A 54,358-nucleotide genomic window follows, 5' to 3' on the forward strand; every position below is an offset into this window, starting at 1 on the left:
AGGCGCTGCGGTCGTTGACCATGGCGGCGAAGAATTCCGGCTCGACGCGCGCGCGGCCGCCCGGGCTCATCCGGCTTTCGGCGAACTCGGCTGATTCGACCCGCTCGGCGGCGCGCCTCCAGGCGCTCGCCTTGGGCTCCATCGGCGGCTCGAACTCATCGCGCTCCTGCCTGCGCCGCGCGGCGCGGCGGTGCAGGAAGGCGCGGAACGACAGCCACCAATGGGTGACGGCGCCGAGCGCAAGTATCCCTTCGTCGCCTTCGTCCTCATCCTCCTCGAACAGCATGTCGTCCTGCTCGCGCGGATCGGGCCGGGCGACGCTTTCCATTACGGCAAAGCCGTTCTTGCGCGCGATCAGCGCCGAGCCATAGGCGAACAGCCAAAGGGCGGGGGCGGCGAGGATGACCGCGATGATGCTGGCGAAAAGGCCCTTCGGGTAGCCGCCGACGGCAATGCCGGGGATCTTCAGCACCATGTCGCCAAAGACCCCGCCGAGGCCGGTCGGCAGCGGCCATGTGTTGGGCGGCGTCACGCAGCCGGCGATGGCGGCGGCGGTGATCGCGAAACCGAACCAGGCGAAGCCGCGCTTCGGCATCTTGTCGACGCCGCGCGCGGAAAACAGAAGGAAACCCCAGATCACCGCCGGCACCAGGCCAGCGACGGCGGCAAGGCCGAAGAACTGCATGGCAAGGTCGGAGAACACCGCGCCGGCATAGCCCATGGCGTTGGTGACGACGTTGCTGGTGGCATGCGAGAAGCTCGGGTCGGCGACGTTCCAGGTGGCCAAGGCGGCCACCCCGAAGGCGGTCAACAGAAACAGCCCGGCGCCGACCAGCCGCCCGACCTGGCGCCGCGCGAATGCCTGGATGCCGTGCCCCGTATCGGACAGCGCGAGCGGTGCTGAAGCGCCTGAACGCATGCCTCTTCCCCGTGATCGTTGCCTGGCCGGGCGCATGGCGTACCCCCGGCAAATTCGAACGCCAGACTATCGGGGGGAAGGTTAAGGCCGCATTAACCATGGACCTTTACCTGGCCCGGGCGCGAACGAAGATGGCAGGCCTTGCGGCCCGCCATCCTTTGCCCGAAACGGCGAACGATCGGACCGTTCCGGGCCCGACCCAAGCCGTCACTTGTGACCGGCATACATCATCAGGTTGGCGCAGAATTCGGCGTGAGGCTTGCTCATCGCCGCGTCCTGGCATTCCTTCATCATCGAATCCTGCTTGTCCTTCGGCATCGAGGCCCAGGCCGCTTTGAAATCGGCCTCCGGCTTCATGGTCTTCATGCCGGCATCGGTGAAGAACGGGGCCATGTTGTCCGGCTCATCGAGAGCACCGGCAAGTGCAACGCCGCTGATCATCGAAAGAGCCATTGCTCCCAGCAAGATATTCTTGATGTTCATCAGGTGGTTCCTTCCCTCTTGTTTGGCGGGCGCCTTGATGACGCTCGCTATCCCAGTACGGAATCTGAGGGGCTGATGTTTCAAGCTGCCGCGATCAAGTGAATGTGATCGGAAAGCCACGTGCCGTGGTCAGGCGAAAAAAAGAGGCCCGGAATGGCTTCCGGGCCTCAAGGCGTGAGCCCCTTTCGGGAGCATCACGACGGGATCTTGGGAGGTGAAGTCCGGGCCGGCGGGAGGAGGATCCGCCGGCCCTTGGGCAATTCCGAACGGCTTCCCATCCGCAATTGCTCCGAGGCAGAGAACTGGCCCGGCCTTACGGCACCACTTCGCCGTGCTGGGTGACGTCGAGACCCTCGACCTCTTCCTGGGTGGACGGACGCAGGCCGACCAGAGCCTTGACGATGTAGAGGATCACGAAGGTGGCGATCGCCGTCCACAGGATGGTGAAGGCGATGCCGTAGACCTGCTTGCCGACCGAAGCGTCCTTGCCGAGCGCATTGATGGCCGGATCGGCGAGCGCGCCGGTGAGGAGCGCGCCGACGATACCGCCAACGCCGTGCACGCCGAAGGCATCGAGCGAGTCGTCATAGCCGAGCGCATGCTTGAGCTTGACCGCCGACAGGTAGCAGACCACGCCGGCGATGATGCCGACGATGAAGGCGCCGGTCGGGTTGACGAAGCCGGAAGCAGGCGTCACCGCGACGAGGCCGGCGACGGCGCCCGAGATGATGCCGAGCACGGACGGCTTCTTGGCGACGATCCATTCGGCGAACATCCAGGCCAGCGCCGCCGCGGCGGTGGCGACCTGCGTGTTCATCATCGCCGCGCCTGCCAGGCCGTCGGCCGCCAGTTCCGAACCGGCGTTGAAGCCGAACCAGCCGACCCACAGCAGCGAGGCGCCGATCACCGAATAGACGAGGTTGTGCGGCGCCATGTTGGTGGTGCCGTAACCCTCGCGCTTGCCGAGCACCAGCGCGCAGACCAGGCCCGCGACACCGGCATTGATGTGGACGACCGTGCCGCCGGCGAAGTCGAGGACGCCGGCCGAACCGAGGAAGCCGCCACCCCACACCCAATGCGCGATCGGCGCATAGACGCAGATCAGCCACAAGGCCATGAAGAGCAGCAGCGCCGAGAACTTCATGCGTTCTGCGAAGGCGCCGGCGATCAGCGCCGGCGTGATGATTGCGAAGGTCATCTGGAACATCGAGAAGACGAATTCAGGAATGTTCGAGACGCCAGGCAGCCACAGGGTCGAGACCGTGACGCCGTGGTGGAAGAATTTCGAGAAGCCGCCGAGATAGGCGTTCATGGCGCCGCCGTCGGAGAAGGCGAGCGAATAGCCGAACATGAACCACAGCACCGTCACCAGGCAGGTGATCGCGAAGCTCTGCATGATGGTTGCGAGCACGTTCTTCTTGCGCACCATGCCGCCGTAGAACAGCGCCAGGCCCGGAATGGTCATCATCAGCACCAGCGCCGTCGAGGTCAGCATCCAGGCGGTGTTGCCCGTGTCGAGGACCGGGGTCGGCGCGGCGGCCGCCGCCGGCGCCGCCGCCGGAGCGGCCTGCTGCGCGATGGCGGCGACGGTGCTCATGGCCACGAGCGCGAGCGAAGCGGCCGCGCGGCCCGTCGTCTTTAAAGTGGAAGGAATATTCATTGAACTCTCCGTTGGAATGGATGGTCGCCGCCCTAGAGCGCGTCGGTGTCTGTTTCGCCTGTGCGGATGCGCACCGCCTGGTCGATGCCGAAGACGAAGATCTTGCCGTCGCCGATCTGCCCGGTCTTGGCGGCCGAGGTGATGGCTTCGACGGCCTTGTCGACCATGTCGGCGCCGACCGCGACCTCGATCTTGATCTTGGGGAGGAAGCTGACCGCGTATTCCGCGCCGCGATAGATTTCCGTGTGTCCCTTCTGACGTCCGTAGCCTTTGACCTCGGTGACGGTCAGGCCCTGGATGCCGACGGCGGTCAGCGCTTCGCGCACCTCGTCGAGCTTGAACGGCTTGATGATTGCCATCACGATTTTCATAAGGTTTCACCCTTTGCTGTTGCGGTCCCCCGCGTTTGCACACCTACACCGATCCCGAGGAGAGCCGGAGAGTGCCCGACAGGATTCAAGCTCCGTGCCAATTGCCGAAGCAGGGGGTTAACCTATTGTAAACAAAGGGGCCGAGCGCCTTGCGCATATCTTTTGTGCGTGAGCGTTCCGAGCTGGCTGATCAAAAAATAGGCAAAATGTCGAAAATGCCCATTTTGCAGGCTTTAACCGGAAGCCGGCTCAGCGCTTGAGTCGGATCAGGCCTTCCTGGGCGACCGAGGCGATGAGCGTTCCGTCCCGCGCGAACAGCGAGCCGCGCGTGAAGCCGCGCGAGCCCTGCGTGGATGGGCTGTCCTGGTTGTAAAGGATCCAGTCGTCCAGCGAGTGGCTGCGGTGGAACCACATCGCATGGTCGAGGCTGGCCGCCTGGATGTCGCGGTCGAAGATGGCGCGGCCATGCGCAAAGGTCGAGGTGTCGAGCAGCGTCATATCGGAAAGATAGGCGAGCACGGCCGCCTGTATCGCGCGGTTCTCGGGCACCGGGCCGGTGGTGCGGATCCAGATGTTCTGCTGCGGCTCCAGCTTCTCGCGGCTCGTATAATGCTTCAGCATCACCGGCTTCATCTCGATCGGCCGGTCGCGCTCCCAGTAGCGCCTGATGCCCTCCGGCACCGCCTCGCCGAACTTGCCGAGCAGCTCGCGCTGGGTGAGCAGCGTGTCGGGCGCCGGCACGTCGCGCGGCATCGGCATCTGGTGCTCGAGGCCGACCTCGTCCTGCTGGAACGAAGCCTCCAGCGAAAAGATCGCCTGGCCATGCTGGATCGCCACGACCCGGCGCGTGGTGAAGGAGCCGCCGTCGCGGATGCGGTCGACCTCGTAGACGATCGGCAGCTTGGTGTCGCCCGGCCGCATGAAATAGCCGTGCAGCGAATGCACATGGCGCTCCGGCTCCACGGTGCGCTGCGCGGCGACCAGCGCCTGGGCGATGGTCTGGCCGCCGAAGACGCGCTGCCAGTCGACCTTGGGGCTGCGACCACGATACAGGTTGTGTTCGAGCTGCTCGAGGTCGAGAATGTCGAGAAGCTCGTCCATGGCCGCCGTCATGTTTGAAATCCTTCAAGGATGCGCCATGGCCGGTTTCGGACAGGACGTGCAGCCAGTCAAGGCCGCAAACGGCGGCCGGTCGAAGCCGCGAAAGGATGATGCCATGGTCGACCGCAAGCCGGATGGAGCAAGGGCCGATGGAAACCGCGAGGCTCCGCTCGACGTGCTTGTTGCCGGCGCGGGCTATGTCGGCCTGGCCAGCGCCGTATCGCTCAAGCAGGCGCGCCCCAGCCTCGCCGTCGCCGTCGTCGACGCGGCGCCCGCCGGCGTCTGGCGAAAGGACGTCCGCGCCTCGGCGATCGCGGCCGCCGCCTGCCGTATGCTGGAGCAGCTCGGCGTCTGGGACGAGATCGCGCCGGAGGCTCAGGCGATCACCGAGATGATCATCACCGATTCGCGCGCCGCCGATCCCGCGCGCCCGGTGTTCCTCACTTTCGACGGCGAGGTCGCCCCCGGCGAGCCCTTCGCGCATATGGTCGCCAACACCGATCTGAACGGCGCGCTCCGCCGGCGAGCCGGAGAACTCGGCATCGACATCATCGAGGGCGTTGCCGTCGCCGCCTTTGATACCGGCGGCGCCGGCATCACCGTGCATCTTGCCGACGGCGCGGCGCTGACGGCGCGGCTGCTGATTGCCGCCGACGGCGTCAACTCGCGGCTGCGCGACATGGCCGGCATCAAGACGGTGAGGTGGGAATACGGTCAGTCCGGCATCGTCTGCACAGTGGCGCACGAGCGCCCGCACAACGGCCGCGCCGAAGAGCATTTCCTCCCCGCCGGCCCGTTCGCGATATTGCCGCTGAAGCCGGACAAGGATGGAACCAACCGCTCCTCGATCGTGTGGGTGGAGCGCGCGCAGGACGCGAAAGCGCTGGTCGAGGGCGACGAGTTTGTTTTCGAGCACGATCTGGAACAGCGCTTCGGCCTGAAGCTCGGCGAGATCCGCGTCGTCGACAAGCCGCGCGCCTGGCCGCTTGGTCTGACGCTCGCCCGCGCCTTCATCGCGCCGCGCATCGCGCTCGCGGGCGATGCCGCCCACGGCATCCACCCGATCGCCGGCCAGGGGCTCAATCTCGGCTTCCGGGACGTGGCCGCGCTCGCCGAGGTGCTGGTCGAGGCCGACCGGCTCGGCCAGGACATCGGCGCGCTCGACGTGCTGGAACGCTACCAGCAATGGCGGCGGTTCGACACTTTCCAGATGGGCGTCACCACCGACGTGTTGAACCGGATGTTTTCCAACGACATCGGCCCGCTGCGCGCCGTGCGCGACATCGGCTTGGGCCTCGTCGAGCGCATGCCGCGGCTGAAGGACTTCTTTATCCGCCAGGCCTCGGGCCTCTCCGGCGACACACCAAGGCTATTGAAAGGGGAAGCAATCTAGCAGCCAAAGGAGATGATAGAGGACCAGGACTGCGGCTAGCATGCCGATCACCAATCTGCCGGCCCTGGATTTGCCCAACCTGTATCCAAACAGCGTATCAACCAGATCGGCCAATTCAGCAGCCACGCAGGCAATCGCTTCCATCTGAGCCTTGGCGGTTCGGTGTACCCGCCATTGATGTAGGCACAACTGCCTCGCGTTCAAAGATCGATGGTCGCCTGGATCAATTGACTTCGAAACCCAGCTTCTGCCGCAGCCTCAGCATCCGCTGATCGGCGACCTTCAAGCTCTGCTCGCCGCCTTGAGCGACCCGATTCAGCATCCTGAGCAGGTCGTCCCGCTCGTGCGGATCGAGGCGCTCGCGCAGGAACGGCGCCAGCTTGTCGATGACGATCGTCGTGTCGTCGACCTGCGGGGCCGCCCATTTGGCGTATACGACCGCCTCGTCGGTCTTCTTCTGGCTTTCGGCGATCTGCGCGATCACCTCGCGGATGACGGCCTCGCGCTGGGGCAGGATAGGGCCGTGCTCCGCGACAATCGCGGTGATCAGCGTCGCCGCCGCCACCACCGGATCGTCGATCGCGGTCAGCGGCGAGAGCGCGGCCTGGTTGCGCAATTTCTTGCGGCGGATGTTGCCCTGGACGCGTCCCACGACATCGGCGACCTCGCGCGCGGCGTCGCTCATATATTTCAGCCGATACCACCAGATGGCGGCCGCTCCGAGCATACCAAGGATGGCGATCAGGAAAGGCATGCCGAATTCCCCCGAAATCGCGGCGACGATAAGAGAAGCGCGGCCCTCGTTCAACACGCAACGGTTGCGACAGGTGAAGAAACGCTGAAGGTGTTTCCCGGGAAAGACAGCTTCAGCGACCCATCCGGCTATGAGCCCGGTATGTCGTAGATCGCCCGGACCTCGATGGTGCCGAGTTCGGCCAGCGGAATGCCGTCGGCGATCTCCAGCGCCTCGGCAAGGTCCGCCGCCTCGACCATGACGAAGCCGAGCAACTGCTCCTTGGTCTCGGCGAACGGCCCGTCGGTCACCACCGCCTTTCCCTTGCGCCGCCTGAGCGACTTCGAGGTCTTCACCGATTGCAGCGCCTGCGCGACGACCAGCTTGCCTTCACGGTCGAGCGCCCTGTCATAGGCAAGCGAGTCGGCATCGAGCTTTGCCGCGCGCTCTGGCGCCAGGGCGAAGAGGTCCTTTTCCTCGCCATAGACCAGCAGGACATATTTCATTTGGAGCTTCCTTTCGCTGACGCATCATGGAAGGCGGCGGTGTCGGTTTTGCCTGCTGTCGCTACGTGGTCGAGCAGGCATGCCGCGACGCCGATGATGGCGATGGCCGCCGCCAGCCGGCCGAAGCCGGGCGCCGGCGAATCCAGCCAGAATTCTTCAAGTCGCATGCCTCTTCGTCCCGGCCTTCCCCAGATCGCAAGATACAGATTGTCCATCCTTGATCTCCATCGGCCGTGAATGGCCGCCCACAGGACGGTCGGACCGATGGGAAGTCGACATTCTTGCACGCAGTTTTTCGATAAGTTTCGACGCGCCTTGCGCGAAGATAATCATGTCAGGCCATGGATGGTCTTCCGGCCCGCCCGCGCTATAGTTCAGGAGAACGCCGGCGCCCGCCGGCGCAACCCCAACAGACCAGGAGGACTCCATGGACCGCACCGCTAACGCCGTCTGGAAAGGTAATCTGACGGAAGGCAAGGGCACGCTCGACACGCAGAGCGGCACCTTGAAGGGCACGCCCTATTCGTTCAAGGCGCGCTTCCAGGACGAGAGCGGCAAGTCCGGCACAAATCCGGAAGAGCTGATCGCCGCCGCGCATGCGGGCTGCTACGCCATGCAGCTGTCGCATTTTCTGGCGGAGAACGGCACCCCCGCCGCCGAGCTCGACGCCAAGGCCGTGGTGACGCTGGTTCCCGGCACCGGCATCACCGGCAGCGCCATCACCCTGGTCGGCAAGGTGCCGGGCATCGACGCCGCGAAGTTCAAGGAGCTGGCCGAGAAGGCCAAGGCCGAATGCCCGGTCTCAAAGGCCCTCGGCGCCATCAAGGTGTCGCTGGACGCGAAATTGGGGTGATGCAGATTGCGCGGGGCAGCGATCCTTCGCTGTCCCGCCGACATTTCCGCTAATGGGCCTACAGGCCGAGCGCCTCGATCTTCGCCCGCAACGCCGCGACCTCCTCCTCCAGCGCCCTGACCCGCGCTTCGAGATCGGGATCCGATGACGACGCCGGCGGCTGCCACGGCGCGGCCACCGCCGCCTCCACCGGCCCGCTCAGGAGATGCACATAGCGCTCCTCGCGCTGGCCGGGCGCGCGTTCGAGCAGTTGGATCAGCGGCGGCCGGCGGCCGATCATAAGGTCCAGATTGTCGCGCAGCTCCTCGATCGAGGCAAAGCGCGCCATGCGTTCCGAGCGGGCAAGCAATTCGTGCGCGGTCTGCGCGCCGCGCAGGAGCAACAGACCGATCACGGCGATCTGCGGCGTGGTGAGCGAAAAACGCTGCGCCATCTGATGCTCGTAGCGCTCGACCCGCGAGGCGAAGGCCTGGCGCACCAGCCCCTTCTGCTCCAGCGTGCTCAGCGCCCGCCTGACCTCGGTCAATTCCAGCGCCATGACAGGCTCGCGCGCCGTCTTCTGGTTGGCGGCCTGATGCGCGCCGTTCAGCGTCAGCGGATAGACATCCGGCGTCAGCTCCTTCTTCTCGATCAGCGAGCCGAGTACGCGCGCTTCGACGGCGGAGAGAACGGGGAGATCGGTCATTGGTTGTCTATCCTTTGATAGCTGGAGGGACAGCACCTCCTTCTGGCCTGCCGGCCATCTCCCTCGCAAGGGGGGAGATCAGCAGCTTCTACGCCGCTTGCCTATTCTTGCAACGCTGGAGATTGGCGAAAGCCAAAATGACAGCCGATCTCCTCCGTTGTGGCGGAGAATGTCCGGCGGGACAGAAGGGGAGCGAAGGCTCGCTACCTGCGAGTAAGGCCCGCGAGAACTAAACCCTTCTCTCCACCATCATCTTCTTGATCTCGGCGATCGCCTTCGCCGGATTGAGCCCCTTCGGGCAGGTCTGGGCGCAGTTCATGATGGTGTGGCAGCGATAGAGCCGGAACGGGTCTTCGAGGTTGTCGAGCCGCTCGCCCGTCGCCTCGTCGCGGGAATCGATCAGCCAGCGATAGGCCTGCAGCAGCACCGCCGGGCCGAGATAGCGGTCGCCGTTCCACCAGTAGCTCGGGCAGGAAGTCGAGCAGCAGGCGCACAGGATGCATTCGTAAAGCCCGTCGAGCTTCGCGCGATCCTCGTGGCTCTGCAGCCATTCCTTGGCGGGCTCCGGCGACACCGTCTTCAGCCAAGGCTCGATCGAAGCATGCTGGGCGTAGAAATTGGTGAGATCCGGCACCAGGTCCTTGATCACCGGCATATGCGGCAGCGGATAGATCTTCACGGCGCCCGAAATGTCTTCGGCGCCCTTGGTGCAGGCGAGCGTGTTCGAACCGTCGATGTTCATGGCGCAGGAGCCGCAAATGCCCTCGCGGCAGGAGCGGCGCAGCGTCAGCGTCGGATCGATCTTGTTCTTGATCCACAACAGCGCGTCGAGCACCATCGGGCCGCAATCGTCCATATCGACGAAATAGGTGTCCATGCGCGGGTTTCCGCCGTCATCCGGCGACCAGCGGTAGATGCGGTATTCGCGCAGATTGGTGGCGCCTTCCGGTTTCGGCCAGGTCTTGCCCTGCTGAACCTTGGAATTCTTGGGTAGCGTGAGTTCGACCATTACCTGCGGTCCTTTCGGATGACGAGCTTCAGCCCGGACCAGATTTCGTTGATGGCGGCGACCTTGACGTCGACCAGGTCGCGCTTCAGCGCCTCCGACCGGATCACGTCCTCGGTGACGTCTGTCGCCACTTTCGAGGCCTTCTTCGGCCAGGAGACCCACACCGTGCCATCGCGCTTGATCGCCATCTCGATGCCGGCCAGGCCGTCCTCGATCTCGGCGCGCTGCCGGGTGAAGGCGTGCACGGCATCGTATTTCTGGCGGCCCGAGATCGCCGCCCAAGCGGGGGGCCGGTCGACCTTGGCGAAGGACACCGCGTCAGCCAGATCATCGAGCTCCGGCGGCAGCGCGATGAAGGCGGCAACCATGCCGTCCCTCAGGCCGAGCTTGGCCGGAAGGGGCGTGCCGGAATATCCCGCGGCCGCCGATGCCACGATCAATACACCCTGGCCTTCGGCGCGATCTTGGCCGGGTTGATGCCGCCGTCCTTTTCCGCCAGCAGCGTCTCGGTATGCACCGGCCGGTAGGTGAGCGTCACCTTGCCGTCTTCGCTGACACGGGCCAGCGTATGCTTGCGCCAGTTGGCATCGTCGCGCGCCGAGAAATCTTCCCGCGCATGCGCGCCGCGGCTCTCCTTGCGCGCCTCGGCGCCGTGGACCGTGGTGATGGCGTTGACCATCAGGTTTTCCAGCTCCAGCGTCTCGACGAGGTCGGAATTCCAGATCATCGAGCGGTCGGTGACCTTGATGTCCTTGAGCTCGCCCCAGATCTCGGAAACGCGCTTGCAGCCTTTTTCCAGCGAATCCTGCGTGCGGAAAACCGCCGCGTCTTCCTGCATCGCCCGCTGCATCTTCTCGCGCAGCACCGCCGTCGGCGTCGAGCCATTGGCGTGGCGCAGCCTGTCGAAGCGGTCCATGATCTTCTCGACCGAGGCCGCGTTGGGCGAGGGGATAGCGGACTTGCGGTCGATCACCTGGCCGGCGCGCAGCGCCGCGGCGCGGCCGAACACGACGAGGTCGATCAGCGAGTTCGAGCCCAGCCGGTTGGCGCCGTGCACCGACGCGCAGCCGGCTTCGCCCACCGCCATCAGGCCGGGCAAAACGCGATCCGGGCTCTCGGCCGTCGGGTCGAGCACTTCGCCCCAATAATTGGTCGGCACGCCGCCCATGTTGTAGTGCACCGTCGGCAGCACGGGGATCGGCTCTTTGGTGAGGTCGACGCCGGCGAAGATCTTCGCCGATTCCGAGATGCCTGGCAGCCGCTCATGCAGCACCGCCGGGTCGAGATGGTCGAGATGCAGGAAGATGTGATCCTTCTTCGGCCCGACGCCGCGGCCTTCGCGGATCTCCATCGTCATGCAGCGTGAGACCACGTCGCGCGAGGCGAGGTCCTTGGCCGACGGCGCGTAGCGCTCCATGAAGCGCTCGCCCTCGGAATTGACCAGATAGCCACCCTCGCCGCGCGCGCCTTCGGTGATCAGGCAGCCGGCGCCATAGATGCCGGTCGGGTGGAACTGCACGAACTCCATGTCCTGCAACGCGAGCCCGGCCCTGGCTGCCATGCCGCCGCCATCGCCGGTGCAGGTATGCGCCGAAGTGGCGGAGAAATAGGCGCGGCCATAGCCGCCGGTCGCCAGCACCACCATCTTGGCCGAGAAACGGTGGATGGTGCCGTCATCGAGGTTCCAGGCCACCACGCCGGTGCAGGTGCCGTCCGGCTCCATGATCAGGTCGAGCGCGAAATACTCGATGAAGAACTGCGCGTTGTTCCTCAGCGACTGGCCATAAAGCGTGTGCAGCATGGCATGGCCGGTGCGGTCGGCGGCCGCACAGGTGCGCTGCACCGGCGGGCCCTCGCCGAAATTCATCATCATGCCGCCGAAGGGCCGCTGGTAGATCTTGCCTTCTTCCGTGCGCGAGAAGGGCACGCCGTAGTGCTCGAGCTCGTAGACCGCCGCGGGCGCCTCGCGCACCATGTATTCCTGCGCGTCGATATCGCCCAGCCAGTCCGATCCCTTGACGGTGTCGAAGAGGTGCCACTGCCAATTGTCGGGGCCCATATTGGCGAGCGAGGCGGCGATGCCGCCTTGCGCGGCAACGGTGTGCGAGCGCGTCGGGAACACCTTGGTGATGCAGGCGGTGCGCAATCCCTGCTCGGCCATGCCGAGCGTGGCGCGCAGGCCGGCGCCGCCGGCGCCTACGATCACGACGTCGAATTTGTGGTCGACAAAGCTATAGGCGGAAGCCGTGTTGCTTGTATCCTTGGCCAAGGCCTCAGCCTCCGAATGCGAGTTTGAGCAGGGCAAACAGCGAAGCGACGCCGACTGCCACGCAGAAGAATGTGTTGAGCGCGATCAGCGCCAGTTTCATGCCTTCGCCATGCACATAGTCCTCGATGATGACCTGCATGCCGAGCCGCATGTGGTAGAGGCCGGAGATCAGCACCAGCGCCAGCACAAGCGCCACGAACGGATTGGCGAGTGCTGCCCGCACTTCCGTGTAGCCGTGGCCGTTGACCGCGATCAGGAAGCCGACGAAGAACAGGAGCAGCGGGATGTTGGCGATCGCCGTCAGCCGCTGGCGCCAGAAATGCTGCGTGCCTTCGCGGGCCGATCCCAGGCCGCGCACCTTGCCGAGCGGCGTGCGCATATCGGTGGTGTTGCCACTCATGCCAGGCCTCCGCGAGCAATGTAACCTGCGATCCAGACCAGGAGCGTAAGCACGACCGAGCCGGCGAGCGTTGCCCAGGCGATCCTAGACGCGGTGTGTTTTTCCAGCCCCGCCCCGGTGTCCCAGACGAGGTGGCGCAATCCGCCCAGCATGTGGTGCATCAGCGCCCAGGTGTAGCCGAAGAGAATCAGCCGGCCGAGCCAGGAACCGAAGGCCCAGTCTACCCGGTCGAAGGCCGCCTGAGAGCTCGAGGCCGCGATCAGCCAAGCGGCCACCAGCAGCGTGCCGAAGTAAAGCGCGCCGCCGGTGATGCGATGGATGATCGACATCGTCATCGTGATCGGCGGCCGGTAGATTGTCAGATGCGGCGAGAGCGGCCGTTCATGTCTGGCAACTGCGCGGGTGGCTGGTGATTTGCTCATGGCTCCCCCAGTTCGGCATCCTTGAAGCCGGGATGGGAATGCGGCGTTTGCCGCCCTGATATATGGCTCCGGACAGGCGGTTTCTAATGCTCTTTTTGCACCGCGTCAAAGCCGGAAAATCGTTTTGGAAACATCATTTAGTCTGACAAAACTGGCGGTCGTGCGCTTCAATCGATTAGCGGCTGTTTCGAAGCCGGCACAGCGTTCGCTGCATCGCAGCAAGATCGCGCCGAGTTGGTTGAAATTGAGGTCAGGCCAAGTCGAAAACGGCAGGTTCCGAGAACCGGAGCGAAGCGTACCTAAAGTACGTGAGCACCGGAAGCGCAGGAAGCTGCCGTTTACAGGCCGGCCTCACCTGGAGATCAGCCCACCCGCTACCTTCTGCAGGTCTGCGGGGTGGACCCCCGCTTCATCACCAGCGCCTCGCGTCCGTCGATCACGATTGCGTCATGCGTCGCCGCTTCCTGGTAGCGGCTGCTCTGGTTGGCGGGCGATGCCGCGAACTCCTCGGCCGTGCCATCCGGCCGGACCACGCGCAGCGACGATCCGAGATTCTGGATGGTGATCATGCCGCCATTGCCGCATCTGTAGGTGGCCGTCCCGATGCCGGATCGCGGCACGGTAAGGTCGGTGATGGTCTTGGTCGGTGGTGGGGCGGGCGTCTTGGGAGCAGCAATTGCCGGAGCCGTGGCCGGGTACGCGGGCGTTGACGGTACAGGCGCCGCCGCCGAGGCGGCGGCGGAGGGCGTGGTCGTAGCGGGCAAAACAGCGGGCGCCGCGACATTGGCCGCCTTGGGCGCATTGTCCTGCGGCACGCAGGCCGCGGCCGCGAGAAGCAGCGGGATCGCGATCGACACCCGAACCGTGTAGCCAAAGCTCATGCGCTGCCCCTTTCGTGCGCGGCACGCTAGCCACGCGGCGCACCAAGATCAAGTTCACGCCGGCTTCAAGGCCCGCTCCTTGGCGGGCGGGAGGTCGACCACACCGAAATTAACCATGTTTCTTGAGAACCGGCGTCGAAGCCTCTCCGCCTCTTAACAAAGGTTAAGAAAAGGTTAATTTCCGATTCGAACCGGATTTCGTGCGCGGCTGCCGCGCCGAGCAACAGGAGAGCGACATGCGTTCGAATTCAGTGCGGACCAGCCTCGCCGGCGCGTCGCTGGCAGCGCTCGTCATGACCATCGCCGCGCCGGCGGAAGCTGGACTGCGTCATCACGACCGCGTCTATGCCGATTCCTTCGGCAATCTGGTCATCGACAGCGCCGCAGGCTACAAGCGCATCATCGTTGGCGGGGGCAAGCTGGCCGGGAAGCTTTCCGAGTACAGCAGCGCCGGCCAGCCGGATGTCGTCTATGACCACGCGGACGAGGCTGGCGCGCCGGGCTGCTACCAGCCGCCGGTGCTCGTAAAAGGCCGCTCCTACATGTACGGGCTTTCAGACGGCGAGATGCCTAATCTCAGCCCTTGCCGTTGAAGATCGTCGGCGTGTGGCGGCGCCGCGCCCCGATTGATACGCGCACGCAGTCGCGGCCGGCATTCTTGGCTTCATAAAGCGCGGCGTCTGCTCGCCGCAAAAGATCGGCAAAACCCTCATCGGCAGCAAGCTCCGCCACGCCGAAGCTGGCGCTGCAGCGATGGTCGGCGGGTAGGCCCTCGATCGGCAAGGCGCTGAACGCGTTGCGCGCGCCCTCCGCGAACAGCCGGGCGGCGGCAAGATTGGTGCCGGGCAGGATGATGGCGAACTCCTCGCCGCCGATACGGCCCGCGACATGGTGATCGGCGGCGGCTTCGCGCAGGAAACCGGCGAACGCCTCGATGACCCGGTCGCCGCATGCATGGCCGTAGGTGTCGTTGATGTTCTTGAAATAATCGAGATCGGCGATCACCAGCGCCACCGGCACCCCGCGCCGGACGGCGTCACGGATGGCACGGTCCGCGTGGCGCTCGAAGCCGCCGCGATTGAACAGCCGCGACAATGTATCCGTCTCCGATTTCGAGGTCGCCTCGGCCAGCGCGTCGCGCACCAGGACGGCTAAGGCAAGCAGCGCCAGCGCCAGTCCGAACACGGTGCCTAGCGATTGCGATACCAGCGCGTAGCGGGTCGTGACATAGGCCTGCGGGTCGGCGCCCCAGCCCCCCAACGCCCCCGCGATCAAAGGCTTGGAGGCAAACTGCAGGGCGCTGGCGCCGAGCACCAGCGCCAGCATGAGGTCGAGCCACGCAAGCCTTTGCCGGGAATTAAGTACAATCCCCAGCGCCGCCAATTGCATGACGGCGTAGGGAAACTGGTAGGCCATCATGCGCGTGAGCGACTGGCGTGGCAGGTCCTGCACCAGATAGACGGCGACGGAGGCGACGACTAGGAAGCACAGCATCAGCGCCCAAGGTGGCCGCACGCCATATTTATGGGCCAGCCCGCCATTGAAGACGATGGTCGCCCCGAGGAACACGGCGAAGGCCGTGACGACCGGCACGCGAGCGTCCGCGAAGGCGGGGATGCTGACCTCGATGACGCAATAGACCATGCCGAGCAGGTAGCTGAAGGCAAGCCAGCGCGCCGGCTTTCGCCCGGTGCCGTGGACGGCGACCGCCATGAACGCCGCCGCAAGGAGCCCGGCGACGAGCATGTTGATCATCAATATGAAGTCGGCGCTGCCCATGTCTTCCTTCGTCGGATGTCCGGACAGAAAACCATCGGCGGGCGAAAATCACGTTAACGCCAACCATAGCGCGAAACCGCATAGGGCCTGGACCGCCTGCGTCAGCCAATCTCACCCGGCAGCGAGCGGTTCGGCAACGAAAACCGTTTCGGGACGCTCGTAAGAAAGGCGCACGCTGTTGCGGCCGTTCTTCTTGGCCTTGTAAAGCGCCTCGTCGGCGCGCCGCATCAATGGCATCAGCCCTTCCGTGCCGGAGCGGGCGGCGACGCCGAAGCTTGCCGTGACCCTGGCGCCGGGCGGCAGGCCATCGACCGCGCCGGCCGAATAGAAGGCGCGGATTGCCTCGGCAAAGAGCCTTGCCGAGGCAAGGTCGCAGAGCGGCAGAAGCACGGCGAATTCCTCGCCGCCAATACGGCCCGCGGCCCCGCGCACGCCGGTGGCGGAACGCAGTTTGGCGGCGAAGTCGGCGATCACCCGGTCGCCGGCCTCATGCCCGTACTGGTCGTTAAGCGCCTTGAAATGGTCGAGGTCGGCCAGCACCAGCGCGACGGGAAAGCCGGCCTTGCCGCACTGGTCGAGCAACTGGGCCGACCGCTCCTCGAAGCCGCGGCGGTTAAGTATGCCCGAGAGCGGATCGGTATGTGTTTCCGCCTTGAGCGCTTTCATCACGTCGAGCGCCGCCGCGGTGAACAGCGAAAGCGCGATCGTTAGCGATAGCAGCGCTTGCAGCAGCAGCGCCGTTGTCCAGTAGGAGGATGCATAAAGATCGGCGTAGCTCTTGAACGGTCCGTGCGCGATGATGACAGCCAGGGTCCGAACGAAGAAGTTCAGCCCGGAAAGCAATGCCAGGACGAACAGCATCCTTTCGGTCGGGCCATTGTCGCGTATCACGCGCAGTTCCGCGGCGGCCAGCAGGCTGATGCCGCCGAGCGCGAAATTGACGACGAGAATCCGCCACGTCAGGTCCGGTTGAACAAATAGAAACCAGCAGAATGCAGCCATGCCGCTACCTGCCAGCACGCCGATCCCGGCGTAAGGCACGGGCCGGCCGTAACGCGCGACGATGGCGCCGACCAGACAGGACCCGGAAACGCAGAAGCACAGATTGGACAAGAACTTGGACGGCGCCAGGCCGACCGGCAGAGTGAAATGCTGGAACAGGAAGCCGCCCCCGGCGAAAGCATAGCTTGCCGCCAGGACGGCGAGATATGGCCGATTGCGCTGATAGGACCAAAGCACGGCGAATGCAGCGCCGAGCACCAGCGCTATCGCCGGATTGAGCAGCGCTATGAGCAGACCAGTGTCCAAAGGACTGCGACTTTCCCCAACTTACCCAGGGAGAGATACTAAGGCGCAAGCCCAAACAAGCGGTTAAGCCCGTGATGAACATCATGCGGAACCGGCCTGCCGGAGCGGCGTTGTCCGGCCTGACGGGAGACGCCAGTCAGGAGAGAATCTAGATGGCCGACACGATCACTTTGACGAACCACGACGAAATTCGCTCCTGGGCGGCGGCGCGCGCCGGCTTCCCAGCTATCGTCGACGTCTCGCCCGAGGCGGGCACGCAGGCCATGTTGCGGCTGGTTTTTGGACAGAACGCCTATGAAGACACCGACCGCCCGGAGCGTCCGATCAATGCCGGCGGTTACGAACTCGTGGAATGGGACGAGTGGTTCAAGATCTTCGACGACCGCCAGTTGGCATTGGTCGTCGCCGCCGACCAGCCAGGTCGGCGCGAGGAGTTTCACCAGATCATTCGCAGATAGCTCGCTGAAAAGGCAAAAGGCCCGGAACCTGTCCGGGCCTTTGTTGAGAGAGGCAGCCGGCCCTATTTCCAGTCGCGGATGTCGACGAAGTGGCCGGCAATCGCGGCCGCAGCCGCCATGGCCGGAGACACCAGGTGGGTGCGGCCCTTGAAGCCCTGCCGGCCCTCGAAATTGCGGTTCGAGGTCGAGGCGCAGCGCTCATGCGGCTTCAGCCGGTCGTCATTCATGGCCAGGCACATCGAGCAGCCCGGCTCGCGCCAGTCGAAGCCGGCGGCAACGAAGATCTTGTCGAGGCCTTCGGCCTCGGCCTGCTCCTTCACCAGGCCAGAGCCCGGCACGATCATGGCGTTGACGCGCGGATTGACCTTCTTGCCCTCGACCACCTTGGCGGCGGCGCGCAGATCCTCGATGCGGCCATTGGTGCACGAACCGATGAAGACGCGGTCGAGCGCGATGTCAGTGATCTTGGTTCCGGGCGTCAGCCCCATGTAATCGAGCGCGCGGATCTTCGACGTGCGCTTGTTCTCGTCCGCGATCTCCTCCGGATCGGGCACGATGCCCTGCACCGAGACGACGTCCTCGGGCGAGGAACCCCAGGAAACGATCGGCGGCAGCTTTTGCGCGTCGAGCACCACCACCTTGTCGAAATGCGCGCCTTCGTCAGACTTGAGCGTCTTCCAATAGGCAAGCGCCGCATCCCACGCCGCGCCCTTGGGCGCGCGCGGCTTGTCCTTGACATAGGCGAAGGTCGTCTCGTCGGGCGCGATCAGGCCTGCGCGCGCGCCGGCCTCGATCGACATGTTGCAGATGGTCATGCGCCCTTCCATCGACAGCGAGCGGATTGCCTCGCCGGCATATTCGATGACGTAGCCGGTGCCACCGGCGGTGCCGATCTCGCCGATGATCGCGAGGATGATGTCCTTGGCGGTGACGCCTTCGGGCAAGGTGCCGTCGACACGCACCAGCATGTTCTTGGCCTTGCGCTGGATCAGCGTCTGTGTCGCCAGCACATGCTCGACCTCCGACGTGCCTATGCCGTGCGCGAGCGCGCCGAAGGCGCCGTGCGTCGAGGTGTGGCTGTCGCCGCACACGATAGTCATGCCGGGCAGGGTAAAGCCTTGCTCCGGCCCGATGATGTGGACGATGCCCTGGCGGATATCGTTTTCGGAGTAGTACTCGATGCCGAAGTCCTTGGCATTCTTGGCCAGCGCCTCGACCTGGATGCGGCTTTCCTCGTTCTTGATGCCGAACTTGCGCTCGGGCGAGGTCGACACGTTATGGTCGACCACGGCCAGCGTCTTTTCCGGGTGCCGGACCTTGCGGTTCGACATGCGCAGGCCTTCGAAGGCTTGCGGGCTGGTGACCTCGTGCACGAGGTGGCGGTCGATATAGAGCAGGCAGGTGCCGTCGTCCTGGCGGTCGACGACGTGGTCGTCGAAGATCTTGTCGTAGAGGGTGCGCGGTGCGCTCATGTGCGTAAATCCGTCGATATGAGAACGGGAAAAGCACGCCGGTCGTCCGGCGCGATGACTGCAATCGGCCGGATCAGTTAAGTCGGCTGGTGAGCGCGCCACAGACCCGCGCGGAGAAACGCGACGGCAGGCGCTTTCTGTCCTGCAGCACGAAACCCTTGTAGGCCGGATCGCTGAAAAGCTTTTCCATGGCGGCGTAGATAGCAATGTTTTGGCTTTTCGGCAATTGGCGCGACGCTCCCCTTCTCCGCTCGTGGGAGAAGGCAAGGCAGCGCTCAAACCACCTCGAACACAAAGGTCTTCACCAGCGCTTGCGGATCGCCGATCGCGTAGCAGCGGAACCACGGGCTTTGCTCGGCCAGGCGCCATTTCCCCGCTTCGGACAGTTCGTCGAACACCGCCTGAAACCCGCCGCTCTCGAAAACCTGGTCGCGCACGGTGAAGATGGCGTGGCCGCCGCTCCTGGTGATGCGCACCAGCTCGTGCAGCCCCGAGGCCGGCGCATGGCCGATGGTGAAGACACCGGTCGAGAAGAAGGCGTGGAAATGCCCATCGGGCCAAGGCAGCGGCCCGCCGAGCATCGCCTTCTTCAGCTCGCTGTAGGCCGGTTTGCCATTGGCCTGCCGGCCGCCGGCGATCTTCAGCATGTCGTCGGAGAGGTCGAGCCCGGCGATGTCGCCATACCCCAATGCCTTGAGCGACGGCCCGGACAGCCCGGTGCCGCAGCCGGCGTCGAGCAGCGGGCCTTGCCCCCAGGGAACGTGGCGAGCCACCCAGGCGGTGATCAGGAACGGCAGCAGGTAGCCGAGCGAGGCCGTCTCGCTGTCATAGGTCGCGGCCCAGTCGGCATAGGCCTTGGCCAGTCCTTCCGGCGAGTCGGCGGAATAGACGGAGTCCAGCGCCGCATTGGCCTTGTCGAAATTCATGGGGCGTCTCCTCCGCGATATTAAGCTGAGAGATCGTAGCGCGGACTTTCGCGGCCGGCTATTCCCCGTGCTGTCGGCGCAGCTTCCGCTCCAGCGCCCTCAGCGCCAGCGACAGGCCGACTGTCAGGACGAGGTAGATATAGGCGACGATCGAATAGGTCTCGAAGAAACGGAACGAGCCGGCGGCATAGACCTTGCCGATCTGGGTGATGTCGGCGACGCCGAGCACGGAGACCAGCGAGGAATCCTTGACCATGGCGACGAAGTCGTTGCCGAGCGGCGGCAGGATCATGCGGATCGCCTGCGGGAACACGATCAGCCGGAAGCGCTGCGCGCGCGTCAGGCCGAGAGCCTTGGCGGCTTCGATCTGGCCTTTCTCGACCGACTGGATGCCGGCCCGGAACACTTCCGATATGAAGGCCGAATAGCCGATGGTCAGCGCCATGATGGCGCGCCACAGGAGCGAGACGTCGCGCACAAGGAGTTCGCCCATCAGGCCGGCGCCGTGCAGCGGCGCGGTCAGCGCGTTCCAGGCGGCGACGAAGGCCGGCGCACCGGCAAAGGCGATCCAGAACAGAAGCACCAGGATCGGCACGCCGCGGATGATCTCGACATAGAAGCGCGCGACCTGGCGCAGCCACTGTGACCCCGACAGCGCCATGAGCGCGATGCCAAGCCCGAGCGTGGAGGCCAGCGCGAAAGCGACCGCGGTGACGAAGATAGTGATGCCGATGCCCTTCGCCACGGTGGCGAAGACTTGCGCATAGAGGTCGCTGGACGCAATGGCGAGGGCGGCAGCCAATGCAAGCACGAGGGCCACCGCCAGCCACCAGGGGAACTCGGGTTTGGCGGTGGAGGACGGCGCTGCCATCAGGCGATGCTGGCGATGTGACGACGGCCCTGAAAGGGCAGCGCCAAGGGGCCCGATGTCAGCGCAACTTCCTGCAAACTCACTATGCGCAACAAGATGAGCTCTACTGCCCCATCTTGTAGTCGAGGAACCACTTCTTGTTGAGCTTGTCGAACGTGCCATCGGCCTTGAGCGCGGCGATGGCGGCGTTGACCGGCTTCACCAGGTCGGAACCCTTCGGAAAGATGAAGCCGAAATCCTCGGTGCCGAGCGGCCCGCCGATCAGCTTCAGCTTGCCTTCTGAAGCATCGACATAGCCCTGGCCCGCGGTGCCGTCGGTGAGCACCACGTCGACGTCGCCAGTCTTCAGCGCCTGCACGGTTGCGCCGAAAGTCTCGAACAGCTTGATGCGCGGGTTCTGCTCGTTGCCGTCGAGCACGCTGTAGACGGCGGTGTAGAACGGCGTGGTGCCGGGCTGGGCGCCGATCAGCCCGTCCTTGAAGGCGGCGAAGCTCTTGGCGTCGGTGAAGCGGTTTTCATCGCCGCGCACCAGCATGAACTGCTCCGAGCGCATATAAGGATCGGAGAAGTCGACCTTCTCCTTGCGATCGTCCTTGATGGTGATGCCGGTCATGCCGATGTTGTACTGGTTGTCGGAAACCGCCTGGATCATAGCGTCCCAGGAGGTGTTCTGGTACTCGACCTTGAAGTTCAGCCGCCTGGCGATCTCGTCCATCGCGTCATATTCCCAGCCGATCTGCTTGCCGGTCTTCTTGTCGATGAACTGCAGCGGCGGATAGGCGTTTTCCGTCACCACTACCACCTTGCGGCCCGCGAGGTCGGGCAAGTTCTCGGCGAGCGCGACGACGGGCGCGAGAAGGCACGCCATCATGGCGGCCAGCAGCAGTTTCGATTTGGTCATGACACACTCCCCGGAGGCAATTGGCCGCGCTGCAGTTGCGCGCCAGAGAAAAATCCGGCGCCGACTTTAGCTTGCCGTAAGCGCCTTGCAAGCCGGTCCGCGCCGCCGCGGACACGTCGGCGAGCAATCCGATACTCTTCAGGGATGGTTTTGAGGACGATCGTTGCGGCGATCAGTCCTGATCGGCCGTGGCCTCGCGCAACCCGGCGACCAGGCGGGTAAGGGTGCCGTGCAGGGCTTTGAGCTCGGCCCGCTCCAGCGGCATGCCGCAGGCAAGCCCTTCCTGCACGTCCTTCATCTTCGCCCGCAGCGCCTCACCCTTGGCGGTCGGTTCGACCAGCACCCGGCGCTCGTCGGCGCTATCGCGCCGGCGCGTGACGAGGCCGCCCGCTTCCATGCGCTTGATCAGCGGCGTCAGCGTCGCCGAATCGAGGCCAAGCGTCGCGCCGAGCTCGCCGATCGTGCTCGGCGAATGCTGCCACAGCGCGAGCATCGCCAGATACTGCGGATAGGTGAGCCCGAGCGGATCGAGCAGCGGCCGGTAGAGCTTGGTCATCAGCCCGCTCGCCGAGTAGAGCGCGAAGCAGAGCTGCTGGTCGAGGCGCGGCGCCTCGATCGCCCCGGCGTCCTGAGCCGGGGCTTGCCTGGTCCTGCTTTCGGTTTTCGTGGTCATGCAGCCTTTGCCGAGAGCGCCACGTCGATATTGCCACGGATAGCGTTGGAATAGGGACAGATCTTGTGTGCTTCCGATACAAGCGCCTCCGCGCCGGCCTGATCAAGCCCCTTGATCTCCGCCGCCAGCGCGACGCCGAGCCTGAAGCCGCCCTGGTCGTTCGGATGGAGGCTGACCGTGGACGTGACCGAAGCGTCCTCGAGCGGCAGCTTCTGCTGGCGGGCGATGAAGCGCACCGCGCTTTCGAAACAGGCCGCGTAGCCGACAGCGAAGAGCTGTTCGGGATTGGTGGCGCCGCCCTTGCCGCCGAGTTCCTTCGGCATCGCCAGATCGACCTTGAGCAGGCCGTCGCTGGTCTCGCCGTGACCGGCGCGACCGCCGCTGACATGAGCCTGGGTGCTGTAAAGTGCCGACATTCTCGTCTCCATTTAATTTGTACACGATTATTTAGTGTACAAGATAAATAACTGTCAACGATGCCGAAGCGGTTTTCCTGCGGCCAGCGATCACGGCCTGGTGAGATGAATGCGGCGGCCGAAACGAAAAAAGGCGGCCAAAGCCGCCTTTTTTAGAACTTGTCTCGCCAAAAGCTTATTCGGCGGAAGCAGCCTCGGCGGCGGCCTTCTTCTCCGCGGCTTCCTTGGCGGCCGTCTCGGCGGCCAGCGCCTGGGCGGCAGCGACCTTCTCGGCCTCGATGCGGGCGCGCTCGGCGTTCAGCGCATCACGCTCTTCGTCGTTCAGCTTGCGGGCGCGCACGCCGGTGTTTTCCGAAATGCGGGCAGACTTGCCGCGGCGGTCACGCAGGTAATAGAGCTTGGCGCGGCGAACCTTGCCGCGGCGCACGATCTCGACGCCCTCGACCATCGGCGAGTAGACCGGGAAAACGCGCTCGACGCCTTCGCCGTAGGAAATCTTGCGGACCGTGAAATTCTCCTGGAAGCCCGAGCCGGCGCGGGCGATGACGACGCCCTCATAGGCCTGGACGCGGGTGCGGGTGCCTTCGGTGACGCGCACCTGGACGCGCACGGTGTCGCCCGGCTGGAATTCGGGAAGCTTGCGCTTGGCTTCGATCTTGGCGGCCTGTTCGGCCTCGAGCTGACGGATGAGATCCATCTCAAATATCCACTTCTTGTTCTTCCGACAGTCAGAGCGTCCTGCGCTTGCCTTGCAGTTCCAATGACCGCTCGGCTATGCCCTCAGTCCCGAACGTTCTATCGGGGGACATCGGGCAGGGACGACTACACCGCACTTGTTGACGGGTCCGAAAGATCGTTCTTCCGGTTCGGGCGGGCACATACAGCGATTTTGCCGCTTTGTCACGCCTTTGTCGCTTCTTTTTTCTATGCCGCCGCGATCTTCCGAGGCCGGCACTTGCATAGGGTGCGCGGACTTTCTAAGCCGGGCAAGGCGTAACTCCTGTCCGGCGGCAATATTCCTCGATGTCGGTTTTCGATGTGGTCCTGCTCTTTATCGCAGGCTTTGTTTCAGGCGCAGCCAACGCGGTCGCCGGCGGAGGCACCTTCCTTACCTTCGGCGCCATGACGCTGGTCGGCCTGCCGCCGATCGTCGCCAACGCAACCTCCTCGGTGACGCAGCTGCCGGGCTACATTACCTCGACGCTCGCCTATTGGACCGACATCCGCCATTTCTGGCGCGGCGCCCTGCTTCTCTGCCTGATCTCGGCCCTCGGCGCGCTGGCCGGCTCGCTCATCCTGCTTGCGCTCTCCAATCCGTCGTTCCGCGCGCTCGTGCCCTGGCTGCTCATCGCCGCTACCGCGCTGTTTGCCGCCGGACCGTGGCTGAAGCCGGCGGCCGGGCCGGAACACCGGGCCTCGGTCGGTTCACTCATGGGTTCGCTCGCGCAGTTCGCGACCGCGGTCTATGGCGGCTTCTTCGGCGCTGGCATGGGGGTCATGATGCTGGCGACTCTCGGCCTCACCCAGGCCGGCGACTACCACCGCCTGAACGCGTTGAAGAACATGCTGTCGATCGTGATCGCGATTGTTGCCATCCTGGTCTTCGTTTCCGGAGGCGTCGTCGCGTGGCCGCACGCCATCGTCATGATCCCGGGCGTCGCGCTGGGCGGCTATGCCGGCGTGTGGGTCGCCAAGCGCGTGCCGCAGGCCGCGGTGCGCGGCTTCGTTGTCGTGGTCGGCCTGCTTCTGGCTTTCTACTACTTCACCAAGGGCTGAGCAGGCGCCAATAGGTCCGGCCGCCGCTCCTTGGTCAGCTTCTCCGCCTCGGCGCGCCGCCACTCGGCGATTTTCCTGTGGTTGCCGGAAATCAGCACCTCGGGGATTTGCCTGCCCTCGAACTCCTGCGGCCGCGTATAGTGCGGATGCTCGAGCAGGCCGTTCTCGAAACTCTCCTCGTCACCCGAGACCGCGTTGCCCATCACGCCGGGCAGCAGCCGCACCACCGCGTCGAGCAGCACAAGCGCCGCCGGCTCGCCGCCCGACAGGATGAAATCGCCGATCGAGACTTCCTCGAGCGCCCGCGCCTCGATCAGCCGCTGGTCGACGCCTTCGAAGCGCCCGCACAGGATGACGGCACCAGGCCCGGCCGCCAATTCGCGCACGCGCGCCTGTGTCAGCGGTTTGCCGCGCGGGCTCATCAAAAGGCGCGGACGCGGATCGCCTGGCGGCGAGGCGTGGTCGATGGCGCTCGCCAGCACGTCGGCGCGCATCACCATGCCGGCGCCGCCGCCGGCAGGCGTGTCGTCGACCGTGCGGTGCCGATCGGTGGCGAAATCGCGAATCTGGATGGCTTCCAGCGACCATGTGCCGGCCTCGAGCGCGCGGCCGGCCAGCGACAGGCCGAGCGGACCCGGGAACATCTCCGGATAGAGCGTCAACACCGACGCGGCAAAGCTCAACGGTTGCCCCCGGCGTCCTTCGGTCCGCGCGGCCTGCCCTTGGGGTCGAAGCCGGAATGCCCCGCCGCCTCGCCGTCCTCGTCCTCGACCAGCCCCGCCGCCAGCGGGTCGACGCGCACGAAACCCTGCGCGACCGATACTTCCGGCACGGCGGCCTGAGTGAACGGGATCAGCACGCCCTTGCGGCCGGCAAGCGTGACGTCGAGGATGTCGCCGCCGCCGAAATTGTGCACGGCGACAACCTTGCCGATGACGCCTGTCTCATCGCGGACTTCCAAGCCTATGAGGTCGGCGTGATAGAATTCGTCCTCCTCGCCGTCGTCCGGCAGCATCGAGCGGTCGACGAAAAGCTCGGTGCCGGCCAAGGCCTCGGCGGCATTACGGTCATTGACGCCCTTGAAGCGCACCACCACCACCGTGCCGGCCGGCCTGATATCGTTGATATGGAAGGCACGGCCATCCTTGGCATAAAGCGGGCCGTAATCGGCCAGCGCCAGCGGGTCGCCGGTGAAGGTCTTGACCCGCAATTCGCCCTTGATGCCGTGCGCGGCGCCGATAACGGCCATCTGGACGGGGTTTTCGGGCTTGGTCATCGGCAGCGCTTCCTTTGCCCTGCTCTAATCCCCTCCGGCCATCATTTCAATGATCGCCTCTTCACCGCTTCCTAACCTCGCCGCCGGAGAATGTCCTGAAATCGGAAAACACCCATGCAGGAATTCCTCATCCCGGCGAGACCGGATCTGCAGGCGGCGCGAGACACCTGGCTGAAAGCACTGGCGCATGAGCGCCGGCTGTCGCCGGAGACGGTCGAGGCCTATGAGCGCGACACCCGACAGTTCCTGCATTTCCTGACCGGACATCTCGGCGGCCCGCCGGGCATTGCCGACATCGCCGACCTGCGCCCTGCCGACCTGCGCGGCTTCCTTGCCAAGCGCCGCAACGAAGGCGCGGGCGCACGTACGCTGGGCCGCGGCCTTGCCGGCATCCGCTCGCTGCTGCGCTTTCTGGAACGACGCGGTCTGGTCAACGCGGCCGGCGCGTCGGCATTGCGCGCGCCGCGCCAGCCGAAATCGCTGCCCAAGCCGCTGACGGCAAGCGACGCCAGGCAGGTCGTGGCGATGGAGGGCCAACTGGCTGAAGAGCCATGGATCGCCGCCCGTAACGCCGCGGTGCTGACGCTGCTCTACGGCTGCGGCCTGCGCATTTCGGAAGCGCTCGGCCTGACCGGTGGCGACCTCGCTTCCGAGGCCGACACCGTGCTGCGCGTCACCGGCAAGGGCGGCAAAACGCGGCTGGTGCCGGTGCTGCCGGTGGCCCAAAGGGCGGTTATGGAATATCGCCGGCTTTGCCCCTTCCATATCGCTCCCGAGGCACCGCTGTTTCGCGGCGCCCGCGGCGGCCCGCTCAACCCGGCCATCGTACAGCGCGACATGGCGAAGCTGCGCTCGGCGCTGAATCTGCCCGACACCGCGACGCCTCATGCTCTGCGGCATTCCTTCGCCACCCATCTGCTCGGTCGGGGCGGCGACCTGCGCACCATCCAGGAACTGCTCGGCCACGCGAGCCTGTCGACCACGCAGATCTACACCGGCGTCGACACCGCAAGGCTGCTCGACATCTACGAGAAGGCGCATCCGCGTGCCTGAACGGGCGGCACTTCAAACAATTTCAGCCCCCCGGTTAACCGTTTTGCCGCTTTTCGGCGCTAGAACGCCTCCCATGAAACGCGTCATTGCAATCGCCGACCGCGCGGCCCTTGTCTCGTTGAAGCTGCTTGCAGCGCTCAACCTGCTGTTTTTCCTGTCCTTCGTCGTCGTTTTGCTACTGGCGAGCCGGGCGCATGCCGAAGCGCCAGGTTGCGCCGGCACCGATCTTTTGACCGCGCTGGAAAAGAACGACCCCGCGGCGTTCAGGAAGGTCGAAGCAGAGGCGGCGGCCGTGCCCAATGGCAAGGGTCTGCTGTGGAAGCTGGAGAAGCCGGGCGAGAAGCCATCCTATCTGTTCGGCACCATGCACATGACCGATACGCGCGTCACCACGCTGCCTGAACCCGCCCGGAAAGCCTATGACGGCGCCAGCACAATCGTCATCGAAACCACCGATGCGATGGACAAGGCCAAGATGATGGCCGCGATGGCGAGCGAACCCGGCCTGATGATGTTCACCGACAACACCACGCTGTCGTCGCTGCTGTCGCCGGACGATGCGGCGGCGCTGAACAAGGGGCTCGACGCGCGCGGCATTCCGCCGGCGACGGTCGCCAAGATGAAGCCGTGGATCCTGTCGGCAATGATGGCGTTGCCGGCCTGCGAAGTGGCGCGCCAGTCCGCCGGCGATCCCGTCCTCGACATCAAGCTCGCTTCCGACGCCAAGGCTTCGGGGAAAAAGGTCGAAGGGCTTGAAACCGCCGTCGACCAGTTGCGCGCCATGGCTTCGCTGCCGCTCGAATTCCATATGAAAAGCCTGGTCGAGACGATGAAGCTCGGCGACAAGGTTAATGACGTCAACGAAACGATGATCGTGCTCTACCAGCGTGGCGAGATCGGCATGTTCTGGCCCCTGTTCCGGGCTGTGCTGCCGGAAACGGCCGACGACAAGGCCGGCTATGCCGCCTTCGAGCAGACCATGATCACGAGCCGCAACAAAGTGATGGCCGCGCACGCGGCCCCCATCCTGGCCAGGGGCGGCGTCTTCATCGCCGTCGGCGCCATGCATCTGCCCGGTCCGGAAGGACTGGTCGAGGATTTTCGCAAGGCAGGATATACTGTCAGCGCCGTCAACTGAGTCGTCTGGCGGCTGGCGGACCTGAAAACGCCGGTTTTTCAGCGCTTTCCGTCCGTCCGCGTGAAACCCGTTGCGGGACCTGCGCGTTGATGGCTGTTATTTTGATGACTTTCATCCAAAGGAGGACACGTTTCATGGCGAACCCCAACGACCCATTCACCCCTTCGAGCACGCCTCCCAGGTCGGGTGGCGGCGGCAGCGGGTGGCTTATCGCCCTAGTTGTCATTATCCTGGCCATTGTTGCCTATTATGTCTTTGGCAGAAGCACGCATGCCCCGGCCCCGGCTGAACCGCCGGCGGCGAGCACGCCGGCGCCCGCGCCTGCAACGCCTGCCCCAGCGCCTGAGCCGGCGCCCGCTCCGGCCCCTGCTCCAGCGCCAGCGCCAGCGCCAGCGCCAGCGCCAGCGCCGGCCCCGGCCCCGGCCCCGGCACCTGCCCCGGCGCCCGCCCCTGCACCTGCACCGGCGCAGTAATCGGGCTACAACTTGACGACAAACGGCCCGCCGAAAGGCGGGCCGTTTGCTTTGTGGCGCTGTCTCGAGCTTTGGAAAAACTCGTCACACGGGACTGGCCGGCCAGGGCAGCCGATGGCGCAGCTCTTCGACCAGAACCCGCTCATTTTCCGAATAATCGATCGGAACGACGACAAGATTAACGCCACCGGCGGCAAAGGCCTGATCGAGGGCAGGTCTCAACTCGGCGATGGCGCCTACCTTGGTGCCCTTGGCGCCGTAGGCTTCGGCATAGCGGACGAAATCGGGATTCCCGAAGGTCATGCCGAAATCGGGAAAATCGTCGACCGCCTGCTTCCAGCGGATCATGCCGAAGGCATTGTCCTCAATGATCAGCACCACGAGGTTGAGCTTCAGCCTGACGGCGGTTTCCAGCTCCTGGCTGTTCATCATGAAGCCGCCATCGCCACAAACCGCCATGACGCGGCGTTCCGGAAAAAGCATCGCCGCCGTCATCGCCGACGGCAGGCCGGCGCCCATCGTGGCCAGCGCATTGTCGAGCAACAGCGTGTTGGCGACGCGCGTGCGGTAGTTGCGCGCGAACCAGATCTTGTACATGCCGTTGTCGAGCGCCAGGATGCCGTCGGCCGGCATCACTGCGCGCACGTCGTGCACCAGGCGCTGCGGGGTGAAGCGGTCCTCGGTGTCGCGCGCCGCGACGCGCCTCAATATCCCCTCGCGCAGCGGCAGCAGTGCCTGTGCGTTCGGAATGTTGCCTTCCAGGCGGTCGGCCAACAGCCTGAGCGAGGCGCCGATATCGCCGATAACCTCGGTTTGCGGGAAATAAACCTGTTCGACAGTGGCCGGCTGGTAGCCGACATGAATGACCTTCGGCCCGTCGGCGCCCATGATGAAGGGTGGCTTCTCGACCGTGTCGTGGCCGATTGTGATGATGAGATCCGCCCGCTCGATCGCTTCATGCACATAGTCGCGCTCGGACAACGCGGCCGTGCCCATATAGAGCTCGGTGCCACCCGGTACCGTGCCCTTGCCCATCTGGGTGGTGAAATAGGGAATGCCGGTCCGCAGGACGAACTGGGCGAGGTCGAGGTCGAGCGCGGCCGCGAGGCGGCGGCACCCATCATCGCCAGCGGCCGCTGCGCCTCGATGATCATCTGCGCGGCGCGGTCGAGCGCAAGCGGGCTCGCCAGCGGCAGCTCGACCGGGTGCGGCGGAATCGGCGCCACCGCGTCGCATTCTTCCGCGGCTATGTCCTCGGGCAGCTCCAGATGCACGGGTCCCGGACGCTCCTCGCCAGCCACGCGGAAAGCCTCGCGCACCACGCCGGGAATCATCCTGGGCGAAACGATCTGACGCGAAAGCTTGGTCAGGGGTTTCATCGCCGCCACGACGTCAACGATCTGGAAACGGGCCTGCCTGGACGACCTGACGCCCTTCTGCCCGGTGATCATGACCATGGGCATGGCCCCGAGCAGCGCGTAGGCCGCGCCTGTCGTCAGGTTCAGGGCGCCTGGGCCAAGTGTGGTGATGCAGACGCCGGGCCTGCCGGTGAGCCGGCCGTGGGTGGCGGCCATGAACGCGGCCGCTTGCTCATGGCGGGTCAGGATAAGCTCTATCGAGGATTTGCGAATGGATTCGACGACGTCGAGGTTCTCCTCGCCCGGTATGCCGAAGATACGGTCCACGCCTTCATTCTCGAGGGCGGCAACAAGCAGATCGGAGCCTTTGGACACAAGGTATCTCCTGGAGCGTTTCACCGTTTCATGGAAACGGCGTATCGCTCTTCGGTTCGGGATGACGCTCTAGATATGGATCGGCTTGAAGAACGTCGCCAGCGCCGCTTCCTTCACCGATTCCGACATGGTCGGATGCGCGTGGGTGGTGCGGGCGAGGTCTTCCGACGAGCCGCCGAACTCCATCAGGACCGCCGCCTCATGGATCATCTCGCCGGCGCCGAAGCCGACGATGTGGACGCCGAGCACGCGGTCGCTGGCCTTGTCGGCAAGGATCTTCACGAAGCCGTCAGTGTGCAGCATGGCGCGCGCGCGGCCATTGGCGCTGAACGGGAACTTGCCGACCTTGTAGTCGATGCCAGCCTTCTTCAATTCCTCCTCGGTCTTGCCGACCGAAGCGATCTCCGGACTGGTGTAGACGACGCTCGGGATGACATCGTAGTTCACGTGCCCGGCCTGGCCGGCGATCGTCTCGGCCACCGCGACGCCCTCGTCCTCGGCCTTGTGCGCCAGCATCGGCCCGGCGATCACGTCGCCGATGGCGTAGATGCCGGGCACGTTGGTCCTCCAATGCCCGTCGGTCTTGACTCGGCCGCGCTCGTCGACCTCGACGCCGGCTTCCTTCAGCCCGAGGCTGTCGGCATAAGGGCGCCGCCCTGTGGCGACCAGCACCGCGTCCGCCTCGATGGTTTCGGCCGCGCCGCCCTTGACCGGCTCGAAGGTGACGGTCGCACCCTTCTTGGCCTTTGAGACACCGGTGACCTTGGCGCCGAGCTTGAACTCGAAACCCTGCTTGGAGAGCAGCCGCTGGAACTGCTTGGAAACCTCGCCGTCCATGCCGCCAAGAATGCTGTCGAGGAATTCGACAACCGTGACCTTGGCGCCGAGCCTGGCCCAGACCGAGCCGAGCTCCAGCCCGATGACGCCGCCACCGACGACCACGAGACGCTCCGGCACCTTCGGCAGCGACAGCGCGCCGGTGGAGGAGACGATCACCTTCTCGTCGAAATCGACCTTGACGCCCGGAATGCCGGCGACATCCGAGCCGGTGGCAATCACTATGTTCTTCGTCTCGATCTCCTCGACCTTGCCGTCCTCGCCCGTCACCGACACCTTGCCGGCTCCCACCACCTTTCCGGTGCCGCGGAAGCTGTCGATCTTGTTCTTCTTGAACAGGAAGGCGACGCCGTTGACATTGGAGGCGACCGTCGCGTCCTTATGCGCCATCATCTTCTTCAGATTGAGCTTCGGCGCCGGTATCTCGACGCCCAGCGTATCGAAGGCGTGGCCGGCCTCGGCGAACATCTCGGAGGCGTATAGCAGCGCCTTCGAGGGGATGCAGCCGATGTTGAGGCAGGTGCCGCCGAACGTGGCATTCTTCTCGACCACCGCCGTCTTCAGCCCGAGCTGCGCAGCCTTGATGGCGCAGACATAGCCGCCCGGTCCCGATCCGATGATTACGACGTCATAAGCCATGATTTTTTCCTTATCCTGGCGCCTAGCGGCCGCCGCTCACATTCAGGATCGCGCCTGTTATATAGGAGGCCGCGTCCGACAGAAGATAGAGAACCGCGCTGGCGACTTCATCGGCCGTGCCCGCCCGTTTCATCGGCAGCATGTCCTGCATCCGCGCCACGCGATCCGGCTGTCCGCCCGAGGCGTGGATTTCGGTCTCGGTGATGCCGGGACTTACCGCGTTGACGCGGATGCCCTCCAGCACGACTTCGCGCGCCAGCCCCACGGTCATGGTGTCGATCGCGCCCTTGGAGGCGGCGTAGTCGACATATTCGCCTGGCGCGCCCAGCCTGGCCGCCGCCGACGAAATGTTGACGATGGCGCCGCCCTTGCCGCCATGCCGCGTCGACATGCGCTTTACCGCCTCGCGTGCGCACAGGAACGACCCGACGACATTGATGCGCATCATGCGCTCGACCCGTTCGGCGCTCATCTCGTCGACCCGCGCCTTGACGTCGACGATACCGGCATTGTTGACGAAGGCGTCGAGCCGGCCGAAGGCCTTATCCACCGCCTGGAACATCGCAGTCACATCGGCCTCGTCGCCGACATCGCCCTGAACAGCGAAGGCCTCTCCGCCCGTGGTCTCGATCTCCTCGACCAGCGCCTCTGCCGAGGCCCGGTTGGAGACGTAGTTGACCGCCACGCGATAACCGGCCCGGCTGGCCTGCCGGCATATGGCGGCGCCGATGCCGCGGCTGCCGCCGGTGACCAGCAGCGTTTTCCTGTACCCGCTCATTCCTGGCAGCCTTTCAGCACGAAGATGTCCCACGGCACTTTGGAGAAGCCGGCGGGACCGTAAGCCGCCGACATCTCCAGCGACGGTCCGAGATCGGGGAAGATCAGGCTTTTCGGCGCGTCGACGCCTTCCGCCGGCAGCAGGCCGACGGCGCCCTTCTCGTCGGCGCTGTAGATGACGCCTTCCCAGACCGTGCAGGCGGCAAGCTCCTCGCCGGTGACGTCGCCGGTCGGGCATTTGTACATCAGCGAGCCGTGCGGCCGCGCGGCCGAGCCCTCCGTCCACATGGCGATGCCGTCGAGCACGACATCATTGTCGAGGATCATGCGGAAAGTGTTGGTGATCGTCGCCGAGGTGCCGGTCGGGGTGAAGTCGATCTCGGCGCCGCTCTGCGCCTCGCCATAGACCGCGAGCTGGATCGGGCAGGCGGCCCGGGCGGCGTCAGCCACGAGAGCGGCAACGGCCGCGAGCGCGACCGGCCGAGCGGCGACCAGCCAACGGGATTTCATTCGCCGCCCCAGCCGCAAGCCGCCATTAAGCCACCTCAGAGATCGAGCACCAGCCGCTCGGGATCTTCCAGGCTTTCCTTGACGCGCACCAGGAAGGTCACCGCTTCCTTGCCGTCGACGATGCGGTGGTCGTAGGAGAGCGCCAGATACATCATCGGCCTGATCACGATCTGGCCGCCGACCACCACCGGCCGGTCCTGGATTTTGTGCATGCCGAGGATGCCCGACTGCGGCGCATTGAGGATCGGCGTCGACATCAGCGAGCCGTAGACGCCGCCATTGGAGATAGTGAAGGTGCCGCCCTGCATGTCCGCCACCGAAAGCTTGCCGTCGCGCGCGGCAAGGCCCAGCCGGCCGATCTCCTTCTCGATCTCGGCGATCGACATCTGGTCGGCGTCGCGCACAACCGGCACCACCAGGCCCTTGTCGGTGCCGACGGCGACGCCGACATGGGCGAAGTTCTTGTAGATGATGTCGGTGCCGTCGATCTCGGCATTGACCGCCGGAATCTCCTTCAGCGCATGTGTCACCGCCTTGGTGAAGAAGCCCATGAAGCCGAGCTTCACGCCATGCTTCTTCTCGAACACGTCCTTGTATTTGGACCTGAGCGCCATCACCGCGCTCATGTCCACCTCGTTGAAGGTGGTGAGCATGGCGGCGGTCGACTGCGCTTCCTTCAGGCGGCGCGCGATGGTCTGGCGCAGCTTGGTCATGCGCACGCGCTCCTCGCGCGGCGCATCCTCGGCCGTGGACGGCGCGCGGGCAACGACCGGCGCCGGAGCGGCCTTCGGCGTCTCGGCCGGCTGTGACGGCGCGCCCTTGGCGATGGCGTCGAGCACGTCGCCCTTCAGCACCTGGCCGCGCTTGCCGGAACCGGACAGCTGGTCGACGGCGAGATTGTTTTCGGCAATCAGCTTCGCCGCCGCCGGCGCCGGCGGCATGGCGCGCGGCTCGATCTGGCCGCCGTCGCCGGCGACCTTGGCGGTCTCGGCCGCCGCCTGTTTGACCGTGGAAGCGGCGTCAGGGCTGGAGGCTTGCGCCACCGCCTGCGGCTTCGTGGTCGGAGCCGCCGCCGCGCCACCCGCCGAAATCGAGCCGAGCAGCGCCCCGACATTGACCGTCTCGCCTTCCTTGACAGTGATTTCGGCAAGCGTCCCGGCGCCCGCGGCGGGCACTTCCACCGTTACCTTGTCGGTTTCGAGCTCGACCAGCGGCTCATCGGCGGCGATCGCGTCGCCGACCTTCTTGAACCACTTGCCGACTGTCGCCTCGGAGACGGATTCGCCGAGAGTGGGGACGCGGATTTCGGTAGCCATTGTGCCTGTCCGTTGTCTTCTTGAGGTCTGTTTCGTCAGGTCTGCTTGTTCACCCAGCGCCTATTCGCCGAGAGCATCGTCGAGCAACGCCGCGAGCTGGCTGAGATGCTTCGACATCAACCCCGTCGCCGGCGAGGCCGAGGCCGGCCGACCGGTGTAGCGCACCCGCTGGTACTTGGCGTCGATATGCGCCAACACCCATTCGAGATAGGGATCGATGAACGACCAGGCGCCCATGTTCTTTGGCTCCTCCTGGCACCACACCATCTCGGCGTTGCGGAAACGCGACAGCTCGGTGATGAGAGCCTTGGCCGGGAACGGATAGAGCTGTTCGACGCGCAGCAGGTAGATGTCGTTGATGCCGCGCTTCTCGCGTTCCTCGTAGAGGTCGTAATAGACCTTGCCCGAGCACAGCACGACGCGGCGGATCTTGGAATCCTTCACCAGCTTGATCGGCTGGTTCGGCAGCAATTGCGCATCGTCCCAAAGCAGGCGGTGGAACGAGCTTTCGCCCGAGATCTCCGGCAACGTCGACACCGCCCGCTTGTGGCGCAGCAGCGACTTCGGCGTCATCAGGATCAGCGGCTTGCGGAAGTCGCGCTTCAACTGCCGGCGCAGGATATGGAAATAGTTGGCCGGCGTGGTGACGTTGGCCACCTGCATGTTGTCTTCGGCGCAGAGCTGCAGGAAACGCTCCAGCCGTGCCGACGAATGCTCCGGCCCCTGGCCTTCATAGCCGTGCGGCAATAGGCAGACGAGGCCCGACATACGGAGCCACTTGCGCTCGCCCGACGAGATGAACTGGTCGAACACCACCTGCGCGCCGTTGGCGAAGTCGCCGAACTGCGCCTCCCAGAGCGTCAGGGCCTTGGGTTCGGCCAGGCTGTAGCCATATTCGAAGCCCAGCACCGCCTCTTCCGACAGCATCGAGTTGATGACTTCGTAACCCGCCTGCGCCGCCGACAGATTGTTAAGCGGGATGTAGCGGGTCTCGTCGCGCTGGTCGTAGAGCACCGAATGGCGCTGCGAGAAGGTGCCGCGTTCCGAATCCTGGCCGGAAAGGCGGATCGGATTGCCGTCGAGCAGAATGGCGCCGAAGGCCAGTGCCTCGGCCGTCGACCAGTCGATGCCTTCGCCGGACTCGATCGCCTGGCGGCGGTTCTCGAGGAAGCGCAGGACGGTCTTGTGCGCCTCGAAATCCTTCGGCACTTCGGTCAGCTTCTTGCCGATCTCCTTCAGCGTGCGCACCGGCACGGCCGTCTTGCCGCGCCGCTGTTCGTCCTGGTTGTCGGCGGTGCGCAGGCCGGACCACGCGCCGTCCAGCCAGTCCGCCTTGTTCGGCTTGTAATGCTGGCCGACTTCCCATTCGGCCTCCAGATGCGCGCGCCAGTCGGACCGCATCTTGTCGACCTCGGCCTGGGTGACATGGCCTTCGGCGATCAGCCGGTCGGCATAGACCTGCACCACCGTCTTGTGGCTGCGGATGTTACGGTACATGATCGGCTGGGTGAAAGACGGCTCGTCGCCCTCATTGTGGCCGAAGCGGCGATAGCAGAACATGTCCACGACCACCGGCTTGTGGAACTTCATGCGAAACTCGGTCGCCACCTTGGCGGCATGCACCACGGCTTCCGGGTCGTCGCCATTGACGTGGAAGATCGGCGCCTCGATCATCTTGGCCACATCCGACGGATAGGGCGAGGAGCGCGAGAAACGCGGATTGGTGGTGAAGCCGATCTGGTTGTTGATGATGACGTGCAGCGTGCCGGCGACGCGATGGCCCCGCAGGCCGGACAGGCCGAGGATCTCGGCGATCACGCCCTGGCCGGCGAAGGCGGCGTCGCCATGCAGCAACAGCGGCATCACCTTGGCACGCTCCGACAGCGGCACGGTCTCGCCACGCTCGCGGCCGGCGAGCTGGTCCTGCTTGGCGCGCGCCTTGCCCATCACGACAGGGTCGACGATCTCCAGATGCGAGGGGTTGGCGGTCAGCGACAGGTGCACCTTGTTGCCGTCGAACTCGCGGTCCGACGAGGCGCCGAGATGGTACTTCACGTCGCCCGAGCCCTCGACCTCGTCGGGCGCGGCAGAGCCGCCCTTGAATTCGTGGAAGATGGCGCGGTGCGGCTTGGCCATGACCTGGCTGAGCACGTTCAGGCGGCCGCGATGTGCCATTCCGAGCACGATCTCCTTGAGGCCGAGCTGGCCGCCGCGCTTGATGATCTGCTCCAGCGCTGGGATCAGCGATTCGCCGCCGTCGAGGCCGAAGCGCTTGGTGCCCTTATACTTGACGTCGATATACTGCTCGAAGCCCTCGGCCTCGATCAGCTTGGACAGGATCGCCTTCTTGCCGGTCGCGGTGAAGGTGATCTCCTTGTCGGCGCCCTCGATGCGCTCCTGTATCCAGGCCTTCTCTTCCGGGTCGGAAATGTGCATGAACTCGACGCCGAGCGTCGAGCAATAGGTGCGGGTCAGGATGTCCAGCATCTGCCGGATGGTGCCGAATTCGAGGCCGAGCACATTGTCGAGGAAGATCGGCCGGTCGTAATCGGCTTCGGTAAAGCCGTAATTAGCCGGCGACAGCTCGTTATAGTCCTCAAGCGGCTTGGCGATGCCGAGCGGATCGAGATTGGCATGCAGATGGCCGCGCATGCGATAGGCGCGGATCATCATGATGGCGCGGACGGAGTCGCGCGTCGCCTGATGCACGTCGGCGTTGGAAAGCGCAGCGCCATTGACGATCGCCTTTTCCTTCACCTTCTTTTCGATGTGCTTCTCGACCAGGCCCCAATTGCCGTCGAGGGCGGAAACCAGCTCGCCATTGGCCGTCATCGGCCAGGAAGGCTTCGCCCAGGAGGCGCCCTTGGCGTTCTTGCGCACATCGCCCGCGTCGTCCTTCAGCGCCGCGAAGAAATCCTGCCACTCGGGATCGACCGAGGCCGGATCGTCCTCATAGGCCGCGTACAGCGCGTCGATATAGTCGGCATTGCCGCCATAGAGGAATGAAGTGAGCGAGAATTGGTCGTTGGCCTGATCTTGTCTTGCCATTTTTCGTCTGCGGAGCCTGGCTCCGTCTCCTTAGTTGGAGGGGAGTAGGGGAATAAGGCAGTAGGGGAGTAGGGCTTTTTTGCCGCTGACTTTCCCTACTCTCCTATTCCCTTACTCCCTACTACCTTAACCCTTGATCGCCTCGACCAGCGTCGTGCCGAGCCGCGCCGGCGACGGCGAAACCTTGATCCCGGCCGATTCCATCGCCGCGATCTTGTCTTCCGCGCCGCCCTTGCCGCCCGAGATCACCGCGCCCGCATGGCCCATGGTGCGGCCTGCCGGCGCCGTGCGCCCGGCGATGAAGCCCGCCATCGGTTTCTTGCGGCCGCGCTTGGCCTCGTCCTTGAGGAATTGCGCCGCGTCTTCCTCGGCCGAGCCGCCGATCTCGCCGATCATGATGATCGACTTGGTCTCGTCGTCGGCGAGGAACATCTCCAGCACATCGATGAACTCGGTGCCCTTGACCGGATCGCCGCCGATGCCAACCGCCGTGGTCTGGCCAAGGCCGACATTGGTGGTCTGGAAGACTGCCTCATAGGTAAGTGTTCCCGAGCGGGAAACAACGCCGACCGAGCCCTTGCGGAAGATGTTGCCGGGCATGATGCCGATCTTGCATTCGTCGGGCGTCAGCACGCCCGGGCAGTTCGGTCCGATCAGCCGCGAGGTCGAGCGGTCGAGCCGCGCCTTGACCTTGACCATGTCCATCACGGGAATGCCTTCGGTGATGCAGACGATCAGCGGGATCTCGGCCTCGATCGCCTCGATGATCGCTTCGCCCGCGCCCGCCGGCGGCACATAGATGACGGAGGCGTTGGCACCCGTTTTTTCCTTGCCCTCGGCCACGGTGGCGAAGATCGGCAGGGTTTCGCCTTTGGAACCGGTCCAGGTCTCGCCGCCCTTCTTGGGATGGATGCCGCCCACCATCTTGGTGCCGTGATAAGCCAGCGCCTGCTCGGTATGGAACGTGCCGGTCTTGCCGGTCAGACCCTGAACCAGCACCTTGGTATTCTTGTCGACGAGAATGGACATCGCGGCCCTTTTCTAAAAAACGTTGATCGTGGAAGGCGAAACGCGCCGGTAGCGGCCGCTCACCATGTCTTGCCAGGCGTCGCTGCCGACGGGCTTGAAATGCAGTTTCATTCGGTAGGTATCGGAGTTGTCAAAGCCATATGTCACGCGGGCGGCCCCGCGCGGCGACGATCGTTCCAGGACCAGTTCGTCACCGTCCCACCTGCCCGTACCCGGCGACATCGGCACGAACCCCATTGAGTCGAACTGATGCATGGTGACGACTTTGTTCTGCTGGTCGAAGCCGAACACATTGTGCGAACCGAACGAAACCGTACCGTCGCGGCGCTGGCGATAGCGCTGCACCACGAACAAGCCTCCGAACTGGGCTTCCGCCAACACTTCCGAAGTCGCGGTGCCGGCATCGGTCCACTGCGTCGCCGCGACCTCTTCCTCGCCGCGCCACGCGCCGACCAGCGCCTGCAGGCGTTGGTGACCGTCCGAGAGGGAGGAGAAGGGCGACGCGTTCATGGCTCACAGCCGCTTGAGATCGGTGACGGTGAGGTCGCTCTTGGCATTGCCGGTATTGAGCGTCGTCGCCGGCTCGAACATCAACACGAAAGGTTCTGTGGTCAGCGAGCGCGGCCGGTGCTCGACGCCGCGGGGCACAACGATGAAATCGCCCTCGCCGAGCTCGACCGGCCCGTCGCGGAAATCGATGGCGATCCTGCCGCGCAGCACCAGGAAGGCTTCGTCCTCATTGTCATGTGCATGCCAATCGAACACCTCGCCGAACTTTGCGACCTTGGCCTGGCTCTCGTTGACATCGCCGGCGATATGCGGGTCGAAGACCTTGGCGATCTTTTGATCCGCCGCTTCGACAAGGTTTATCTTGCGCGGAGGCATCCGCTCAGCCCTTTACCGCCTTGACGATCTTCTTGGCCGCGTCGTCGAGGTCGTCGGCCGAGACGACGTTCAAGCCGCTGTCGTTGATGATCTTCTTGCCGAGCTCGGCATTGGTGCCTTCCAGACGCACGACCAGTGGCACCTTCAAGCCCACTTCCTTGACCGCGGCGATCACGCCCTCGGCGATGACGTCGCATTTCATGATGCCACCGAAGATATTGATTAGGATGCCTTCGACCGCCGGATCCTTGGTGATGATCTTGAACGCCGCCGTGACTTTTTCCTTGGAGGCGCCGCCGCCGACGTCGAGGAAGTTAGCCGGCTCAGCACCATAGAGCTTGATGATGTCCATCGTCGCCATGGCGAGGCCGGCGCCGTTGACCATGCAGCCGATATTACCGTCGAGCGCAACATAGGCGAGGTCGTATTTCGACGCCTCGATCTCCTTCTCGTCCTCTTCGGTGGTGTCGCGTAGTTCCATCACGTCGGGGTGGCGGAACAGCGCGTTGTTGTCGAACGACACTTTCGCGTCGAGCACGCGCAGGTGCCCGTTCTTCATGACGATCAGCGGGTTGACCTCGAGCAGGCTCATATCCTTGTCGACGAAGGCCTTGTAGAGTATCGGGAACAGCGTGCCGCCATCCTTGGCGGCATCGCCGTCGAGCTTCAGCGCGGCGTTGAGCTTCTTCACGTCGTCGGCGCTCACGCCCTTTTCCGGGTCGATGGCGACGGTGACGATCTTTTCCGGCGTGTCATGCGCGACCGTCTCGATGTCCATGCCGCCCTCGGTCGAGACGACGAAGGCGATGCGCCCGACCGAACGGTCGACCAGGATCGACAGATAGAGCTCGCGGGCGATATCGGCGCCGTCCTCGATATAGAGGCGATTGACCTGCTTGCCGGCAGGCCCCGTCTGCTTGGTGACCAGCGTGTGGCCGAGCATCTCGTTGGCGTTGGCGACCACTTCGGCCACCGACTTCGCCAGCCGCACGCCGCCCTTGGCGTCGGGGCCGAGCTCCTTGAACTTGCCCTTGCCGCGGCCGCCAGCGTGGATCTGGCTCTTCACGACATAGAGCGGGCCCGGCAGCGCCTTTGCGGCGGCCTCCGCCTCGCTTGCCTTGAACACCGGAACGCCGCTTGCGACCGGCGCGCCGAACGTCTTCAACAGCGCCTTGGCCTGATACTCATGGATGTTCATGCGCTTGGTCTCCGGGAGGGTTACTTGCCGGCAAGGTGCGGGGCGATCTTGGTGCAGGCCTCGGTCAGGCCCTGCACGGCCGCCACCGAATTGTCGAACATCTTCTGCTCGGTCTTCGACAGGTCGATCTCGATGACGCGCTCGACGCCGCCGGCACCGATCACCACCGGAACGCCGACATAGGTTCCCTTGACGCCATACTGGCCCGACAGATGCGCCGCGCAGGGCAGCACGCGCTTCTTGTCCTTGAGGTAGGATTCGGCCATGGCGATCGCCGAGGCCGCCGGCGCGTAATAGGCCGAGCCGGTCTTCAGGAGGCCGACGATCTCGGCGCCGCCGTCGCGGGTGCGCTGCACGATCTGGTCGAGCTTCTCCTTCGAGGTCCAGCCCATCTTGACGAGGTCGGGCAGCGGGATGCCGGCGACGGTCGAATAGCGGATCATCGGCACCATGCTGTCGCCGTGGCCGCCGAGCACGAAAGCGGTGACGTCCTCGACCGAGACCTTGAACTCCTCGGCCAGGAAATAGCGGAAGCGGGCGCTGTCGAGCACGCCGGCCATGCCGACGACGTGGCTGGTCGGCAGGCCCGAGAATTTCTGCAGCGCCCAGACCATGGCGTCGAGCGGGTTGGTGATGCAGATGACGAAGGCCTTCGGCGCATACTTCTTCAGGCCCGCGCCGACCTGTTCCATGACCTTGAGGTTGATGCCGAGCAGGTCGTCGCGGCTCATGCCCGGCTTGCGCGGCACGCCGGCGGTGACGATGCAGACATCCGCGCCCTCGATGCCGGCATAATCGTTGACACCGGTGAGCCGGGAATCGAAGCCGTCGACCGGCGATGACTGCGCGATGTCGAGGCCCTTGCCCTGCGGAATGCCCTCGGCGATGTCGAACAGCACCACGTCGCCGAGATCCTTGAGGCCGACCATATGGGCGAGCGTGCCGCCGATCATGCCCGAGCCGATGAGCGCTATCTTGTTGCGTGCCATGTGAGGATGTTTTCCCTTGTCTGTGACGATAACGTGACGGGGCCGGGGAGGCCGAAGGCTGCGGGAAGCCGCGAGATTTCGCCGCAGCCAATAGCGCCGACCACGCTGAAATTCAACCGATTATTTTCTACCTAATGTTTTCAATCGGTTAGATGTATTGGGATTTACGTAAACGTCAAAGTTCCTGAGCCGACTGACGGGAAGTTACACAATGAACGTGGAAATCAGAAGGCTTCATCCCGGCGATGACGCCCTTGTGAACCAACGGCCCGCCGTCCGACATCGTCGGGACGGCGCGAAGGAACGCTACGAACCGAGATCACGCCTGCGCCTGCCGTGCTTCGCGCGCCGCCCCGTCCTGCCGCCGCTCCGCCCAGCCATCCAGCCATTCGCGGCTCTGCATTTCGACCAGGCGCGAGGCGGTGCGCTCGAATTCGAACACTTCCGTTCCGCGCCTGGCCGTGTAGAGCCCTTGCGGAGGCGCCGCGGCGCTCATCACCAACCGCATGCGGTGGTCGTAGAGCGTATCGACGAGGAGTATGAAACGCTTGGCCTCGTTGCGCTTGCCTTCGCCCAGCACCGGCACATGGTCGATGAAGATCGTCGAGAAACGGCCGGCGATGGCCAGATAATCGCGCGCGCCGAGCGGCTTTTCGCAGAGGTCGGCAAAGGAGAAGCGCGCCGCGTCGCCGGCCGCGCGCGGCACGACGAGCTGGCGGCCTTTCAGCGTCAGCGTCACCTCGCTCGTGGGCCGGCCATGCGTCATCGCCGTCCAGGCGTCGTCCAGCGCCCGGTCGGCCGCGGCATCGTCCGGCGTGACATAGACCGGCTGGCGGTCGAGCTTCTCCTGCCGGTAGTCCTTCTCGGTATCGAGCGTCATCACCGCGGCGTTGCGCTCGAGCAGCGAGATGAACGGCAGGAAAAGCTGGCGGTTTAGCCCGTCGCGATAAAGGTTCTCCGGCGCCACGTTGGAGGTGGCGACCAGCACCACGCCGTTGGCGAACAGCGCCGAGAACAGCCGCGACAGGATCATCGCGTCGGCGATGTCGGTGACGGAGAACTCGTCGAAGCACAGCACCCAGGCTTCGTCGGCAAGCGCTCGCGCCACCGGCGGGATCGGGTCGTCTTCCTTGACCGAGCCTTCCTTGCGCGCCTGCCGGTGCTTCTGGATGCGGTCCTGCACATCGGCCATGAAGTCGTTGAAATGCACCCGGCGCTTGCGCCGGACCGGCAACAGCTCGAAGAACATGTCCATCAGCATGGTCTTGCCGCGACCGACGCCGCCATGGATGTAGAGGCCCTTGACCGGCTCGCGCGGCTGCCGCTTGGCCGCGAACAGCCAGCCCAGCGCGCTCGATTTATGCGCCAGCCTTTTGGCGGAGATCTGGTCGATCAGCCGGTCTAGCGCCGCAACGATGCGCTCCTGCGCCGGGTCGCGCTCGACCGCGCCGCTCTGGACGAGATGATCGTAGCGCTGCCTGACGGTCACATGGGTATGGAGGCCATCACGCAAATGCATAGCGGAGGCCGACGATGCGGAGTCGCGTTGGAACTATTTGACAATGGACCGGCATCGGATTCTATCGGATAGAGCTTATGACGTCATAAATATCATTTAGCGGCGCCATTGATATATAATCGGTAGCAATAGAGCTACTACGGAGTTCTTTAGCGCACTTTACATATATCTCAAAAATTTCGCAAATATAGGCTTCTGGTATTTCGATAGGTCTCTGTCCGACGCTTTCGTACCCCTTATCAGCAGGGTATTTAGATATCAACTCTGAAATACGATCGAGGAGTTGCTGCCACCGCTCTTCATCCGTGCTATTCTTCTGTTGCTCTCCAATATACTGCAGGAGGGGATTGAATACCTGATAGGCGCTCTCCGTAAGTTGATTCATTTTCTCCACCGATCCCAAGGTTTCGGACCAAAGCCAAATTTTACGAGCCAACCTTCCGGATAGTCAGTCCCTCCGCGGTCGTTGTCATGCATGCGCTGGTGACGCATCTCTCGAACAATTCCGGGAGTAGCGGCTCTGCGTCCAGAATTGCGTAAACAATTGAGAAGCGTCCGCTTTACCTTGTAAGCGAGATCGGCTGCCCGCTGGAAGTCTGGCCGTCGAACTTTTCGCCGCCGGACGAATAGAGCTTGGCCAGCGTGCCGCCATTTTCGTCGTAGAGCGTCAACTGCTTGCCGGCGACATTCCACGACTTGATGCCGTCCATCGGAGCCGGGCAGTGCAGCGGGCCGGCGCGGTAGCCGGCGCCGAACTTGGTCTGCGGCGTCGCCACCTTGCAGCTCTGGCCGGAGACATTGACGTTCCACACGCCCGCGACGCTGGCCGCGGTGAGATCGGCCGCGCCGGCAGGCGCGGTGCCGTCCGGCGGCAGCGAGGCGACCTGCGTGTTTTTCGGCGCGGTCGGGAACTGCGACGGATCTGTTGTGCCGGGAGCGGCCGGCGGCGGCAGCTGGTTCTGCGTGACGGTGCCGGACGGCGCGGGCGTCAGCGGCGCCGGCTGCTGATCGTCCATCGACGAAAAGCGCGAGGTCGAGCAGCCGCTGGCCACCAGCGCGGCCAGCGATACGGCCACAAGGCCGGTCCGCGAAAAGAGGGGGAGCCGCAAAAAGGGGCGGGTCATCGAAAAACTCATCAAAACCTCCGTCGGATCCGGCCGGGGGGAGCCATCCGCGTAATCTTCGCTCCACCAAGATGGCGAAGGTGGCAGAATTTCAACCCGATATGGTTAAAATAGGGTTTTCGAGCCGGATGTTGCAAATTTATCGCAGCAAGCGGACGGCGCCGGGTCGGCACTCGACGGAGCCATGCAAGCCGTTGGAATTTCTGTTTTAAATCCGGGCGCTGGGCACGAACACATAGCCGTCCGGACCGACGATATAGCATTCGCGCAGGCCGTGCGGCTTGTCGATCGAGCCGGCCAGCACGATGTGGCCGAGCGCCGCCGCCTTTTTCTCGACCACATCCGGGTCGGCGCCGTAAAGGCGCAGCTCTATGCCGGCCCCGCGTGTTTCGGCACCCGAGATGACCCCGGTCATCGAATTGTCGAGATAGGAATGGTCGGCATGCAGCATGAAGATCGAGCCCAAAAGCTCGATCGCCGCGAAATCCTCGTCGGCATGGATGATCCGGGCGCCGAGCACGTCGCGGCAGAATGCCTCCATCGCCGCCATGTCGGTGACCAGAAGATTGACGCCCAGTCCGCGAGGCAGCGAACGGCCGAAATCCTCGGCCTTCATCCACGGTGCCTTGGTTCGCTTCATGACCATGATCATCCCCCTTGCTCCCGATCGTAGAGGAACCCGATTTCGCCCATAGGCATTGGCCGGCAAAATGCTTGCGCCAGGCACGCGCGGCCTTATCTCAGGAAAGACCGAGCCGGCGGGAGAGAGAATGGCCGCGAGAACGAGAACCGCCAACCGCTACTACAGCGGCCCGCCCAGCGACCATTTCGACGGCGCCGTGTTCTTCAATCCCGGCGGCAAGCCGCCCGGTCGCTTCACCGATCTCCTCAAATGGCAATTCGGCGGCGGGCGGGCGAAATGGCCCGCCGCCGTTCCGAGCCCCCATCCGCAAGCGAAACCGGCCGGTCGGGTGGATGGCGGCGCCCTCAGGCTTACAATGGTCGGCCACGCCTCATTGCTTATCCAAACCGCCGGATTGAACATCCTGACGGATCCCGTCTGGTCCGAGCGCGCCTCGCCCTTCGCCTTTGCCGGCCCGAGAAGGGTCAATGCGCCGGGCATTGCCTTTGCCGATCTGCCGCCGATCGACCTGGTCCTGGTCAGCCACAATCACTACGACCATCTCGACCTCGCCACGCTGAAGCGGCTGAAGCAAAGCCACGATGCGCGGGTCATCACGCCGCTCGGCAACGATGCCGTCATCAACCGCGCGGTGCCCGGCATGCGGCTCAGCGTGCATGATTGGGGCGACAGGATCGATCTCGGCGAGGCCGCCATTCATGTCGAGCCGGTCCATCACTGGTCTGCGCGCGGCGGGCGCGACCGCCGCATGGCGCTGTGGGCGGGCTTCGTCGTCGAAACAGTGGGCGGCAATATCTATTTCGCCGGCGACACCGGTTTCCATGGCGGCATCAATTACCGGCTGATGGCGGAAAAACATGGCGGCTTCCGCCTCGCCATCCTGCCGATCGGTGCCTATGAGCCGCGCTGGTTCATGGCGCCGCAGCATCAGAACCCCGAGGAAGCGGTGCAGGGCATGAAACTCAGCAACGCCGCCTTCGCCGCCGGCTGCCATTGGGGCACGTTCCAACTTACCGACGAGCCGGTCGGCGAACCGGCGCAAAGACTTGCAGAGGCGCTCAAGGAGCAAGGCCTGCCGCCACAACGTTTCCGCGCCATGCGTCCAGGGGAGATCTGGGATATACCGGCTCTATAGGGACGGAACCCGGGCCGGCCAAGCGCGTTGTTTCACAACGCAATTCGCTCGGAGCCTTACCATGATCAAGTGGATCATAATTCTTCTCATCGTTGCCGCGGCGGCAAGCCTTCTCGGCATGCCAGCGCTGGCCGGCGCGGCCGCCACCGGCGCGCGCGTCCTCATCGGCATCGTTCTGATCATCTTCCTGCTGATCGTGCTCGGCGTCTTCGCGGTAACTTAAGCGCGACCGCTAGGTCGTCGCCAGCGAACTCCTCACGGTATCTGGCGCCAGCGCTTGGCAGTCGACCCCCGCGGAGCCTCCATTGCCTCCGACCGCGCCGGACTGGTAATTCCCGCCCGTTTCCGCCATATAGCGCCAAACAGGCACGGAACGACCGGTTCAATGGCAGGCAACGCCCCCTTCGCCAAGATGAATGGCATCGGCAACGAGATCATCGTTGCCGATATGCGCGGTCGCGCCGACAAAGTGACGTCGGCAGCGGCGATCGCGCTCAACGGCGACGTGGCGACCAAGTTCGACCAGATCATGGCGATCCATGATTCAAGGACGCCGGGCACCGCCTATTACATCGACATCCTGAACTCCGATGGCACCAGCGCGCAGGCCTGCGGCAACGGCACGCGCTGCGTCGTGCAGGCTTTGGCCGCCGAGACCGGCCAGAAGAGCTTCACCTTCGAGACGCGGGCCGGCATCCTCAATGCGCAGGAGCATGCCGACGGCCTGATCTCGGTCGACATGGGCAAGCCGCGCTTCGGTTGGCAGGAGATCCCGCTGGCGGAAGAATTCCGCGATACCCGCATGATCGAATTGCAGATCGGCCCGATCGACGCGCCGGTGCTGCATTCGCCTTCCGTCGTGTCGATGGGCAATCCGCACGCGATCTTCTGGGTCGACAACGACGTCTGGTCCTACGACCTCGACCGCTTCGGCCCGTTGCTCGAGAACCATCCGATCTTCCCTGAACGCGCCAACATCACCATCGCCCAGGTGACGTCGCCGCGGACGATGATCATCCGCACCTGGGAGCGCGGCGCCGGCCTCACCAAGGCTTGCGGCTCGGCCGCCTGCGCCGCGGTGGTGGCGGCGGCCCGCACCAGGCGCACCGGCCGCAGCGTCTCGCTGCTGACGCCGGGCGGCGGCGAGCTCAATGTCGAGTGGCGCGAAGACGACCATGTCATCCTGACCGGCCCGGCCGAATGGGAATTTTCCGGCAGCTTCGACCCCTCTACCGGAGCCTGGGTCCGCGACACCGAAAGCGCCGCCTGATGTCCGCCCTTGAAAAAGGCGCGATGACCAAAGGTATCGACGTCGTCACCTTCGGCTGCCGCCTCAACACCTATGAATCGGAAGTAATACGCCGCGAGGCCGAGAGCGCGGGGCTCGGCGCGCTCCAGGGCGGCGCCGTCATCTTCAACACCTGCGCCGTCACGGCCGAAGCGGTGCGCCAGGCCAAGCAGGCGATCCGCAAGGCGCGCCGCGAGAACCCTGAAGCGCGCATCATCGTCACCGGCTGCGCGGCGCAGACCGGGCCGCGGAATTTTGCCGCCATGGACGAGGTCGACCTCGTGCTCGGCAATGAGGAGAAGCTCAGGGCAAACTCCTACCGCGCGCTGTCCGATTTCGGCGTCAACGACACCGAGAAGGCGCGCGTCAACGACATCTTCTCGGTGCGCGAGACGGCGGGCCACATGGTCGACGCCATCGAGGGCCGGGCGCGCGCCTTCGTTCAGGTGCAGAATGGCTGCGACCATCGCTGCACCTTCTGCATCATCCCCTATGGCCGCGGCAACTCGCGCTCGGTGCCGATGGGCGCCGTGGTCGAGCAGGTCAAGCGGCTGGCCGGCAACGGCTATGCCGAGATCGTGCTCTCCGGCGTCGACATGACGAGCTTCGGCGCGGACCTGCCGGGCAGCCCGAAGCTTGGAAAGCTGGTGAAGACCATTCTGCGCCAAGCGCCGGACGTGAAGCGGCTGAGACTGTCCTCGATCGATTCCATCGAGGCAGACGACGACCTGCTCGACGCCATCGCCACCGAGCCCAGGCTGATGCCGCATCTGCATCTGTCGCTGCAGTCCGGCGACGACATGATCCTGAAGCGCATGAAGCGCCGCCATCTGCGCGACCAGTCGGTCCGCTTCTGCGAGGACGTGCGCAAGTTGCGTCCCGGCATCGTCTTCGGCGCAGACATCATCGCCGGATTCCCGACCGAGACCGAGGCGATGTTCGAGAATTCCGAAAAGATCGTCGAGGAATGCGGGCTGACGCATCTCCACGTCTTCCCGTTCAGCCCGCGCGAAGGAACGCCCGCCGCGCGAATGCCGCAGGTACGCCGCGAGGTGGTGAAGGCGCGCGCCGCGAGGCTGCGCGCCGCAGGCGACGCAGCCTATCGCCGTCATTTATCGTCGCTCGCCGGCACTCGGCAGTCGATCCTGATCGAACGGGAGGGGCTCGGCCGCACCGAGGGCTTTACCCTGGCCGCGATCGACAGCGGCGCGCCCGGCGAGATCGTCGACGCCGTGATCACCGGCCATGACGGCACCCGACTGATTGCGGCGCCCTTTGCCGCGCAAGCCGCCTGAGACTGCGAGACGCATGGCTGGTTTCTTCAAGAAGATATTTTCATTCGGCAAAAGAGAGGTCGTCGAGGAGCGCGTCGACGAGACGGCCCCGCTCCCGCCGATCAAATGGGACGCGCTTGAAGCGCTGAAGCCGGAGGCAGAGCAGGCTGCCCCAGAGGTTTTGGCGCGCGACGAACAGCAATCTGTGGCGGAGGCCGCGCCGGCGGGCGAGCCCGCAGCCGAGATTGGCCCAGCCCCGCCGCCTGAAGAGCCGATGCACGAGCCGGCTCCGAACGTGCCGCCCACGCCGGAACCGGTCATTCCCGCCGAGCCGGAACCGCTGCCCGAGCCTGCGCCCGAAGAGGAGCCGCAACCGGCCCCCGAAAAGCCGGAGCCGGGGCCAGAGGAAGTGCCGCCCGCGCGACCTGAGCCTTTACCGGCGCCGACACCGGCACCTGAACCCGCCCCGCTGGAAGTGCCTGCTCCGGCGCCGACACAGCCGGACATCGAGCCTTTGCGTCCGGGACCGCAGCCTGAGCCGGCACCGGTCGAAGTGCCGATGCCGCCTGAGCCGGTCGAGACACCGGCGCCGGTCGAGGTCCCGCCGACGGAAGCGCCGCCTGCAGAACCATCTGCCGAAGCCGGCGCGGAAATCGCGCCTCCCATTCGACAGCCCGCGCCCATCGAGCCGCAGCCGATCCTTGCCGAGATCGCACCCGAACCGGAGGCCGTGCCATCGCCAAAGGCCACGCCCGCCGCCGGCAAGGTGACGGTCTCGAAGAAGGTCGAGCAGAAGGCGGAACCCGTAAGGGCGCCGGAGCCTGCGCCGCGGCGTTCCTGGTTCCAGCGCATGCGCGAAGGGCTCGCCCGCTCCTCGCGGGAGCTTACCGGCAACATTGCCGGCGTCTTCACCAAGCGGAAGCTGGACGAGGACACGCTGCAAGACCTGGAGGACGTGCTGATCCGCGCCGATCTTGGCGTGGAGACGGCGCTGCGCGTCACCGATTCGCTCGCTTCCAGCCGCTATGGCCGCGACGTGTCGGAATCTGAGGTCCGCGCCGTGATGGCGGCGGAGGTCGAGAAGGTGCTGACGCCGGTGGCAAAACCGCTCGAGCTCGATCTCAGCCACAAGCCGCATGTCATCCTGGTCGTTGGCGTCAACGGCACCGGCAAGACCACGACCATCGGCAAGCTGGCCGCCAAGCTCACCGATGGCGGGCTCAAGGTGATGCTCGCCGCAGGCGACACATTCCGCGCCGCGGCGATCGAACAGCTCAAGATCTGGGGCGAGCGAACCAAATCCCCCGTCATTGCCACCAAGCTCGGCGCCGATGCGGCGGGCCTCGCCTATGACGCTTTCGAGAGAGCCAGGGAGGCCGGCTCCGACGTGCTGATCATCGACACCGCCGGCCGCCTGCAGAACAAGACCGAGCTGATGGCCGAACTGGAGAAGATCGTGCGCGTGCTGGGCAAGCTCGATCCCGAAGCGCCGCACACGGTGCTGCAGACGGTCGACGCCACCACCGGGCAGAATGCGCTGAACCAGGTCGAGATCTTCCGCAACGTCGCCGGCGTCAATGGGCTGGTCATGACCAAGCTGGACGGCACGGCGCGCGGAGGTATTCTGGTGGCGATCGCCGCCAAGCACCGGCTGCCGGTCTATTTTATCGGCGTCGGTGAGCAGGTCGACGACCTCGAACCGTTTTCTGCCAGCGAATTCGCGAGAGCGATCGCCGGCGTGGCCTGAACAACGACGTGATCTTCGAAGGCCGCCCGCTTTTCGGCCAGATCATGCGCAAGAAGGACTTTCATGAACATCCTCGAACGCGACCCGTCCGATCCACGCCGCAAGCCGATGAATCCCGGCTTGAAGTTCCTGCTCGAGCTGGGTCCGGGCCTGGTGTTCTTCTTCACCACGATCCGCGGCGAGTGGCTGGCCGAGAAATTTCCGGTGCTCACCCATCTCGGCGAGCCGATCCTGATCGCTACCGCGTTCTTCATGGTGGCGACAGCGCTGTCGCTGAGTGCTTCCTGGGCGCTGACGCGCAGCCTGCCGCTGATGCCGCTTGTCTCGGCGATCGTCGTCTTCGTCTTCGGCGCGCTGGCGCTTTACCTGCAGGACAAGACCTTCGCCTTCATGAAGCCGACGATCATCAATTCGCTGTTCGGCGTCACGCTGCTCGGCGGGCTCGCCTTCGGCCGGTCGCTGCTCGGCTACGTCTTCGATTCCGCCTTCCAGCTGGATGCTGAAGGCTGGCGCAAGCTGACTTTCCGATGGGGCCTGTTCTTCCTGTTCCTGGCCGTGCTCAACGAGATCATGTGGCGCAACTTTTCCGAGGCGACCTGGCTTTATTTCAAGGTCTGGGGCACGATCCCGATCACGCTTCTCTTCACCTTCAGCCAGATGCCGCTGATCATGCGCCACTCGCTCGAGGAGAAGCCCAAGGAAGAGAAGGCCGGCAACTAAAGCAATTTCAGGAAAGGTGTGACGCGGTCGGGCTCGGCGACCCCGTAACGTCCGTCCGGAATTGCGCCAGAATAACGGGGGGCGGTATGGAATTCCTCACCACGCATGACGAGCTGAGGACGATCTACAAGACGCCCCGGCCGACCGACGGCTCGATCCGCAAGGAACTCAAAGGCCTCGACGGCCACTGCCGCTCCTTCATCGGCAAGAGCCCCTTCGTGCTGATCGGTTCCTCCGACGGCGCCGGCAATGCCGACGTGACGCCGAAGGGCGACAAGCCCGGCTTCACCGCCATCCTCGACAATTCCACCATCGCCATTCCGGATCGTCCCGGCAACAACCGGCTGGACACGCTGGAGAACATCATCCGCAACCCGTCGGTTGGGTTGCTCTTCCTGATCCCAGGCATGAACGAGACGCTGCGCGTCAATGGCGATGCCCGCATCACCGTCGACCCCGCCCTGCGCGAACGGCTGGCCGTCGACGGCAAGGAGCCGCAGAGCATCATCGTGGTGACGGTCAAGGCCGCCTATATGCATTGCGCCAAGGCCTTCATGCGCTCCGCCCTGTGGAAGCCGGAGACCTGGTACGACCGCACGACACTGCCGACGCTCGGCCAGATCATCCGCGACCAGCTGGCCCTTAGCGAAAGCGCCGGCGAGATCGACCGCGAGCTGGACGACGATTACCGCCAGACCATGTGGTAGGCTCATAGACGACTCAGCATTTCGTCCGGCTCTCTCCCTTGATCGAGATCATCGCAATATCTGGCAGCCTGCGCGCCGCCTCGACCAACGCGGCCCTGGTTGCCGCCTTGGCCGCCACCCCGCCCGCCGGCTGCCGCATACACGTCTATGACGGCCTCGGCCGGCTGCCGATCTTCAACCCCGACGACGAGGGCGAGCGCACGCCGCCCGAAGCCGCCAAGCTGATCCACGCCGTCAGCAAAGCCGACGGCGTCATCGTCTCTTGCCCGGAATATGCGCATGGCGTGCCCGGCGGCATGAAGAACGCGCTGGACTGGCTCGTCTCGCGCGATGCCGCAGTCGGCAAGCCGGCGATGCTGGTCCACGCCTCGCCCCGCTCGCTTTATGCCCGCGCGGCACTGGCCGAGATCATGCGGACGATGTCGTTCGCGCTATACGAGGAGCGGGCGCTGGAGATCGCGCTGCTGGGCAAGAAGCCGGCCGAGATGGAGGCGATCCTGGCAGAGGGTGCGAACCGCCAGATGATGCGGGAAGCGGTGCGAGGTTTCGTAGAGTTCATCCGCGGACAATGAGCGCCCTTCCCTTTCCTCTTGTGGGAGAAGGAAGAACCTACCCCTTCCGCAGCGTCTCGACATCGGTCTTGCCGACATACCAGTCGCGGGCGTTGACCTCCTCGAACACCACCCAGACATCGTTATTGGTAAGCCCGGTGGCGTCCATGATGGCCTCGGTCACCTTCTTGGCGATGTCAGCCTTCTTGCCGGCCGGATCGGCGGCGATCACTTCCTTGACGATGCGGATGTTGACGAATGGCATGATGTCCTCCCCTTGAGTTCCGCCGGTTCACGTCAGGCGACGGCTTGGCAATCCGGTCCGGCGGCCCTGATGGCGGTGGTCGCGCAAACCGCAGCGCGGCGGGCGCTGCGGAGATGCGCAGAAAGGCCAGCAGGGGCCACAGAAGAGCCTGCAGCAGCCTCAATATGTCTTTGCCCCGTTCACCATCAGCCGCACCATGTAGAGCGAGGTGGTGCCAGCGATGTAGAGACAGTTGAGCTTGTTGCCGCCGAACACGCAGTTGGCGGTCACCTCGGGCACCTTGACCTTGCCGATCAATGTGCCGTCCGGATCGTAGCAATGGATACCGTCGGCAGCACTTGTCCAGATGCGCCCGTCCGCATCGAGCCTGAAGCCGTCGAACAGGCCGGCGGTGCAGTCGGCGAAGACCTTGCCGCCCGAAACCTTCTTGCCGTGCTTGCCGACTGTGAAGACCCGCATATGCGCCGGGTTGTTCTCGCCATGGGTGCGGCCCGTGTCGACGACATAGAGCAGGCTTTCGTCCAGCGAGAAGGCGAGTCCGTTCGGCCGCACCATGTCGGTGATCACGGCCTCGACATCGCCCGTATCCGGATCGACGCGGTAGACGTTGCAGGCGCCGATCTCGCTTTCGGCCTTGTCGCCCTCATAATCGGTGTCGATGCCGTAGCTCGGATCGGTGAACCAGATCGAGCCGTCGGAGCGCACCACCACGTCGTTGGGCGAATTCAGCCGCTTGCCTTTCCATTTGCTGGCGATGGTGGTGACAGAGCCGTCGAACTCGGTGCGGCTGACGCGGCGACCCGAATGCTCGCAGGTCACCAGCCTGCCCTGCCGGTCGACCGTGTTGCCGTTGGAATTGCCCGACGGCTGGCGGAACACGCTGACGCTGCCGTCGGTATCGTCATACCGCAGCATGCGGTTGTTGGGGATGTCGGACCAGACGACGTAACGGCCGGCGGCGAACCACGCCGGCCCTTCCGCCCAGCGGCATCCGGTGAACAGCTTTTCGACTTGCGCGTTGCCGTTGAACAGCCGCGCGAAACGCGGATCGAGAACTTCATAGTAGTCTGCGGCCGCCATGCATCCCTCCCGGCATCACGTGACAGCGGATCAAGCCAGCCCGCAATCGTTCTGGCAAGACGGCAAGCCGGTAATTTGTACGACAAAATGGATGAGACCGCGTGAAACGGGCCGGCTTGGCGTGTCGCGCGGGGTGCATGGCCTGTTAGCCCGCGATTAACCGGCTATGCGCTGCTTGCAATGGTGCATTGCAACATCTTTCTTTTGCAACGCACCATTCCTATGTCATCCTCACAATCGTCAGGGAGGAACAACCGGCCGCTTGAATGCGGCAGAAAAGGAGCCCTGTCATGTTCGACAATTTTGTCGCCCGAGCCCGCGCCAGCCTCGTCAAGCGCCGCAACTACAACCGCCTCGTCGCCGAAATCGAGAACCTGTCCAACCGCGACCTCGCCGATCTGCGCGCCGACCGTTCCGAGATGCTCTACCAGGTCCACAAGCAGATCTACGGCTGAGCCATTCCGGTCGAGGGGATTTCCCTCACACGGATAGCCAGCCGAATTGCGAAGAGCAACTCTGGGCGATCCGGCCTCCCCCAAGGGGGAAGAGCAGCTTTGCGCTGACGCTCTCCCCCTCGAGAAGGTGGCCGTGGTGCGGCCGGATGAGAAGGCACCTCAGCCCGGCGCCGCCAACGCTTTCTCGACCTGCGGCAAGAGCAACGTCCTCACCGACTCCGGCGTCAGCGGCCCGACATGCTTGTAGGCGATCTTGCCGTCCTTGCCGATGACGAAGGTCTCCGGCACGCCATAGACGCCCCAGTCGATCGCCGCGCGTCCGGCCGGGTCGACGCCGATGGCTTGATACGGATTGCCTAGATCGCCAAGGAAGCGGCGGGCATTTTCCGGCTGATCCTTGTAGTTCAGTGCCGCGAGCGTGAAGCGCTTGTCCTGAGACAGGCCGAGCAGCACCGGATGCTCTTCCCGGCATGGCGCGCACCAGGACGCGAACACGTTGACGAGCGTTACCTTGCCGGCGAAGCTTTTGGAATCGAGCCCCGGCAGTTTCACGCCTTCCAGCGGGGGCAAGCTGGTCTGTGGCGCCGGCAGGCCGATCAGCGCCGAGGGGATTTCCGAGGTGTCGCGGCCCGAGAGCAGCTGCGATAGGAACAGCCCGGCCAGTCCCAGGAACACCAGCAACGG

Annotated in this window: 58 protein-coding genes and 2 pseudogenes (2 of these 60 cut by a window edge); 16 read left to right on the forward strand and 44 right to left on the reverse strand. The window is 64.7% G+C overall.

Annotated features, from left to right (window positions below; translation table 11 throughout):
- The 5 genes from ACR64R_RS21215 to tesB all read right to left on the reverse strand — a co-directional run.
- On the reverse strand, window positions 1-919 hold the 5' end (the start) of the coding sequence (locus ACR64R_RS21215; RefSeq protein WP_487358229.1) for a DNA translocase FtsK. The gene continues 1,757 nt to the left of window position 1, outside the view; only the first 919 of its 2,676 coding nucleotides appear in the window; its start codon is at window positions 917-919; its stop codon lies beyond the left edge, outside the window.
- A 207-nt stretch (window positions 920-1,126) separates the two neighbouring features.
- Window positions 1,127-1,402, reverse strand: coding sequence for a hypothetical protein (locus ACR64R_RS21220; protein WP_487358230.1), 276 nt, complete (start codon window positions 1,400-1,402; stop codon window positions 1,127-1,129).
- A gap of 313 nt (window positions 1,403-1,715) precedes the next feature.
- Window positions 1,716-2,999 carry an ammonium transporter gene (locus tag ACR64R_RS21225; RefSeq protein WP_487362511.1) on the reverse strand — a complete coding sequence of 428 codons (1,284 nt, stop codon included), beginning with the start codon at window positions 2,997-2,999 and terminating at the stop codon, window positions 1,716-1,718.
- 95 nt (window positions 3,000-3,094) lie between these two features.
- The gene (locus ACR64R_RS21230) at window positions 3,095-3,433 is read right to left on the reverse strand and encodes a P-II family nitrogen regulator (protein ID WP_027169082.1); all 339 of its coding nucleotides are present in this window, start codon (window positions 3,431-3,433) and stop codon (window positions 3,095-3,097) included.
- 249 nt (window positions 3,434-3,682) lie between these two features.
- On the reverse strand, window positions 3,683-4,546 hold the full coding sequence (tesB, locus tag ACR64R_RS21235) for an acyl-CoA thioesterase II (protein ID WP_487358231.1): 864 nt from the start codon (window positions 4,544-4,546) through the stop codon (window positions 3,683-3,685).
- A gap of 103 nt (window positions 4,547-4,649) precedes the next feature.
- Between tesB and ACR64R_RS21240 the strand changes: the two genes are divergently transcribed.
- A complete protein-coding gene (locus tag ACR64R_RS21240; RefSeq protein ID WP_487362512.1) occupies window positions 4,650-5,927 on the forward strand; it encodes a ubiquinone biosynthesis hydroxylase in 1,278 nt (425 codons plus the stop codon).
- A gap of 223 nt (window positions 5,928-6,150) precedes the next feature.
- Here ACR64R_RS21240 and ACR64R_RS21245 read toward each other — a convergent pair whose 3' ends face one another.
- The 3 genes from ACR64R_RS21245 to ACR64R_RS21255 form a co-directional block, all read right to left on the reverse strand.
- Window positions 6,151-6,681 carry a hypothetical protein gene (locus ACR64R_RS21245; RefSeq protein ID WP_487358232.1) on the reverse strand — a complete coding sequence of 177 codons (531 nt, stop codon included), beginning with the start codon at window positions 6,679-6,681 and terminating at the stop codon, window positions 6,151-6,153.
- A 128-nt stretch (window positions 6,682-6,809) separates the two neighbouring features.
- Window positions 6,810-7,166, reverse strand: a complete 357-nt coding sequence (locus tag ACR64R_RS21250) for a YciI family protein (RefSeq protein WP_487358233.1) — start codon at window positions 7,164-7,166, stop codon at window positions 6,810-6,812.
- Window positions 7,163-7,333, reverse strand: coding sequence for a hypothetical protein (locus ACR64R_RS21255; RefSeq protein WP_487358234.1), 171 nt, complete (start codon window positions 7,331-7,333; stop codon window positions 7,163-7,165). The genes ACR64R_RS21250 and ACR64R_RS21255 overlap by 4 nt, the downstream gene beginning before the upstream one ends.
- Window positions 7,334-7,593: 260 nt before the next feature.
- Here ACR64R_RS21255 and ACR64R_RS21260 point away from each other — a divergent pair, with 260 nt between their 5' ends.
- Window positions 7,594-8,019 (forward strand): OsmC family protein, encoded by a 426-nt coding sequence (locus ACR64R_RS21260; protein WP_487358235.1) that lies wholly within the window; start codon window positions 7,594-7,596, stop codon window positions 8,017-8,019.
- Window positions 8,020-8,077: 58 nt separating this feature from the next.
- Here ACR64R_RS21260 and ACR64R_RS21265 read toward each other — a convergent pair whose 3' ends face one another.
- The 7 genes from ACR64R_RS21265 to ACR64R_RS21295 form a co-directional block, all read right to left on the reverse strand.
- On the reverse strand, window positions 8,078-8,704 hold the full coding sequence (locus ACR64R_RS21265) for a YceH family protein (protein WP_487358236.1): 627 nt from the start codon (window positions 8,702-8,704) through the stop codon (window positions 8,078-8,080).
- Between the two features lie 229 nt (window positions 8,705-8,933).
- Window positions 8,934-9,713: a succinate dehydrogenase iron-sulfur subunit gene (locus tag ACR64R_RS21270; protein WP_487358237.1), complete on the reverse strand. Its 780-nt coding sequence runs from the start codon at window positions 9,711-9,713 to the stop codon at window positions 8,934-8,936.
- A complete protein-coding gene (locus tag ACR64R_RS21275) occupies window positions 9,713-10,147 on the reverse strand; it encodes a DUF3052 domain-containing protein (protein WP_487358238.1) in 435 nt (144 codons plus the stop codon). The genes ACR64R_RS21270 and ACR64R_RS21275 overlap by 1 nt, the downstream gene beginning before the upstream one ends.
- A 2-nt stretch (window positions 10,148-10,149) precedes the next feature.
- Window positions 10,150-11,982, reverse strand: a complete 1,833-nt coding sequence (gene sdhA, locus ACR64R_RS21280) for a succinate dehydrogenase flavoprotein subunit (RefSeq protein ID WP_487358239.1) — start codon at window positions 11,980-11,982, stop codon at window positions 10,150-10,152.
- Between the two features lie 4 nt (window positions 11,983-11,986).
- The gene (gene sdhD, locus ACR64R_RS21285; RefSeq protein WP_487358240.1) at window positions 11,987-12,382 is read right to left on the reverse strand and encodes a succinate dehydrogenase, hydrophobic membrane anchor protein; all 396 of its coding nucleotides are present in this window, start codon (window positions 12,380-12,382) and stop codon (window positions 11,987-11,989) included.
- Window positions 12,379-12,804, reverse strand: coding sequence for a succinate dehydrogenase, cytochrome b556 subunit (gene sdhC / locus ACR64R_RS21290; protein ID WP_487358241.1), 426 nt, complete (start codon window positions 12,802-12,804; stop codon window positions 12,379-12,381). Before sdhC ends, sdhD begins: the two co-directional genes overlap by 4 nt.
- A 374-nt stretch (window positions 12,805-13,178) precedes the next feature.
- Entirely contained in the window at window positions 13,179-13,685 is a 507-nt protein-coding gene (locus ACR64R_RS21295; RefSeq protein ID WP_487358242.1) for a hypothetical protein, read from the reverse strand.
- A 236-nt stretch (window positions 13,686-13,921) separates the two neighbouring features.
- Here ACR64R_RS21295 and ACR64R_RS21300 point away from each other — a divergent pair, with 236 nt between their 5' ends.
- Entirely contained in the window at window positions 13,922-14,278 is a 357-nt protein-coding gene (locus tag ACR64R_RS21300) for a hypothetical protein (RefSeq protein WP_487358243.1), read from the forward strand.
- Here ACR64R_RS21300 and ACR64R_RS21305 read toward each other — a convergent pair.
- Window positions 14,262-15,464 (reverse strand): GGDEF domain-containing protein, encoded by a 1,203-nt coding sequence (locus tag ACR64R_RS21305; protein ID WP_487358244.1) that lies wholly within the window; start codon window positions 15,462-15,464, stop codon window positions 14,262-14,264. The genes ACR64R_RS21300 and ACR64R_RS21305 overlap by 17 nt on opposite strands.
- Before the next feature lie 111 nt (window positions 15,465-15,575).
- Window positions 15,576-16,772: a GGDEF domain-containing protein gene (locus tag ACR64R_RS21310; RefSeq protein ID WP_487358245.1), complete on the reverse strand. Its 1,197-nt coding sequence runs from the start codon at window positions 16,770-16,772 to the stop codon at window positions 15,576-15,578.
- Between the two features lie 152 nt (window positions 16,773-16,924).
- On the opposite strand from ACR64R_RS21310, the gene ACR64R_RS21315 reads away from it, so the two are divergent.
- On the forward strand, window positions 16,925-17,230 hold the full coding sequence (locus tag ACR64R_RS21315; protein ID WP_487358246.1) for a hypothetical protein: 306 nt from the start codon (window positions 16,925-16,927) through the stop codon (window positions 17,228-17,230).
- Window positions 17,231-17,292: 62 nt separating this feature from the next.
- On the opposite strand, the gene leuC is transcribed toward ACR64R_RS21315, so the two are convergent.
- From leuC to rplS, 8 genes are all read right to left on the reverse strand, one after another.
- Entirely contained in the window at window positions 17,293-18,702 is a 1,410-nt protein-coding gene (gene leuC / locus ACR64R_RS21320; protein WP_487358247.1) for a 3-isopropylmalate dehydratase large subunit, read from the reverse strand.
- Window positions 18,703-18,775: 73 nt separating this feature from the next.
- A complete protein-coding gene (locus tag ACR64R_RS21325; RefSeq protein ID WP_189341599.1) occupies window positions 18,776-18,928 on the reverse strand; it encodes a hypothetical protein in 153 nt (50 codons plus the stop codon).
- Between the two features lie 49 nt (window positions 18,929-18,977).
- Window positions 18,978-19,628 (reverse strand): class I SAM-dependent DNA methyltransferase, encoded by a 651-nt coding sequence (locus tag ACR64R_RS21330; RefSeq protein ID WP_487358248.1) that lies wholly within the window; start codon window positions 19,626-19,628, stop codon window positions 18,978-18,980.
- Between the two features lie 58 nt (window positions 19,629-19,686).
- Window positions 19,687-20,499 carry an amino acid ABC transporter permease gene (locus ACR64R_RS21335; RefSeq protein ID WP_487358249.1) on the reverse strand — a complete coding sequence of 271 codons (813 nt, stop codon included), beginning with the start codon at window positions 20,497-20,499 and terminating at the stop codon, window positions 19,687-19,689.
- A gap of 103 nt (window positions 20,500-20,602) precedes the next feature.
- The gene (locus tag ACR64R_RS21340; RefSeq protein ID WP_487358250.1) at window positions 20,603-21,400 is read right to left on the reverse strand and encodes a basic amino acid ABC transporter substrate-binding protein; all 798 of its coding nucleotides are present in this window, start codon (window positions 21,398-21,400) and stop codon (window positions 20,603-20,605) included.
- 172 nt (window positions 21,401-21,572) lie between these two features.
- Complete coding sequence (locus tag ACR64R_RS21345) at window positions 21,573-22,073, reverse strand: MarR family winged helix-turn-helix transcriptional regulator (RefSeq protein WP_487358251.1); 501 nt, start codon at window positions 22,071-22,073, stop codon at window positions 21,573-21,575.
- Window positions 22,070-22,489, reverse strand: coding sequence for an organic hydroperoxide resistance protein (locus ACR64R_RS21350; protein WP_487358252.1), 420 nt, complete (start codon window positions 22,487-22,489; stop codon window positions 22,070-22,072). Before ACR64R_RS21350 ends, ACR64R_RS21345 begins: the two co-directional genes overlap by 4 nt.
- Before the next feature lie 175 nt (window positions 22,490-22,664).
- Window positions 22,665-23,186: a 50S ribosomal protein L19 gene (gene rplS, locus ACR64R_RS21355; protein ID WP_095769549.1), complete on the reverse strand. Its 522-nt coding sequence runs from the start codon at window positions 23,184-23,186 to the stop codon at window positions 22,665-22,667.
- Window positions 23,187-23,512: 326 nt separating this feature from the next.
- On the opposite strand from rplS, the gene ACR64R_RS21360 reads away from it, so the two are divergent.
- Window positions 23,513-24,265: a sulfite exporter TauE/SafE family protein gene (locus ACR64R_RS21360; RefSeq protein WP_487358253.1), complete on the forward strand. Its 753-nt coding sequence runs from the start codon at window positions 23,513-23,515 to the stop codon at window positions 24,263-24,265.
- Here ACR64R_RS21360 and trmD read toward each other — a convergent pair.
- On the reverse strand, window positions 24,247-24,948 hold the full coding sequence (gene trmD, locus ACR64R_RS21365; RefSeq protein ID WP_487358254.1) for a tRNA (guanosine(37)-N1)-methyltransferase TrmD: 702 nt from the start codon (window positions 24,946-24,948) through the stop codon (window positions 24,247-24,249). The genes ACR64R_RS21360 and trmD overlap by 19 nt on opposite strands.
- A complete protein-coding gene (rimM, locus tag ACR64R_RS21370; protein ID WP_487358255.1) occupies window positions 24,945-25,541 on the reverse strand; it encodes a ribosome maturation factor RimM in 597 nt (198 codons plus the stop codon). The genes trmD and rimM overlap by 4 nt, the downstream gene beginning before the upstream one ends.
- A 114-nt stretch (window positions 25,542-25,655) precedes the next feature.
- Here rimM and ACR64R_RS21375 point away from each other — a divergent pair, with 114 nt between their 5' ends.
- Together ACR64R_RS21375 and ACR64R_RS21380 are read left to right on the forward strand one after the other, a co-directional pair.
- Window positions 25,656-26,594: a tyrosine recombinase XerC gene (locus tag ACR64R_RS21375; protein WP_487358256.1), complete on the forward strand. Its 939-nt coding sequence runs from the start codon at window positions 25,656-25,658 to the stop codon at window positions 26,592-26,594.
- Between the two features lie 73 nt (window positions 26,595-26,667).
- Window positions 26,668-27,732, forward strand: coding sequence for a TraB/GumN family protein (locus ACR64R_RS21380; RefSeq protein WP_487358257.1), 1,065 nt, complete (start codon window positions 26,668-26,670; stop codon window positions 27,730-27,732).
- A gap of 557 nt (window positions 27,733-28,289) precedes the next feature.
- Here ACR64R_RS21380 and ACR64R_RS21385 read toward each other — a convergent pair.
- The 14 genes and pseudogenes from ACR64R_RS21385 to ACR64R_RS21450 all read right to left on the reverse strand — a co-directional run bounded on the left by ACR64R_RS21385 (window position 28,290) and on the right by ACR64R_RS21450 (window position 44,461).
- A pseudogene (locus tag ACR64R_RS21385) lies at window positions 28,290-29,938 on the reverse strand (acetolactate synthase large subunit).
- Window positions 29,939-30,007: 69 nt separating this feature from the next.
- A pseudogene (gene lpdA / locus ACR64R_RS21390) lies at window positions 30,008-31,420 on the reverse strand (dihydrolipoyl dehydrogenase); the annotation flags it as partial.
- 16 nt (window positions 31,421-31,436) lie between these two features.
- The gene (locus tag ACR64R_RS21395; protein ID WP_487358258.1) at window positions 31,437-32,192 is read right to left on the reverse strand and encodes a glucose 1-dehydrogenase; all 756 of its coding nucleotides are present in this window, start codon (window positions 32,190-32,192) and stop codon (window positions 31,437-31,439) included.
- The gene (locus ACR64R_RS21400) at window positions 32,189-32,701 is read right to left on the reverse strand and encodes a hypothetical protein (protein ID WP_487358259.1); all 513 of its coding nucleotides are present in this window, start codon (window positions 32,699-32,701) and stop codon (window positions 32,189-32,191) included. The genes ACR64R_RS21395 and ACR64R_RS21400 overlap by 4 nt, the downstream gene beginning before the upstream one ends.
- Before the next feature lie 35 nt (window positions 32,702-32,736).
- Window positions 32,737-34,017 carry a 2-oxoglutarate dehydrogenase complex dihydrolipoyllysine-residue succinyltransferase gene (gene odhB, locus ACR64R_RS21405; protein ID WP_487358260.1) on the reverse strand — a complete coding sequence of 427 codons (1,281 nt, stop codon included), beginning with the start codon at window positions 34,015-34,017 and terminating at the stop codon, window positions 32,737-32,739.
- 60 nt (window positions 34,018-34,077) lie between these two features.
- On the reverse strand, window positions 34,078-37,065 hold the full coding sequence (locus tag ACR64R_RS21410; protein ID WP_487358261.1) for a 2-oxoglutarate dehydrogenase E1 component: 2,988 nt from the start codon (window positions 37,063-37,065) through the stop codon (window positions 34,078-34,080).
- 126 nt (window positions 37,066-37,191) lie between these two features.
- Window positions 37,192-38,094: a succinate--CoA ligase subunit alpha gene (gene sucD, locus ACR64R_RS21415; RefSeq protein WP_487358262.1), complete on the reverse strand. Its 903-nt coding sequence runs from the start codon at window positions 38,092-38,094 to the stop codon at window positions 37,192-37,194.
- Between the two features lie 12 nt (window positions 38,095-38,106).
- Window positions 38,107-38,604 (reverse strand): DUF1579 family protein, encoded by a 498-nt coding sequence (locus ACR64R_RS21420; RefSeq protein WP_487358263.1) that lies wholly within the window; start codon window positions 38,602-38,604, stop codon window positions 38,107-38,109.
- A 3-nt stretch (window positions 38,605-38,607) separates the two neighbouring features.
- A complete protein-coding gene (locus ACR64R_RS21425; RefSeq protein WP_487358264.1) occupies window positions 38,608-38,979 on the reverse strand; it encodes a cupin domain-containing protein in 372 nt (123 codons plus the stop codon).
- Window positions 38,980-38,983: 4 nt separating this feature from the next.
- On the reverse strand, window positions 38,984-40,177 hold the full coding sequence (gene sucC / locus ACR64R_RS21430) for an ADP-forming succinate--CoA ligase subunit beta (protein ID WP_487358265.1): 1,194 nt from the start codon (window positions 40,175-40,177) through the stop codon (window positions 38,984-38,986).
- Between the two features lie 20 nt (window positions 40,178-40,197).
- Window positions 40,198-41,166, reverse strand: a complete 969-nt coding sequence (gene mdh, locus ACR64R_RS21435; protein WP_487358266.1) for a malate dehydrogenase — start codon at window positions 41,164-41,166, stop codon at window positions 40,198-40,200.
- 319 nt (window positions 41,167-41,485) lie between these two features.
- Complete coding sequence (gene zapE / locus ACR64R_RS21440; protein WP_487358267.1) at window positions 41,486-42,685, reverse strand: cell division protein ZapE; 1,200 nt, start codon at window positions 42,683-42,685, stop codon at window positions 41,486-41,488.
- Window positions 42,686-43,245: 560 nt separating this feature from the next.
- Entirely contained in the window at window positions 43,246-43,821 is a 576-nt protein-coding gene (locus ACR64R_RS21445; RefSeq protein ID WP_487358268.1) for a protease inhibitor Inh/omp19 family protein, read from the reverse strand.
- A gap of 196 nt (window positions 43,822-44,017) precedes the next feature.
- Complete coding sequence (locus ACR64R_RS21450) at window positions 44,018-44,461, reverse strand: VOC family protein (RefSeq protein ID WP_487358269.1); 444 nt, start codon at window positions 44,459-44,461, stop codon at window positions 44,018-44,020.
- Between the two features lie 118 nt (window positions 44,462-44,579).
- On the opposite strand from ACR64R_RS21450, the gene ACR64R_RS21455 reads away from it, so the two are divergent.
- From ACR64R_RS21455 to ACR64R_RS21490, 8 genes are all read left to right on the forward strand, one after another.
- Complete coding sequence (locus tag ACR64R_RS21455; RefSeq protein ID WP_487358270.1) at window positions 44,580-45,587, forward strand: MBL fold metallo-hydrolase; 1,008 nt, start codon at window positions 44,580-44,582, stop codon at window positions 45,585-45,587.
- 61 nt (window positions 45,588-45,648) lie between these two features.
- The gene (locus tag ACR64R_RS21460) at window positions 45,649-45,810 is read left to right on the forward strand and encodes a DUF1328 domain-containing protein (protein ID WP_320298112.1); all 162 of its coding nucleotides are present in this window, start codon (window positions 45,649-45,651) and stop codon (window positions 45,808-45,810) included.
- A 162-nt stretch (window positions 45,811-45,972) separates the two neighbouring features.
- Window positions 45,973-46,857 carry a diaminopimelate epimerase gene (gene dapF, locus ACR64R_RS21465; RefSeq protein ID WP_487358271.1) on the forward strand — a complete coding sequence of 295 codons (885 nt, stop codon included), beginning with the start codon at window positions 45,973-45,975 and terminating at the stop codon, window positions 46,855-46,857.
- On the forward strand, window positions 46,857-48,170 hold the full coding sequence (gene mtaB, locus ACR64R_RS21470) for a tRNA (N(6)-L-threonylcarbamoyladenosine(37)-C(2))-methylthiotransferase MtaB (protein ID WP_487358272.1): 1,314 nt from the start codon (window positions 46,857-46,859) through the stop codon (window positions 48,168-48,170). Before dapF ends, mtaB begins: the two co-directional genes overlap by 1 nt.
- 13 nt (window positions 48,171-48,183) lie before the next feature.
- The gene (gene ftsY, locus ACR64R_RS21475) at window positions 48,184-49,896 is read left to right on the forward strand and encodes a signal recognition particle-docking protein FtsY (protein ID WP_487358273.1); all 1,713 of its coding nucleotides are present in this window, start codon (window positions 48,184-48,186) and stop codon (window positions 49,894-49,896) included.
- A 63-nt stretch (window positions 49,897-49,959) separates the two neighbouring features.
- Window positions 49,960-50,616, forward strand: coding sequence for a septation protein A (locus tag ACR64R_RS21480; RefSeq protein ID WP_487358274.1), 657 nt, complete (start codon window positions 49,960-49,962; stop codon window positions 50,614-50,616).
- 86 nt (window positions 50,617-50,702) lie between these two features.
- Window positions 50,703-51,323, forward strand: coding sequence for a pyridoxamine 5'-phosphate oxidase family protein (locus ACR64R_RS21485; protein WP_487358275.1), 621 nt, complete (start codon window positions 50,703-50,705; stop codon window positions 51,321-51,323).
- 38 nt (window positions 51,324-51,361) lie between these two features.
- Window positions 51,362-51,895 carry an NADPH-dependent FMN reductase gene (locus ACR64R_RS21490; protein ID WP_487358276.1) on the forward strand — a complete coding sequence of 178 codons (534 nt, stop codon included), beginning with the start codon at window positions 51,362-51,364 and terminating at the stop codon, window positions 51,893-51,895.
- 37 nt (window positions 51,896-51,932) lie between these two features.
- Here the strand turns inward: ACR64R_RS21490 and ACR64R_RS21495 are convergent, their stop codons facing one another.
- Together ACR64R_RS21495 and ACR64R_RS21500 are read right to left on the reverse strand one after the other, a co-directional pair.
- Window positions 51,933-52,139 (reverse strand): tautomerase family protein, encoded by a 207-nt coding sequence (locus ACR64R_RS21495; RefSeq protein WP_487358277.1) that lies wholly within the window; start codon window positions 52,137-52,139, stop codon window positions 51,933-51,935.
- A 159-nt stretch (window positions 52,140-52,298) separates the two neighbouring features.
- Window positions 52,299-53,219, reverse strand: coding sequence for an SMP-30/gluconolactonase/LRE family protein (locus tag ACR64R_RS21500; protein WP_487358278.1), 921 nt, complete (start codon window positions 53,217-53,219; stop codon window positions 52,299-52,301).
- A gap of 290 nt (window positions 53,220-53,509) precedes the next feature.
- On the opposite strand from ACR64R_RS21500, the gene ACR64R_RS21505 reads away from it, so the two are divergent.
- On the forward strand, window positions 53,510-53,674 hold the full coding sequence (locus ACR64R_RS21505) for a hypothetical protein (RefSeq protein ID WP_487358279.1): 165 nt from the start codon (window positions 53,510-53,512) through the stop codon (window positions 53,672-53,674).
- A gap of 159 nt (window positions 53,675-53,833) precedes the next feature.
- Here ACR64R_RS21505 and ACR64R_RS21510 read toward each other — a convergent pair whose 3' ends face one another.
- Window positions 53,834-54,358: the 3' portion of a DsbE family thiol:disulfide interchange protein gene (locus tag ACR64R_RS21510; protein ID WP_487358280.1), read on the reverse strand. Its footprint extends 54 nt past the window's final position; the window shows 525 of its 579 coding nt (coding positions 55-579); its start codon lies off the right edge, out of view; the stop codon is at window positions 53,834-53,836.

This window comes from Mesorhizobium sp. MC2-1-1, from assembly GCF_057597255.1.

Bases quoted from the DNA above. Each gene is read 5' to 3' on its own strand.
- ACR64R_RS21480 (WP_487358274.1), top strand. From the start codon at position 49,960: ATGAACATCCTCGAACGCGACCCGTCCGATCCACGCCGCAAGCCGATG.
- ftsY (WP_487358273.1), top strand. From the start codon at position 48,184: ATGGCTGGTTTCTTCAAGAAGATATTTTCATTCGGCAAAAGAGAGGTC.
- ACR64R_RS21295 (WP_487358242.1), bottom strand. From the start codon at position 13,685: ATGAGCTTTGGCTACACGGTTCGGGTGTCGATCGCGATCCCGCTGCTT.
- ACR64R_RS21400 (WP_487358259.1), bottom strand. From the start codon at position 32,701: ATGAAATCCCGTTGGCTGGTCGCCGCTCGGCCGGTCGCGCTCGCGGCC.
- ACR64R_RS21360 (WP_487358253.1), top strand. From the start codon at position 23,513: ATGTCGGTTTTCGATGTGGTCCTGCTCTTTATCGCAGGCTTTGTTTCA.
- ACR64R_RS21350 (WP_487358252.1), bottom strand. From the start codon at position 22,489: ATGTCGGCACTTTACAGCACCCAGGCTCATGTCAGCGGCGGTCGCGCC.
- ACR64R_RS21375 (WP_487358256.1), top strand. From the start codon at position 25,656: ATGCAGGAATTCCTCATCCCGGCGAGACCGGATCTGCAGGCGGCGCGA.
- mtaB (WP_487358272.1), top strand. From the start codon at position 46,857: ATGTCCGCCCTTGAAAAAGGCGCGATGACCAAAGGTATCGACGTCGTC.
- zapE (WP_487358267.1), bottom strand. From the start codon at position 42,685: ATGCATTTGCGTGATGGCCTCCATACCCATGTGACCGTCAGGCAGCGC.
- tesB (WP_487358231.1), bottom strand. From the start codon at position 4,546: ATGACGGCGGCCATGGACGAGCTTCTCGACATTCTCGACCTCGAGCAG.
- ACR64R_RS21250 (WP_487358233.1), bottom strand. From the start codon at position 7,166: ATGAAATATGTCCTGCTGGTCTATGGCGAGGAAAAGGACCTCTTCGCC.
- ACR64R_RS21225 (WP_487362511.1), bottom strand. From the start codon at position 2,999: ATGAGCACCGTCGCCGCCATCGCGCAGCAGGCCGCTCCGGCGGCGGCG.
- ACR64R_RS21445 (WP_487358268.1), bottom strand. From the start codon at position 43,821: ATGAGTTTTTCGATGACCCGCCCCTTTTTGCGGCTCCCCCTCTTTTCG.
- ACR64R_RS21265 (WP_487358236.1), bottom strand. From the start codon at position 8,704: ATGACCGATCTCCCCGTTCTCTCCGCCGTCGAAGCGCGCGTACTCGGC.
- sucC (WP_487358265.1), bottom strand. From the start codon at position 40,177: ATGAACATCCATGAGTATCAGGCCAAGGCGCTGTTGAAGACGTTCGGC.
- ACR64R_RS21300 (WP_487358243.1), top strand. From the start codon at position 13,922: ATGCGTTCGAATTCAGTGCGGACCAGCCTCGCCGGCGCGTCGCTGGCA.
- ACR64R_RS21425 (WP_487358264.1), bottom strand. From the start codon at position 38,979: ATGCCTCCGCGCAAGATAAACCTTGTCGAAGCGGCGGATCAAAAGATC.
- ACR64R_RS21240 (WP_487362512.1), top strand. From the start codon at position 4,650: ATGGTCGACCGCAAGCCGGATGGAGCAAGGGCCGATGGAAACCGCGAG.
- ACR64R_RS21505 (WP_487358279.1), top strand. From the start codon at position 53,510: ATGTTCGACAATTTTGTCGCCCGAGCCCGCGCCAGCCTCGTCAAGCGC.
- ACR64R_RS21395 (WP_487358258.1), bottom strand. From the start codon at position 32,192: ATGAGCGGGTACAGGAAAACGCTGCTGGTCACCGGCGGCAGCCGCGGC.
- ACR64R_RS21315 (WP_487358246.1), top strand. From the start codon at position 16,925: ATGGCCGACACGATCACTTTGACGAACCACGACGAAATTCGCTCCTGG.
- ACR64R_RS21450 (WP_487358269.1), bottom strand. From the start codon at position 44,461: ATGATCATGGTCATGAAGCGAACCAAGGCACCGTGGATGAAGGCCGAG.
- ACR64R_RS21455 (WP_487358270.1), top strand. From the start codon at position 44,580: ATGGCCGCGAGAACGAGAACCGCCAACCGCTACTACAGCGGCCCGCCC.
- ACR64R_RS21500 (WP_487358278.1), bottom strand. From the start codon at position 53,219: ATGGCGGCCGCAGACTACTATGAAGTTCTCGATCCGCGTTTCGCGCGG.
- ACR64R_RS21410 (WP_487358261.1), bottom strand. From the start codon at position 37,065: ATGGCAAGACAAGATCAGGCCAACGACCAATTCTCGCTCACTTCATTC.
- ACR64R_RS21260 (WP_487358235.1), top strand. From the start codon at position 7,594: ATGGACCGCACCGCTAACGCCGTCTGGAAAGGTAATCTGACGGAAGGC.
- ACR64R_RS21335 (WP_487358249.1), bottom strand. From the start codon at position 20,499: ATGGCAGCGCCGTCCTCCACCGCCAAACCCGAGTTCCCCTGGTGGCTG.
- ACR64R_RS21340 (WP_487358250.1), bottom strand. From the start codon at position 21,400: ATGACCAAATCGAAACTGCTGCTGGCCGCCATGATGGCGTGCCTTCTC.
- ACR64R_RS21220 (WP_487358230.1), bottom strand. From the start codon at position 1,402: ATGAACATCAAGAATATCTTGCTGGGAGCAATGGCTCTTTCGATGATC.
- rplS (WP_095769549.1), bottom strand. From the start codon at position 23,186: ATGGATCTCATCCGTCAGCTCGAGGCCGAACAGGCCGCCAAGATCGAA.
- ACR64R_RS21255 (WP_487358234.1), bottom strand. From the start codon at position 7,333: ATGCGACTTGAAGAATTCTGGCTGGATTCGCCGGCGCCCGGCTTCGGC.
- ACR64R_RS21485 (WP_487358275.1), top strand. From the start codon at position 50,703: ATGGAATTCCTCACCACGCATGACGAGCTGAGGACGATCTACAAGACG.
- ACR64R_RS21420 (WP_487358263.1), bottom strand. From the start codon at position 38,604: ATGAACGCGTCGCCCTTCTCCTCCCTCTCGGACGGTCACCAACGCCTG.
- sdhC (WP_487358241.1), bottom strand. From the start codon at position 12,804: ATGAGCAAATCACCAGCCACCCGCGCAGTTGCCAGACATGAACGGCCG.
- ACR64R_RS21245 (WP_487358232.1), bottom strand. From the start codon at position 6,681: ATGCCTTTCCTGATCGCCATCCTTGGTATGCTCGGAGCGGCCGCCATC.
- ACR64R_RS21345 (WP_487358251.1), bottom strand. From the start codon at position 22,073: ATGACCACGAAAACCGAAAGCAGGACCAGGCAAGCCCCGGCTCAGGAC.
- leuC (WP_487358247.1), bottom strand. From the start codon at position 18,702: ATGAGCGCACCGCGCACCCTCTACGACAAGATCTTCGACGACCACGTC.
- ACR64R_RS21460 (WP_320298112.1), top strand. From the start codon at position 45,649: ATGATCAAGTGGATCATAATTCTTCTCATCGTTGCCGCGGCGGCAAGC.
- ACR64R_RS21305 (WP_487358244.1), bottom strand. From the start codon at position 15,464: ATGGGCAGCGCCGACTTCATATTGATGATCAACATGCTCGTCGCCGGG.
- dapF (WP_487358271.1), top strand. From the start codon at position 45,973: ATGGCAGGCAACGCCCCCTTCGCCAAGATGAATGGCATCGGCAACGAG.
- ACR64R_RS21330 (WP_487358248.1), bottom strand. From the start codon at position 19,628: ATGAATTTCGACAAGGCCAATGCGGCGCTGGACTCCGTCTATTCCGCC.
- sdhD (WP_487358240.1), bottom strand. From the start codon at position 12,382: ATGAGTGGCAACACCACCGATATGCGCACGCCGCTCGGCAAGGTGCGC.
- ACR64R_RS21380 (WP_487358257.1), top strand. From the start codon at position 26,668: ATGAAACGCGTCATTGCAATCGCCGACCGCGCGGCCCTTGTCTCGTTG.
- ACR64R_RS21230 (WP_027169082.1), bottom strand. From the start codon at position 3,433: ATGAAAATCGTGATGGCAATCATCAAGCCGTTCAAGCTCGACGAGGTG.
- rimM (WP_487358255.1), bottom strand. From the start codon at position 25,541: ATGACCAAGCCCGAAAACCCCGTCCAGATGGCCGTTATCGGCGCCGCG.
- ACR64R_RS21270 (WP_487358237.1), bottom strand. From the start codon at position 9,713: ATGGTCGAACTCACGCTACCCAAGAATTCCAAGGTTCAGCAGGGCAAG.
- ACR64R_RS21495 (WP_487358277.1), bottom strand. From the start codon at position 52,139: ATGCCATTCGTCAACATCCGCATCGTCAAGGAAGTGATCGCCGCCGAT.
- odhB (WP_487358260.1), bottom strand. From the start codon at position 34,017: ATGGCTACCGAAATCCGCGTCCCCACTCTCGGCGAATCCGTCTCCGAG.
- sucD (WP_487358262.1), bottom strand. From the start codon at position 38,094: ATGTCCATTCTCGTCGACAAGAATACCAAGGTGCTGGTTCAGGGTCTG.
- mdh (WP_487358266.1), bottom strand. From the start codon at position 41,166: ATGGCACGCAACAAGATAGCGCTCATCGGCTCGGGCATGATCGGCGGC.